We start from the raw sequence: 47,801 nt of genomic DNA, 5'->3' as shown, positions 1-47,801 counted from the left end.
GGCGGGCGGTGCGACCAGCGCCTACAGCCTCGGCTCGCTGGGCAAGAGCGGCGCGGGCGCTGTCGCGGGCGGCATGGCCGCTGTCGGCCAGGCGGCGGCGGGAAGCGCGGTGAGCGCCGTCCTCTCGCCCTTGCGCAAGGCGGCCGCCAAGGGCGGCGCGGCGATGAAGGCCAATTTCCGCTCGGGCGCCCGCGCCGGGTTCACCGCCACGGGCGGCACGATCACCGGCGGACCCGAAGCCGCCACCCCGACCGCCGCGACCGCTGAAGGCTCCGGGGCGGCCGGCACGTCGGCCCAGCCCGCATGGGCGGCCGCGATGAAACGCCGCCAGGCCGTCAGCCACGGCGCGACCGTCCTCGCCCACACCATGAAGGCCGGCGACAGCCACGGCGGCGGAGCCGGTCCCGACATCAAAGAGAAGGACTGACCCTCCATGTTCCGACGCCCCACCATCCGCTACGGCCAGACCCCCGAACCCACCACGCCCTATCAGCGCGCCGCGCAGGTCTGGGACGACCGCATCGGCTCGGCGCGCGTGCAGGCGAAGAACTGGCGCCTCGCCTTCTTCGGCGCGCTGGCCCTCTCGGGCGGGCTCACCGCTGGGCTCGTCTGGCAATCCGCCCGCGGCCATATCGTGCCCTGGGTGGTGCAGCTCGATCGGCTGGGCGAGGCCCAGGCCGTCGCGCCCGCCGAAGCCGGCTACCGTCCGACCGACCCGCAGATCGCGTTCCATCTCGCCCGCTTCATCGAACAGGTCCGGGCGATCCCGGCCGATCCGGTGATCGTGCGCCAGAACTGGCTGCGCGCCTACGACTTCACGACCGACAAGGGGGCGATGGCGCTCAACGACTATGCCCGCGCCAACGACCCATTCACACAGGTCGGCAAGGTTCAGGTCGCGGTGGACGTCTCCAGTGTGATCCGGGCCTCGCCCGACAGCTTCCGCGTCGCCTGGACCGAGCGCCGCTATCAGGACGGGAGCCTCGCCGCCACCGAACGCTGGTCGGCCATCCTCACGGTCGTCGTGCAACCGCCGCGCACGCCCGACGCGTTGCGCAAGAACCCGCTCGGCGTGTTCGTCAACGCCCTCAACTGGTCCAAGGAGCTGTCGCAATGACCGGCATACCCATCCGCCGCGCGGCCACGGCCGCGCTGCTCGTCTCCGCTGCCGCGCTCGCCGGCTGCGCTACCACGTCCGCGAAGCCACTGGCCATCGCCTATGACGATCCGCCGCGCGAGATCGCGGCGACGCCGGCCGCACAGCCGCCGCGCGCCGTCGAGGTGGTGACGATCCCCGAACCGCTGCCTCTGCCCGGCCAGTTGAAGCCGCTCGCGACCGGCACGGCGACGTCCGAGCACGCCGATCCGCGCCGCCGCGTCGGGGCGGCCAATGCCGCCGCCCGCGTCCAGCCCACCCGCGACGGCTATGTGAACGCCATCCAGCAATATCCGTGGTCGGACGGCGCGCTCTATCAGGTCTATGCCGCGCCCGGCCAGGTGACGGACATCGCGCTTCAGGAAGGCGAGCAGCTTGTGGGACCGGGGCCGGTCGCGGCCGGCGATACCGTGCGCTGGATTATCGGCGACACGGTGAGCGGCAGCGGCCTCACGGCCCGCGTGCATATCCTGACGAAGCCCACACGGCCCGACATTTACACCAACCTCGTCATCAATACCGACCGGCGCACCTATCACATCGAACTGCGCGCGACGGCCTCGACCTACATGGCGTCGGTCTCCTGGACCTACCCGCAGGACGCGCTGATCGCCCTGCGCGGCGCTAATGCCGCCGCTGCCGCCTCGGCCCCCGTCGCCGCCGGCATCGACCTCGCGGCGCTCAATTTCCGCTACCAGATCGAGGGCGACCGCGTGCCGTGGAAGCCCGTTCGCGCCTTCGACGATTCCGCGCAGGTGTTCATCGAGTTTCCGGCCGGGATCTCGCAGGGCGAGATGCCGCCGCTGTTCGTGACCGGCCCGGCCGGCGACGCTGAGCTGGTCAATTACCGCGTGCAGGGCCGCTACATGGTCGTGGACCAACTGTTCGCCGCCGCCGAGCTGCGCCTGGGCGACCGGCGCAGCGCGCAGCGCGTCCGCATCGTGCGGGACGGCGCGGAATCGCGCCGCAGGGGGCGGCCGTGACCGATCCCGCCGACACTTCTCCGCCCGAGGCAACCGCACCGCAGACGCCGCGCCCCGACCCGCAAGCCTTCCAGCTTCGCGGCGATCCGCCGCGCGTCATGCGGCTGTCGCGCAAGGCGCTCGCCGTCATGGGCGTCGTGGCCGGTCTCGGCATCGGCGGCTCGCTGATCTACGCGCTCAAGCCGCCGGGCGAGAAGGAGGCCAAGGAACTCTACAGCACCGACAGCCGCGCCACGGCCGAGACGATCAACTCGGGGCCGAAGGACTATGGCCAGGTTCCGAAACTTGGGGCGCGGCTTCCCGGCGACCTCGGCGGACCGATCGTCTCCGCCCAGAAGCGTGGGGAGAATGTCCCTGTCCCGCCGGTCGGCGGACAGCCCGATCCGAGAGCGCAGGCCGCGGAAGCCGCCCGTCAGCGCATCAGCCAGGAGCGCGACGCGGCGCGCATGAGCGGCGTGTTCCTCGGCGGCAGCAGCGCCGGAGCCACCGCGATGCCATCCTTGCCGAACCTCGCAACGGCAGCGCCCGACGCTGCCACTTCGCAGCCCCCTGCGCAGCCCGATGGCGCGGCCGCGCAGGGCGACCAGGCCGCCAAGCGGGCCTTCATGGCGCAGGCGTCGAGCCAGCGCACGGTAAGCGTCGAGCGCCTGACCGCGCCGGCCTCGCCCAACATCGTGCGGGCCGGCAGCATCATTCCCGCCGCGCTCACCACCGGCATCCGTTCCGACCTTCCCGGCCAGATCACGGCCCAGGTGACGGCCAATGTCTATGATAGTCCTACGGGCCGCATCCTGCTCATCCCGCAGGGTGCGCGGCTGATCGGCGAATATGACAGCGAGATCGCCGCCGGACAGACCCGCGTGCTGCTCGCCTGGGATCGGCTCATCATGCCGGACGGCCGCTCGATCGTTCTCGAACGCCAGCCCGGCGCCGATGCGGCCGGATATGCTGGCCTACAGGACCGCGTGAACCAGCATTGGGGCAATCTTCTGAAAGCCGCCGCCGTCTCGACATTGCTCGGCGTCGGCGCCGAACTGGGCGCGGATAGCGAGGACGACCTGACCCGCGCGCTTCGGCGCGGAAGTCAGGACACCATCAACCAGACCGGCCAGCAGATCGTGCGGCGGCAATTGAACGTGCAGCCGACGCTCACCATCCGGCCGGGCCATCCGTTGCGCGTGGTTATCACGCGCGACCTTGTATTGGAACCGATCGGAGGCGCGCGATGAGCAAGTTGAAGCTGGGGCCTCTCGCCGACGATCGGCCGGTCAAGCTCTCGGTGGAGCTGCCCGCTGCCGTGCATCGCGACTTGCAAGCCTATGCCGCCGCCCTCGCGGCCGAGACCGGGGGAGCGCCGGTCCCGCCCGACAAGCTGGTCGCACCGATGCTCACCCGGTTCATGGAAACCGACCGGGCCTTTCGCCGGCACCGCGCGCTGGGGAATTGATGGCGCGTTGCCTTCCGTCAGTTACCCATGAACTTCTTGAAGCGCTCCCGGCCTTCCGCCTCGATCACGGCCTGCTCAGCGTTGGCGCACTCGCCGCCTCGCACCGAACCTTTCGCGCATTGCGCCACAACCTGCCGCGCTTCATCGAGATGCGCCGCGAAATATTGCGTCCCGCGCGGCTCAGCCGGTGTCGGCGTGGCGGCCGGCGGGCCGGCGACGATCGCCGTCCGCTCGACGGGGACGATCACCGGACGAAGGACAAAGCCCGCCCCGAACCCGATGATGAGCGTGACCAGCACGATGATGAGTGTCTTTCCTTGCGTCATGACGGCTCCTTTCCCGCTTGCTGAGAGAGTGGCTGCGGCACAGGCACGGACGGCATCGAATAGCGGGCGGTGACGAACGCAAGGAACCGGCGCAGCACCGGATTCTCATTGTCCTCGCGCCAATAGCCCGAGAAGCCGATGCGCGTGTGCCCGTTGGTCTCGTGGACCTCGCGGAAGACCACGCCTGGGACGTGGATGCCGAGCGCCGATTCCGCGACGATCGAGATATGCCCGCCGAGTGCGATGACGCTCAGCGCGGTATCTCGCCTGATGTCGTCCATGTCGATCTCTGGCGAATAGCCCGGCATCCCCAGCTTGCCCAAGAGCATGTTGCGCGTCTCGGGACCGGGATCTCGCTCGGTGAGCAAGAACCGCTCGCCGGTCAGGTCGGTCCAGTGGATGCGTTCGCGCGTCGCAAGCGAATGGCTTTCAGGCATCGCCACCAGGACGCGCTCGCTCCAGAAGGAGCGGCTCATCAGGCCAGGATAAGGCGTGTCGCCGATCATGATGGCGATGTCGAGCAGCCCGTTCTCGATGCCGGCCAGCAGCATGTCACGGTCGCGCTCGAACCCGCGCAGCTTCACGTCGCGATGGCGCTCGCCGAACTCGCTCAGCGTCGCGCGCAGGTTGCCGGCCGAGAGGGAGGTGTAGAAGCCGACCGCCAGCTTGCCGGCATAGCCGTTCGTCGTGGCGCTGACCCAGGCGTCCAGCTCGTCCCATTCCTTCATGATGCGCTTGGCGACGCGCAGATAGGTCGCGCCGTTAGCCGTTAGCGTCGCGCCGCGCGTCTTGCGGTCGAACAGCACCATGCCCAGCCGTTTCTCGGTTTCGAGGATGTAACGGCTCAACGTCGGCTGCTTGATATTGAGGTTGCGTGCCGCCCGGCTGAAGCTGCCCGCCTCGGCCGCCGCAACGAGGTAGCGAAGTTGACGGAGTTCGATCACTCGCTACCTCTTCAGGATAGCATCGAGCGGTATGCAGCCATAATTGGAGGTGATGCTGCGGATATTGCGTGAGCGAAGCGGCACCATGTTCTTCTACGTCGTCCACGATGGATTACTAAGTGCCGCTCTTAAACCGCTCAATTACCAGTGCGATGCCTTGTCCCCCGCCAATGCACATCGTGATCAAGCCATACCGACCTTCGGATCGTTCGAGTTCATGAATCGCTTTCACGACGAGAATCGCACCGGTGGCGCCGATCGGATGCCCAAGCGAAATGCCCGAACCGTTGACGTTGGTCTTCTCCGGATCAAATTCCAGTTCGCGCGCAACCGCGCAGGCTTGAGCCGCGAACGCTTCGTTCGCTTCGATGACGTCGATCTCCTCAAGCCCGATGCCCGCGCGCTCAAGCGCGATCGGAACGGCTTTCACGGGGCCTAGCCCCATCACGGATGGATCGACTCCGGCATGCCCCCACCCCAGGATGCGGGCGCGCGGAACCAGTCCCTTGGCGGCGGCTGCCGCCGCCGTGGCGAGAACCAGGGCGGCGGCGCCATCGTTGACCCCAGAGGCATTGCCGGCCGTTACCGTTCCCTCCTTCTGGAAGGCCGGGCGCAGCTTGGTGAGGCCTTCGGCCGTTGTATCGCCACGAACATGCTCATCCGTGTCGAAGACGATCACACCTTTGCGGGTCGAAACTTCAACCGGCACGATCTGCTCGTTGAATCGGCCTTCCGCAATGGCTCGGGCCGCGCGCCTCTGACTCTCCAGTGCGAGGGCATCCTGATCCTCGCGACTGATCTTGCACTGTGCGGCAATATTCTCCGCCGTCACCCCCATATGATAACCGTCCAGCGGATCGCTCAAGGTTGTGGTGAGCGCATCGACCATCTCGATCGGTCCCATCTTCTGACCGAACCGGGCGGATGCCACGAGATGGGGCGCGCGACTCATGTTCTCGGCGCCGCCCGCGACCACTAATTCAGCCTCGCCAAGACGCAATGTCTGTGCCGCGGAAATGATGGCTTGAACACCCGATCCACAAAGCCGATTCATGGTAAGCGCCGGCGCCGACACAGGGATGTCCGCACCGAGCGCGGCCGCTCTTGCGAGATACGCATCCTGAGCGATCGTTGGGATAACCTGTCCCATGAAGACGTGATCGACATCGGCAGGCTCGATCCCGGCCCGCGCCATGGCTTCGGCGATAACAATGCTGCCGAGCTTTGCGGGTGGAACGTCTTTGAGCGCTCCGCCGAAGGTGCCGATCGCCGTTCGGACGCCGGACAAGATCAGAATATCATCGCTCATTTCCGTTCCTCAATGTTGAAGCCGGCCTTGCCGGACACACCGCTTCCCTTCCTGCCGGAAAGCATCGAAGAGTCTTGTCTGGCCTTCCATCCGCCACGCTGCGAGCCAAGCGTATTTCTGTTCGATTATCGCCGCTTCACACGCACCGCTTGGCTTGCGTCCAGGCAAGCGCCGCGAGTTCAGGTAATACCGCAACCCGTTCGCGAGCCTGGGCGGATGCCGCGGTCCCCCGGATCACGCGCCCCTTGATCCCATGAAAGATCGCTGCCAGGCGGAAGAAATTAAACGCGATATAGAAGTCGTAGCCGGGCATGGCTCCCAGGCCGCGTCTGCGGCAATAGGCCGCAAGATAGTCTTGCTCGTCAGGAATACCGAGCGCTGCGAGATCGGCATTCGCAAGCCCCGCGACGATATGTGGGGGCATGCGATACATCATCGCATGATAGGCGAAGTCTGCGCCCGGATGGCCAAGCGTTGACAACTCCCAGTCCAGCACGGCGAGCACACGCGGCTCACTGGGATGGAAGATCATATTGTCGCATCGAAAGTCGCCATGGACGATGCTGGTCTCATCCCCGGCCGGGATGTTTGCAGGCAGCCAGTCGACCAAAAGGTCCATATTCGGGTCGCGCCCGGCCGCCTCATCTTCCAGATATTGCCTGGACCAACGCGCGATCTGCCGCTCGAAATAATTGCCGGGCCTGCCATAATCGCCTAGGCCGACAGCCTGATAATCGACATTGTGGAGGGCGGCGATCGTGGCGTTCATGGCATCGAAATAAAGGGCGCGCTCGGACCTTGGCACGTCGGGGAAGGTCGCGTCCCAGAAGATGCGGCCTTCGACCATCTCCATGACATAGAACCAGGTGCCGATCACCGCATCCTCGGTGCATAGCCCATAAACATGGGCCACTGGAAAGCCTGCCCTGGCAAGCCCGGTCAGCACCTTGGCTTCCCGTTCGATGGCATGCGCGCCCTTCAGGAGCTGGCCCGGTGGCTTGCGCCGCAGGACATAGGATCGGTCAGGCGTCACCAGCTTGTAGGTCGGATTGGACTGCCCGCCCTTGAACTGTTCGACATGAAGCGGTCCGGCATAGCCGTCGACATTCGTCCGCATCCAGAGGTCGAGTGCATCGATATCAAAACCATAGCCCTCGCGAACGGGAGCCGTGCCGACATTGTCATCCTGAGCGACCGTCATGCCTGAGCGGCTTTCCAGTCACGCTTGATCTTCTTGGCAAGCGACCATTTATGAACCTCGGTCGGGCCGTCGTAGACTCGGAAAGCGCGGATTTCGCGGAACGCCTGCTCCACGATGGTATCGCCGCTGACACCGTTGCCACCCATCACCTGCACGCAGCGATCCGCCACCCGGAACAGAGCGTCCGCCACAGCCGCCTTCGCCATCGAGCTCTCCACCGTGGCCAGCGACCCCGTGTCGAGCACCCCGGCGCACCAGTCGATCATCAGTTCGGCCTGCTTCAGTTCGATGAGGTTGTCGGCCAGCATGAAGCCCACGCCTTCATGGTCGACAAGCGGCTTGCCGAACGCATGACGCCGATTGGCATAGTCGGTGGCGATCTCGTGCGCGCGTGTCGCCACACCATGCCAGCGCATGCAGTGCGAGAGGCGCGCGGGCGAGAGACGCACCTGGGCATATTTGAAGCCTTCGCCCGAGGCTCCCAGCATCTGGTCGGCAGGGACACGCAAGTCGACAAGATCGATCTCGGCATGCCCTCCCGGCATCGAACTGTCGATCGTATCGAGCACGCGCGCGATGCGGATGGCGGGATCGGGTAGCTCCACCAGGAACATGCAGGCGCCGTCGTCCGACTTCGCCATGACGATGCCGACCTTGGCGCCCTGCGCGCCGGTGATGAACTTCTTGCGACCGTTGATGACCCAGTGATTGCCATCGAGCCGGCAGGTCGTCCGCATCATCGAAGGATCGGAGCCAGCGCCATCCTCCTCGGCCGGTTCGGTCATGAAAAAGGCCGATCGCGCTTCACCCCTGACAAGCGGTTCTAGGAAGCGCGATTTCTGCTCGGGGCTCGCGACCTTGCCCAGCAGATACATGTTGCCCTCGTCTGGGGCGGCCGTGTTGCAGGCAAGCGGTCCAAGCGGCGACAGGCCCGTCTTGCGCAGGACGATCGCTGTCTCGCCCTGCGTCAGATGCGAGCCGTCTGCCAGGATATGCGGCGTCAGCACCCCGGCCTCCCGCGCCTTCCCGCGCATCTCCATCACAAGCTCGTCGGTCGGCCCATGATGGTCCCGGCGGCTATCCTTCTCATAGGGGATCACCACCTCGCGGACGAATGTTTCCACCCGCGCGGCCATGGCGTGCGCTCTATCCGTCATGCCTCGAAACTCGCTTCGGTTTTGGCGCGGACTTCCTCGATCGTCACGCCAGGAGCGAGTTCGATCAGGCGGAAGGCGGCGTTACGGGATTTGCGGTCGAACACCGCCAGATCAGTAATCAGCATATCGACGACATTGGCGCCGGTCAGCGGCAGGGTGCAGTGGGTGCGAAACTTGGGACTGCCGCTTTTCGACACATGATCCATCAGCACGATGATGCGCCGGACGCCGGCCACAAGGTCCATGGCACCGCCCGGTCCCTTGATCATCTGACCGGGGATCATCCAGTTTGCCAGATCGCCATTCTCGGCCACTTCCATAGCGCCCAGCACCGACAGGTCGATATGGCCCCCGCGAATCATTGCGAAGCTGTCGGCTGAGGAAACATAGCTGGTCCGGTCCAGCTCGGTGATCGTCTGCTTGCCCGCGTTGATGATGTCCGGGTCCACCTCCCGCTCGGTCGGGAATGGACCTAGCCCCAAGATGCCGTTCTCCGATTGAAGGGTGACATCGACGCCGGGCGGAATGAAATTGCCGACCAGCGTCGGTATCCCGATGCCTAGATTGGCGGTGAAGCCGTCGTGCATCTCGAGCGCCGCGCGGGCAGCCATTTGATCGCGGGTCCAGCCCTTTACGGACGTATCGGTCGCCATCACGCCGCCTCCGCCCTGATCGTGCGCCGTTCGATGCGCTTTTCGTTGCTGGTTGCGCGAATGAAGCGTTGGACAAAGACGGCCGGCGTATGGATGCTGTCCGGGTCAAGGCTGCCCGCTGGCACCAGTATTTCCGCCTCGGCCACCGTCACCTGTCCGCATGTCGCGACCATCGGATTGAAGTTCCGGGCGGATTTGCGGTAGACGAGGTTGCCGTAGGGATCGGCCTTCCAGGCTTTCACCAGGGCCAGATCGGCGACGATCCCGGTTTCCATCACATAATCGCTATCGCCAAAGCGACGCACTTCCTTGCCTTCGGCAATCATCGTGCCGACGCCGGTGCGTGTGTAGAAAGCCGGGATGCCCGCGCCCCCCGCCCGCATCCGCTCGGCCAAGGTGCCTTGCGGATTGAACTCCACCTCCAGCTCTCCGGCCAGAAACTGGCGCTCGAATTCCTTGTTCTCGCCGACATAGCTGGAGATCATTTTGCGAACCCGCTTCTCGGCGAGGAGGATGCCAAGGCCGAAATCGTCGACGCCCGCATTGTTCGACACCAATGTCAGGTCACGCACGCCGCTTTCGAGCACTGCATAGATCAAGGTCTCGGGAATGCCGCAAAGCCCAAAGCCACCCGCCGCGATCGTCATCCCGTCGAACAAGAGCCCTTCAAGGGCGATGTTCGCATCCACCTGGAGCTTTTCAGCCATCTGCTTCTCCTTCATTTTACAGGCTGCTAACGAGATGTCCCCCGTCCACGGCGATCACCGCGCCTGTCATGAACCGCGAGCCATCCGAGGCAAGCAGGAGCAGCGGTCCGTCCAGATCCTCCAATTGGCCCAGGCGTCGCTGGGGCACCCGGCGGATCAACGCACGCCCCGCGTCCGTTTCCCAGAAGGCCCGGTTGAGTTCCGTGTCGAGATAGCCGGGCGCGAGGGCGTTCACTCGGATGCCATGACGCGCCAGTTCGAGCGCCATCACCTTGGTCATCTGCACCACGCCGGCCTTGGAAACCGCATAGGGAAGCACGGCTCCCGCCTGCCGCAAACCAAGAATGGAGGCGATATTGATGATCGATCCGCCTCCGCGCGCCTTCATGGCCCGTCCGGCGGCCTGCGCGACCAGGAACATGCCCTTGAGATTGGTATCGATCACCGCATCCCAATCGGCTTCAGTCTGGTCGAGCGCGGGGCCATCGCGGACGATCCCCGCATTGTTCACCAATATGTCGATATCGGCCATAGCAGCGGGGAGCGCGTCAAGCGACGCAGCGTCGGTGACGTCGAGCGTCACGACTTTCGCGCTTCCGCCAAGGCGGGCGATGCGTTCAGCAACATCCGCCAGAGCCTCCTTCCGCCGCGCCGCAAGTGTCACCGCGGCACCTGCTTCGGCAAGGATCATCGCGAAATGCGCGCCAAGCCCGCTGGACGCGCCCGTCACCAGCGCGTGCTTGCCGGCCAGCGAAAAAAGTGGAGTGATTCCGTCAGCCATTAAGCACCATATCCTCAAGTATCTGTCCGCCGATCGCCTCGTTGACGATGTCGCCAGCCAATCCCTGCTCACTTCCGGAGATGAGAATGAGGCTCGCGCCCGGTTCGGACACGCTTTCGCAGATTGCGGCGGCCAGCGCTGCGACCGTATGAATATTCTGTCCCGCATCATTGTCGCGGCAGATGCGGATCACACTGCGCTCACGATCGGGCCGCGATCCGTGTAGCAGCGCATAATGCTCCCGTCCCCCTTCCTGCTCGCGATAGATCCGCAATTGAATCGAGGCGTTCGCCCCCACGAAGCGAGGCGCATCGTCACGGTGAACCAGGCGGGTCCGCGCACATTGCGCAGCGAGCAGCGTTCCGATATCGACGGCCTCAAGCGACTGCATCCAGCCCAGACCGGGCATGTCGGCCAAAGTCGCGACTTCCCCATCATCCCGCAATATCCGGCACAGTACGGCTGCAAAGCCCCGGTTCGCCAACCGCACAAGCTCGATCGCCGCCTCGGTGGCGCCGCAGCGGCCGATCAAGCCATTCTCATGGCCGATAATGGGGAATACGTGACCGGGACTGACAATGTCGTGAGGGCCGGCGCCGACCGCAGCCGCCACCGACATCGTTCTCGCACGATCATCCGCCGATATACCCGTCGAAACACCGCTGCAGGCCTCGATAGATCGGGCAAAGCCGAGACAGCGAGGATTATTGTCCACCGCACCTGCCATGGCCGTCAGGCCGATCTGGCGCGCCTGCTCCCGTGCGATCGGCATGCAGATAAGGCCCCGACCATTGCGAGCCATGAAGTTCACGACATGGGCGTCGACGTCGCGCGCCGCAGCAATCAGGCTCATTGGAGCATCACCGGAGATACCTTCAGCCAGGATCGCAACACCTCCCGCAGCGATGGCCGTGACGGCCGCGTCGGCGTCGAAGGTGGGGACGGACACAAGCGAAGGGCGAACGCGCCGGCGCAACGGCGGCGATACATAATCGGGATCGAAATGAGGCTGGGTCGCCATAAGGAATTCCTTAAACCGCGGTCGCCAGCGCGGTGTGCGCAGCAACGAATTCCAGCAATTGCTCGGCCATCGCATCAAGCGTTCGGGCGAGATCGGGCGAAAGACACTCTCCATCGGGAGCAAAGACCGGCTCGATGGTGTTGATCGCAACGCCCAATGGCGTCGGCCAGCCGCGCAGAGCATGGACAACGGCGCGCAGTGCCCCCAGCGTCGCTACAGCACCCTGCCAGCCCGCGCCCGTGGCGACACAGCCGACGGGCCGACCGTCGAAATAGCAGCGCGCGTCGCCTCGCATGTCTTCCGTATAGTCGAGCGCATTCTTCACCAGACCTGAAATGCCGCCATGATAGCCAGGCGAGCCGATAAGGATCGCATCTGCCCGCCGCAATGAATCGACAAGGAGTTGCGCCCGTTCGGTGCGCTCCGCCCGCTCGGGCGCATAAGCCGGCAGATCGAGATCCGCGCCGCTTATCAGGACAGTATCCGCGCCTAGCTCGACACAACGCCGCTGAACGAGCTTCAATGCCTTTTCGGTCGAACTATGCTCTCTAAGAGTGCCTCCGACCGCCACAACGACGGGCCGATGCGCACCAAGCGACACTTTCATTTCATCCCTCCAGCCGGTTTGACCGGACTCACTAAAACCTTTAACGTGTTTCAGGTTCTTGATTGAGGCTGTGCCAAAAGTCAACCATCGAATGGATTTCCATACCATTCGCGTTAAAATGTAACATGTTTCATATTTTTGAAGGGAGAGGAAAATGATCGATCTGGCACTACCCCAACGCATGCGCGCGGCAGTCTATAACGGCCCCCACGATATCAGCCTGAAGGAGGTGGAAACGCCTCGTGTAGGCGCTGCGGACATTCTCATTCAGGTGACGACCTGCGGAATCTGCGGGTCCGACGTCCATAGCTACAAGACCGGGCTCTATGTCCAGCGTGGCCAGATAATGGGCCATGAATTCATGGGCCAGGTCGTGGCCGTCGGCGAGGACGTCAAGGGAATCGGGCTCGGCGATCGCGTCACCGGCTTCTCGGCCGGGGTCTGCGGTCGCTGCCGCGCCTGCGACGATGGCGAGCATATTCTCTGTGCCGATTTGTTCGAGAATTCGACAGGCTATGGCCGCCCCGGCGCCTTCGCCGACTATGTGCGGATCGAGAACGCCGCGCCTGGCGTCAACGTCCATCGCTTGCCCGATCATCTGCCGGACGTCATCGCTGCGACCGTCGAGCCGGTTTCGATCGGCATCACGGCCGTTGCGAAGTCGGGCGTCAAGCGTGGCGACAAGGTGGTCGTGCTGGGCGGCGGCATGATCGGCAATGCCTGCCTGCAAGCCGCGCGCCGCGTGGGGGCCGAGGCGGTGCTGGTCGAGGTTTCGCCGCGTCGCCTAGCTCTCGCCGAGGAAAGTGGTGCAGACGGCGTATTCGACGCCCGAACGGGCGATGCGCTGGAATGGGTCATGGACCGCTTCGGCGTGAGCCGATATCATTTCGGGCGTGGCGGATCGGCCGATGTCGTGTTCGAGGCGGCCGGGAATCCCATCACTATTCGCCAGTCACTCGAAATGGTCAGGCCCGGCGGCACCATCTGCATCGTCGGTTTGCCCGAGGAAGCCGCTCCTATCGACACGACCAAGATCGTCCATAAACTGCCGACCATCATCGGATCGCTCGGCGGCGACTTCACCCAGGCGATCGCGGCGCTGGCGGCGGAAGAGATCCGCACTGCCCATCTGGTCAGCCATCAGTTCCCGCTGGAGGAGAGCCGCAAGGCGTTCGATACCCAACTCGACGCGCTCGACAGCTTCAAGGTCATGATCCACGGTTGACCGACCACACAGGAAAGGGGGCGGCGCTGCTGGCGCCGCCCCCTTTTTCTTGTCAAGCTCTCGCTGTCAGAAGTCGAGCGGTTCGGCAGCGCCAGCGGAGCCGCCGCCGTCACAATGAACGATCTGGCCATTGACGAACACGGCGTCATCGGAAGCGAAGAACACCACCATACCCGCGATGTCGGCGGGGGTGCCGGCGCGATCGAACGGGGTCGTGCGGCGATAGATGCGGTCGGCATCCGGGACATTCTGCTTGATCTGCTCGGTCATGATCAGGCCGGGCAGGATGCAATTGCTGCGCACGTTCGCGCGGCCATATTGCACGGCAAGGTATTTGGTGAGCGTGATGACGCCGCCCTTGGTGGTGCCATAGGCGATGAGGGTCGGTGCCCCTGCCTCTCCCGAACCGGAGGACATGTTGATGATGGAACCGCCACCCTGGTCGATCATGATCGGCAGGGCCGCCTTGCAAGCGATGAACATGCTCCGCAGGTTGATGGCGTAGCTCAGATCCAGCGTCTCGACAGTAGTGTCGAGCAGATTGGTATCGCGCGACCAGGCTTCGGCCGTCATCGCCACATTGTTGTGCAATATGTCGATGCGACCAAAATGATCCTTGGCGGTCGCGATGAGCTTCTGGATCGAGCCTTCGTCGGTGGCATCGAACTGCACCGCCAGCGCCTGGCCATTGCCGATGCCGTGCGCGACCTGCTCGGCACCGGCAATATTACGATCCGCAATGACGACCTTCGCGCCTTCCTGACCAAGGCGTTCGGCCGTTCCAGCGCCGATACCCGCCGCCCCTCCAGTTACGATCGCGACCTTTCCGTCCAATCTTCCCATTATCCTCTCCTTCCTTGCGTTGACCGTTCAGGCCGGGACGTGCTCGAATACTTCCTCGACCACGATAAGCTGCATTTCCGGTGCGGTGGTGTCGGTCTGGGTAAGGTCGGGCGCGGACTTGCCGAGCGCGGCCACAGCGGTCTCGACGTCGTCGAGTTCATACAGCGCGACATATTGAAACTGCGGATCGCCGGCGAGCTGGCTTGCGCTCGCCTTGAAGCGCTTGGCGCTCCTGAAACCCGGCAACGCCGTCACTTCCGGTAAATGCGTACCGTTATACCAGTCATTATAGGCCTGCTCCTGCTCCACCGAGACCGGATTGGTGAACGCAATCAGATATTTCGTGGTCATATATGCTCTCCTGCTGTGCTATTGTGCGGTCGCGCCGCCATCGACCGGCAGGATGACCCCTGTGACATAAGAGGCATCCTCCGAAGCCAGTGCCAGCGTCATCCGCGCGATCTCTGCGGGCTGCGCGATGCGCCCCAACGGAATCGGATGCAGCTCCCTGTTCTCCGACGCGAGTTGCTCGACCACGCCCGCGATCATCGGCGTGTCGACGCCGCCAGGGCAGATGCAGTTGACGCGAATCCCCTTAGGCGCCCAGTCTCGCGCAAGCACACGGGTCAGCGCCACTATCCCGCCTTTCGAGGCGGTATAGGCGTCCGCGCCCGGCATCGCGACGAGGGCATTGATCGACGCGATATTGACGATGGCGCCACCGCCCTGGGCGGCCATGATGGGGAGCGCGTGCTTGCAGCCCATCGCGACTCCCTTGAGATTGATCGCCAGGATCGCGTCCCATGCATCTTCCGGCGTATCGACGACGCCTGCCATCTTGAAGCGTCCGCTCTCAGAATAGCCGACGCCGGCATTGTTGACGAGGATGTCGAGGCGGCCCGCGGGTTGCGCTGCGGACTCGACCATTTGTTTGACTTCCGCCTCGCGTGATACGTCCACAACGATCGCGCGCCCGCCAATTTCGTCGGCAACGGCACGGGCGGCATCTCCGTTCCAGTCGGCTACCGCGACATCCGCGCCTTCCGCGGCAAACAGGCGGCAAGTCTCCGCGCCCTGTCCCGATCCTCCCCCGGTAACGAGTACGACCTTGCCTTGGAAACGGCTCACGCAGCGTCGCCTAGAAAAGCGAGGATCGCCCCAACGGTGTCCTGGGTATATTCTAGGACCATACCGTGCCCGCCACGCGGCAGGATTTGCAGCTTTGCACCGGGGATCAGCGCCGCCAGCTCGACCGACTGCGCCGGCGGGGTAAGCGTATCCTCCGCCCCGATCAGGACCAGCGTAGGCGTGGCGACCGTAGGCAGATCGACCCGACTGTCATAGCGCCGCAATCCATGCGCCTGCGCCTCAAATCCTTCGGTCGTAACAGGCGTGGGATCTTGCTCGACCCCGACGCGGGCAGCCGCTTCCACAAAGTCGTGGTTGAAGAGGAAGCGTGGCGTGAAGCCCCACGCCATGCCGATTATGGCCTGGGCGATCGGCGATACGTCGCTGCGCTTGAGGGAAAGGAGGCAATCCAGCCAACCATCCTGAACGGCGGTATAGGAGGGAAACGCACTCAAGAGCACGGCACGGCGCAAAAGACGTCCATGCCGAATCAAAAGCGATTGAAGCACCGATCCGCCGAGCGACCAACCCACCACATGGACTGGTCCCAGCCCCAGCCCCTCGATAAGGGCTGCCGCGTCATCTCCCATCTGGTCGATGGTGTAAGGCCCTGGCGGCACGTCACTCTGTCCCGTTCCGCGATTATCGAAAGTGATCACCTTGTAATGCGGGGTCAACAGGGGCTTGACTGTCGCCCACACGCCCGAATGTCCCCCGAGGCCACTGATAAGCAGCAGCGGCGGACCCTCGCCTTCGATCTCATAATGAAGCTGGATGCCGTTGGCGTTTATGGTCGCCATGTTCTACTCCCGAAAACAAGGGCGCCGAGCCGGATGATCCGGCCCGGCGCAGGTCAATCAAGCCAGGAAGTCTTCGACGACCTTGAGGAACGCCGCTTCCTGCTCGACCATCGGCAGGTGCCCCGCCGCCGCGATACTCTTGGTCTTGGCGCCGCCAATGCCGGCGGCGAACGCTTCCGTATAGGAAGCAGGCACCAGACCATCGGCCTCACCCCGCACCACGAGCGTCGGTGCCTTGATATAGCGGAGGCGGCGGCCCAGTCCGCGATCCGGGATGGGCCACATGAACTTGGTCGCCGATCCCAGATTCTTCACCCGGAAGACCGCCAATTCCAGCTTGTCATTGTCGGTGAAGGCAGACGTCTCTGCTCCCGCGCTCGAGGGATCATGCCATTTGGCGCTCGCCATTGCGTCGGCGGGCAGGACGAACGGGTCTGGCGCGGGCTCCGCGTCGAGCCACAGCCCATAGGGCGAAACCAGCACCAGCTTGCGCACCAGATGCGGCGACACGGCGGCGAACTCGGCCGCGAACATGCCGCCAAGCGAGTGGCCGATGACGTCGACCGGCCCCTGGCCCCAGTCCTCGACCAGTTGGCGATAGTGCAGGGCGACATCGAGAATATGCTGAAGATCCTCGATCCCGGTGGATTCCCCATAACCGGGATGCTCGGGCGCGATCACGCTGTGTTTGCTGGCCAGCTTCTGCAAATAGGGTGCGTTGCCGGGATGCTGCTCGAAGCCGTGGAGATAGAGCAGGGGAGCGCCACTGCCGCCGCTCCAGCGGCGGATGTCATAGGCGCCGACCTTCGACATGGTCATGGTCATGGGCGTTACTCCTTATTTCGCGAATTCAGGCGCGCGCGCGATGCCCGGCGAGATCGTCGCCACGCGCTTCTGGCTGGTTTCCGGGGTCCAGTGGTCGGGATATTCAGACCACAGATCACGCAAAGTGGGGATAACGCGCTCACCCATGAGGCGGGTATTCTCGGCGGCCACCTCTTCGGCAAGGTCGCCGACATGGCAGCAAGCGATAAGCTGACCGATACGCAGATCCTTGGCAAGCTCGCGCAGCCGCTGGCTCACGCGCTCGGGAGAGCCGGCGATGATGAAGCCCTTTTCATCATATTCCCAGAACGACATTTCCCCGCTCGCCGCGCGCGCCTTGTCCTCGGGGGTCAGCTTGCTCTCGCCGACCTTCATCAAGGTGTTCTGCGAGCGCATGGACTTTGCCGTGGAATAGCCGGGAGGCATGGCAAAGTTCGGGTCGACCGTGTTGGTGCGATAGAAATATCTCACCGCATCATAATATTTGGCTTCGGCTTCCGCATCCGTTTCCGCACAGCAAACGATCTGCGTGAACGCCATGCGGTTCGGATTCATGTCACCGCCGCGCTTGTCGCAATATTCCCAATAGGCGTCGACGGTCGGCTTGGCCGAATATAGACCCGAAAAGCTCAAATGCCCGTAGCAATAGTTCTCGTCGATCACGAGATCCCAGGTTTCCACGCTGCCCGAGCCAGGAACCCACACGGGAGGACGTTTCTGAACGGGCCGCGGCAAGATATCGACATAGCGCAGTTTGGTATATTTGCCGTTGAAGGCGAACGGCTCCTGCTCCTCCCAGGCGCGCAGGATGAGGTTTCGCGCCTCATGGAAGCGGTCACGCACCTCGATCGGCGGATTGCCATAGGCAAAGGCCGAGTCCATCGGCGTGCCGAACACGAAGCCGGCAATGAGGCGCCCATCCGAAACGCAGTCCAGATAGGCCATTTCCTCCGCAATCCGGACGGGCGGATTATACAATGCGAGCGAATTGCCGATCACCAGGATCGCGGCATTTTCCGTCGTGCTGGCTAGGCTTGCCGCAAGCAGGTTCGGCGAGGGCGTCATCGCGAAACCAGTGGCATGGTGCTCGTTTACGGCAAGCCCATCGAACCCGACCTTGTCTGCCCCCTGCATGAGGCGAATGAACATGCGATACATTTCGCCGCTCTCGCGCGGATCGAAGAGCGATGGAGTGGGCTTGACCCAGTTCAGCTCCCCGCTTTCGACGAAATCTTTCGGAACATTCGGATATGTTACCTCCGCAAACCAATGAAATTTCATGGGACTATCCTTCCTTCAACTAGCGGACCGCGGCGACATCCGTCGCGACGACATTCTCAGTTCATGAGCTTCCCTTGCGCCATCCACGGCGTGATCACGGCATCCAGGCCGCCGTCGCAGCTTATCATCGCGCCGTTGGTGTAGGCGGCCTCGTCACTGGAGAAATAGGCGACGAGCGCGGCTATGTGCTGCGGTTCACCGAGTTGCGGCACATAGACGGCATTGAGCGTGGATTTCAGGGTTTCCGGCGCATGCTCGCGAAGCGCCTGCGTGGCGATGGGACCAGGACAGATCGTGTTGCAGCGAATGCCCTGACGGCCATATTGCGCGGCGACATAGCGGCTGAAGTTGACGACGGCCGCCTTCGACGATCCATAGGCAACCAACGCGCAATCGCCGCCCAGCCCTGAATCCGAGGCAATGTTGACGATCGACCCGCTGCCATTTTTGAGCATGTGCGGGAGCGCATATTTGGTGGCGATGAAATAGCTGCGGACGTTGACCGCAAAGGACTGATCCCAGGTTTCGATGGACGTTTCCAGAACGGTAGTATCCGCGCCAGTTCCCCCCGTATGGGCCACATTATTGTTGAGGATGTCCAGTCGGCCGTATCGTTCGATCGCGGTATCCACCATCGCCTTGATGGAAGCCGGATCGAAGGCATCGAGGTGGACCGCCGACGCGCCGCCGCCGATCTCATTTGCCACCTTTTCCGCTGCATCGACCGCTATGTCGGCGATCAGCACGGTCGCGCCCTCCGACGCCAGCCTCCGCGCCGCCGCGCTGCCCAGACCACCGGCGCCGCCGGTGATGATGGCCACTTTTCCTTCGACTCTCCGCATATCGCCCTCTCTGGAAATATTTAGTGGGGCGCGCCGGCGTGAGACGCCATGCGCGCCCGCCTGATCAGAACCGCGTGCTCAACTGGATGCCGTAAGTGGCGGGCTTGCCGGCGTAGCGGATCACCGCGTCCTGCTGCTTCTCCACCGTGGTCCAGTAATATTTGTTGAAAATGTTTCGGCCGAAGAGGCCCACGCGCCAATTGCCATCCGGCGACTTCACCCCTGCCCGGAGATCGACCAGGACATAGGGATTGAGGTCATAATTGCCCTTACCCCCGGCGATCAGAAGATCGTTGCCGAACGCGGCAGTCGTGCGGCTGTGATAGTTCACCGCGCCGCCGACATAGGCTTCCATGCTGCTGGAGATGGGGAAGTCATACTGAACGTCGCCAGCCAATTGCCATTTGGCCGCATAGGGGAAGCTTTCGCCCGAATAATCGGCGAAAATGCCACCGGCATTATAGCCCGTATACTGCTTGATCTTACTGTCGAGATAGGTTCCCGAAGCGCTGATGTTCAGGCCGCGTGTCGGTTGCCACACCAGTTCCAGTTCAGCACCCTGGAGACGGGATTTCGGGATGTTGACGAGTTGCTGGATGCCGCCGAACACCAGATCCTGAAGCAGCACATAGATCTGCTTGTCACTATAGTCATAATAGAAGGCGGCACCATTGATCTGCATGGTGTGCTCGAACAGTGGCGCCTTGAAGCCGACTTCGTAGGCAAGCAGCGATTCTTGCTTGACCGGAAGATTTGAAGTGAATGTCGAAGCGGAGAAGGCCGGGATGCTACCCGCCTTATAGCCTCGGCTGACATTCGCGTAGAGGAGCGTTGCGCCTGGCGTCTTGTAGTTCAGGCCCACGCGCCAGGAAACATTGTCTTCTCGCAGGCGACCGAACGATGGCGCCGGGTTGAAATTTTCGTCCAGGGTGGTGCAGTCGCCCGGTGAAACAGGCATGACCGGCGTGGTCTTGGTGCCTATATTGGCATAGAATTGCTGCGTTCCCAAACTGAGAGCCGCACCCGCCGCATCCGTCGCTACGGCGCAGCTCCGGCCGTCGCGATTGGTTTTGGTGTAGCGAATACCGCCTTGCAGGGTGAGGCTCGGCACGATCTCCCATTCGGCGTTGCCAAACACCGCATAGGATTTGATCGTATTGTCACTCAGCCCGTTGGCAGTCGCAAAGTCCAAGCCATCCGGCCCGATAAAGCCCAGTTCGCCATTCGGTCCGATCGGCCCAAGGCCGGCGAACACGCCATGCGCGTTGGAAGCGTCCTTCAAATAATATGTGAAGAGCTGATGCACCTTATGGTGCGAATAGTTGCCGCCCAGAATCCACTGGATCGGCCCATTCTCCCCTTCGAGACGCAATTCCTGGTTGAAGGTTTTGACAGTGCCGGTGCCGTAGCGATCACCCGTCAGATAGGTGTAGCCGTCATTGTCATAGAATGCCTTGGTGCTGAACTTCTGGTAGGCCGTGATGGAAACCAACCGCAGATCATCGCTCAGTTCATAGTTGATACGGCCAGCGGTCATCCAGAACCAGTCATCACGCGCATAATCCCGGTCAGGCGTCCAATCCGCCGCACGCGGATCGTCAGGCGGCAGCGGATAGTTCGCGACCCCCGAAATCACGCCGGCAGGCACCTGGGGATCGATCTTGCGGACCTGAGGAGCAATAGTGTCGGACTTGTCGATCCAACCTGTGGCGTTGATTTGCACAGTCAAACGCTCGGTCGGCTCCCAGTCGAGCAATGCCCTTCCCTGCCATTGTTCCTGGCGGCCCAACGTGTCGTTGCGCGTGTAGCTTTTCTGCCAGTCGCCGCCCTGGACCGTCCGAACGGCAAGACGCCCTTTCAAGGTGCTGCTTAGAGGACCACTGACGAACCCGGTTGCGTCGAGCGTGTTGAACCGGCCATATTCGGCATCTACGCCAGCAGAGAATTCGTTGGTGGGTTTGGCCGCGATATAGTTGAACGCGCCGCCCGTGGAGTTCTGACCGTAAAGCGTACCCTGTGGCCCCTTGAGTACCTCGACCCGTTCCAGATCGAAGATCGAACCCTTGGTCATGAAGCTGTAGGGTAGCGGGACTTCATCGACATACACGCTGACGGTCGGCCCGGCCGACAGGCTCTGATCGACGAAACCAACGCCGCGCAACGTGTAAATGGGAACGCCCAGCGCGGTTTCCGCATAGGCGAAGCCGGGAACCGTCTTGACCAGATCGGCCGCCGTCGAAACACCGCGCTCGATCAGGGCATCCCCCGAGATCGCGGCGATCGACATGCCGACATTGTTGATCGACTGGGCACGCTTTTGCGCAGTGACAACGATGTCTTCGATGCCTGACTGTGTTGCTTCACTAGTCGGAGGGGGCGCCGCGGAAAGGGGAGCATCTTGTGCATAAAGTGGCGATGTTGAAAATGCCAATACCCAAAGGGAAACCCCACGCGATATAGAAATCCCTATGCTATTCATAACATCCTCCTCCCAGATTTATGCCAGAACAACTAGATTTGGTCCGTTTTGAAGACCTGTGTTTCTGGCTTTCAATTCATCCTCACCTATTGGTATTGCTATCGATACCGTCATTATCTTGTTGGCGGTTACGCTTCCTCCATGAGTTCAAGATATCGGTGAATCTCAATCCCAAAGGGCAAACCATGGAACCGGCCGGGCCGATTTCCCTAACATGTTGCAGAGTTTTTCTTAAACACGTTACAGGTTCGACATACCGCCGCTCGGGGAAAGCTGTCAAGCAGGGGGCATGCGATTTTTTTCGTTCCGTGGCCGCCCTGGCGTTCACGCCAGGACAATGCACACGTTTCATTTTTGCGCAAAACCCCATAAGACCGTGGGATGAACAAGCGAGAAGCCAACAAAAGGGAGCGCCGAGCGCGGGTCGTGGCCGCCGCGCGCAGCATGATCCACGAGGATTCCTTCTCCATGCGCACGCTGGCCGAAAAGGCCGGGGTCAGCGTGGTCACGGCCTACAGTCTCTTCGGATCGCGGCAGAATATCATTTCCGCCATCTACCAGGAGGATCTGGCCGTCTTTGAGGATGAGTTGGATGCGCTTGGCGTCGACGCGATCGAACGGATGTTCGCGGCGCTAAGCTTGGCTGCGCACCATTTTAAGGAAAGCCCGGCCTTCAATCAGGCGATGTTTCGCGCCATCTACGGAAGTGCCGATTCTGCGTTGAGCGACGGCTTCATCACGCCGCGTATCCGCTCATGGGAAAAGCTCGTCGCAGAGGCTGCTGCGACCGGGCTCCTTGATAGCGACGTGAACGTCAACGCCATGGCGAAAAACATCATCCATATGCTGATCGGCTCGATTCTGGATTGGGTCCGGGACAACATCACGCTCGAGCAGATGCATGCCGAGGTCGCCTATGGTCTCAGCCTGATCCTGATTCCCGTCGCCACCAAGAAGTCCGTGCCGGGATTGTTCGCTCGCTTCGCCGAACATGATGCGACGTTGAGGAGACTGGCGCAAGCAACGGATGGGACACCAGAAGATCGGGATGTTTGAGCGTCGCCCATCCTGCTCGGACACCGGCGTGAGAGGGAGGGCCATCGGAGCACCGAACGCCAATATTGGCGGCGGGACAGTCGATTGAGCACCCATCTTTATTCCCGACGATATGCCGCCCAACCCGGTGTGCATCGTCCTGGCTTGTCTGCATGGCGCGACCTTGCAAAAGTTGCCTCTGCCTTTGAGACGGTGAGCCACCGGGATCTTTTCGGGAGGGTGGCGTTCCGCCTTTGACCCTTGCCTACAACGCCCTCCCTTGCTTGTCGGCGATTCGCCCCAGCAACGTGCCTTGGTTGCCGCCGTTGAACAGCGCCATGAATGTCTCCGGCAGGCTATCGAATCCATCCCGCAAATCCTCTCGGTGAGCGAGCAAACCCTGCTTCGCCCATTCCGCGATCTTCTTCTGCGCATCCGGGATATCGATCGAAAAGTCGTTCAACAAAAAGCCACTCAGGGTTATGCTGCCGTAGATGATCCGCATCATGTCGAGGGGACGCCCCGCATCGGGATCGGCTACATCATAGGTGGCGATCTGGCCGCAAAGAACGATTCGTCCATGACGGTTGGTGCGCGCCAAAGCCTGATGAAGGAATTCACCTCCGACATTGTCGAACACGACATCCACCCCATCGGGGCAAAGCGCCGCCAAGCGATCGGGAACATCCTCGCGCACATAGTCGATCACTGAAGTAATACCGCAGTCCTCGCGCAGCCAGCGAGCCTTCTCAACCGACCCGCACAGGCCCACGACGCGACAGCCCAATATGCGGCCGAACTGCGCCGCCATCGCCCCCACCGATCCGGCGGCGCCGGAAACAAGCAGCGTCTCCCCCTTTCTGGCCCTCCCAACGGCGATCACACCAAAATAGGCCGTCAGGGCGTTCATACCGAACAAGCCCATTGCTGCGCGCGAAGATATGCCGTCGGGAATGACCCGGAGGCCCCGGCCTTCCGGGCTTACCCATTCATAATCCTGCCAGGTGCCGAGGCCAACGACCAGCGCGCCAACCGGCCAGGCTGGATCGTCTGAAAAGAGGATCCGGCTTGCCGCGGGCGCGAGTATGGGATCACCGATCTCGATGGTGGGATAATAGCTTTCACGCCTGCCACCGATCCAATTGCGGATCGTAGGCGCGCAAAGCAGCAACTCGTGCCGCAACAGCAACTTTCCCTGCCCGAGTGGCGGTGCCAGTGGCGCCTCATCCAGAATGAAATCTTCGCGCCGGACTGCCCCCTCCGGGCGGCGCGCCAGCCGCCAACGACGATTTATCACGTCAATTTGATCCCTCAAGGTCAACCCTCCTGCCCTTATCTGTAACGTGGTTCAGATTTTTTTCGGCTCCAATCGTGGACGCTTCAGAAATCGCGCTTATCGGCCATGTCTTAGATCAGGGATACGCGCCATGCAGCCGGTGCGGCTCAAAAGGGGTTGATCCGGCCGGCGAGACTCGATACTAAACTTTAACACGTTAAAGTCAAAGTATAGCGTGGTATCCCGTTGGCTATGCCCGATCGGGAACTGAGAGGTGCCGATGAGCATGGAAGGCGCAGTGCGTGCGCGGCCCAATGGGTTCGCGCGCGTTGACGGGCGATTGGCCGGAAAGGTAGCCGTCATCACCGGCGGAGCGAGCGGCATCGGGCAGGCCTGCGCGGTGCGTTTCGCCCGCGAGGGCGCAGCCATCGTTATTGCCGACTTTGCCGATGCGCGTCGAACCGTTGCCCTTGTCGAGGAAATCGGTGGGACAGCCCATTCGGTGTCGACCGACACCACGAACGCCGAGCAATGCGAAGCGATGATCGACCAGGCAACGGAGATTTTCGGCCAGGTCGATATCATCGTCGCGTCCGCCGGCATCGCGACGGCCGCCGGACGCAGTAACGTGCAGGCTCGCGCCGCATCATCAGGCGCCAGCGACGTGGTCAGGCTCGCGGCAGCCGATTTCCGTCGCGTCATCGAGGTCAATGTTACGGGCGTGATGCAGACTGCCCGCGCCGGTGCGCGCCGGATGCTGCGCCAGGGCTCGGGCGGCGCCATCGTCCTCGTCGCCTCGACCGCGGGCCGCATCCCTCTGGCCGGCGCAGCACCCTATTGCGTATCCAAAGCCGGCGTCTGGATGCTGGCCAAGGTCATGGCTCTCGAACTTGTGCAGACGGGAATCCGCGTCAATGCGGTTGGTCCGGGCTACACGGCAACACCTCTTATCGCCGGTATCGAAGACGATCCCCATGCCCTCGGGATGGCCATGGCGATCACGCCGATGAAACGCCTGGGCCTCCCTGAAGAGGTGGCCGACGCCTGCCTTTATCTCGCGAGCGATGAGTCCAGCTTTGTCACCGGCCAGATCCTGCACCCGGCAGGGGGGCAATTCACCGACTAACCAACATGATGGAAGAGGAGCGAGGAATGATTGGAGACAGATTGAAGGGCAAGGTCGCGGTGATTACCGGCGGCGCGAGCGGTATTGGCCAGGCTTGCGCGGTGCGCTTCGCGGAGGAAGGCGCCGACATCGTCGTCGCCGACCTCCAACCCGGCGATGCGACGGTCCGGCTGGTGGAAGAGCTTGGCCGCAAGGCCATCTCCGTAAAGGTCGACACGACGTCCGAAGCCGACTGCGAAAACATGATCGCCGAAGCGGTGCGCCAGTTCGGTCATGTCGACGTCGGCGTGATGTGCGCGGGTGTCGCCTCCTTCCCGGAAGATGAGAGGGAAGGCGTGGACCCCCATGATTCCGGCCATGTCATCCATGTCACCACGGCGAAGTTCCAGAAGGTGATCGACATCAATGTCACCGGCGTCATGCTGAGTGCCCGCGCGCTCGCGCGGCAGCTCCTCAAGCAGGGCACAGGCGGCTCGATCGTCAACATCGCCTCGACCGCAGGGAGGATTCCGGTGGCCGGGGCCTCCGCCTACTGCGTCTCCAAGGCCGGCGTGATCATGCTAACCAAGGTGATGGCGCTGGAACTTGCCCAGACGGGCATCCGCATCAACGCCGTCGGGCCGGGTTTCACGACAACGCCCATGTGGGACGTCCCCCAGGACAGCGACGCCTATCGCTGGGCCATGAGCATCACGCCGATGAACCGCAATGGCACCCCCCGCGAGCAGGCCGACGCCTGCCTGTATCTTGCCTGCGATGAGAGCAGCTTCATGACGGGCCAGACCCTGCACCCGGCCGGCGGCCAGTTCACCGGCTGAGGGACATTCGATGGGAAATCTGGAAGGGCGCGTCGCGCTAGTCACCGGAGGCCTAGGGGGCATCGGCCTTGCGATTGCGCAGCGCTATGTCGCCGAGGGAGCCATGGTATGGGTAACGGATATCGCGCAGGAGGGCACGCCGCCTGTGCTCTCGGCCTTGGGCCGGCTCGGCAACGAGCTGCGCTATTTCCATCTCGACGTCACCGACGAGACGGAATGGCGGGCGGCCGAGCAACGCCTGCGCGAGGCAGGGCAAGGCCTGGATATCCTTGTCCTTAACGCCGGCGTCGCCAGCGGCGGCGCGACGACCGACGTCGAGCTGGCCGAATGGCGTCGCATCATGGCGGTGAACGCGGATGGCGTGTTCCTTGGCATCCGGTCAATGACGAACCTGCTTGCGGAAAGCGGAGCGGGGCGGCGCGGTGGATCAAGCATCGTTGTCCTGTCCTCGATCCTTGGGCTGGTAGGCTATGCCGAGACAGCCGCCTACAATGCGAGCAAGGGCGCCGTCCGGCTGCTCGCGAAGGCAACCGCGGTCGAATTCGCGACCGCGCAACGGCCGGTCCGGGTCAATTCCATCCATCCGGGCTTCATCCGCACGGAAATGGCTCTGGGGGAGGCTCGAACACGCGAAACAGCCGGCGAATCCGGAGCGCTCACCGACCTGATGGCGACGCTCGAGGGCAAGACCCCCATGGGTCGGCTTGGGGAGCCCGAGGAAGTCGCCGGCGTCGCCGCCTTTCTGGCATCCGAGGATTCCAGCTTCATGACCGGATCGGAACTGATCGTCGATGGTGGATGGACGGCGTGGTGACGGCGCAAGATGACGCCAGCACGGTCATGGACGCAGGTCCACTACCGACCGGAACAGCGGAACCCGTGAAGCGTGTTCCGCTCACTCCCCTCATTGGCGCCCTTTGGCTTTCGGAAACGATCGCAGCCTTTGGCTCCTCGATGACCTATGCGGCGACACGCTCGTTGATCGCCGCCTTTGGCGATCCGGTCTCGATCGGTTGGCTGGTGACGCTGTTCCTGCTGGTGGGTGCTGCCGCGACCCCTGTCGCCGCTCGCTTCGGCGATATGTTCGGTCGCAAGCGGGTACTGCTCGTCGTTTTGGGCATTGGCGGTCTGGGGTTGGCCATCGGCGCCGCGACGGATTTCTATCCGCTCGTTCTACTGGGCCGCGCGCTCCAGGGCCTTCACCTGGCCGCCATGGCGCTCTCCTTCGGCATCCTGCGCGAATGTGTCAGTCCCGCGCGCCTGCCGCTGTCGATAGGGATCGTCTTGTCAGCCGTGGCATCGGGCACCTTGTCGGCCATGCTGCTGGGAGGCTGGGCCGCAGACCTATATGGATGGCGCGCGGTATTTGCCCTTGGCGTGATCGGAACCGCCCTGGCCTGGTCTGCGCTGGCGCTCTTCGTGCCAGCGGGGCCTCGCGGCAAGGATAGCGGCCCGGTGGACATGATCAGCATCTGGCTGAGCGTTCCATCCATCGCCGGCACGCTGTTCGTGGTCAGCAATCTGCGGAGCTGGGGTTGGACAAACCCCGCGCTGATCGGAATTCTGGCCGGCAGCATCCTCCTCGCCCTGTTTTGGGTGCGGCACAGCTTGCGCACGCCACAGCCATTGATCGACCTGCGCCTTTTCGCGCGCAAGCAGGTGCTGATCATCAATATCGTCTATATCTGCGCTTCGTTCGGAGCATTCCAGGTCATATTGCTCATGTCGATGCTCATGCAGACCCCTGCCTTCACGGGGATCGGCCTCGGCGTGTCCGCCAAGGCGGCGGGCTTGGCCACCATACCCGCCGCAATCCTGTCGCTAGCGGCAGCGCCGTTGGGTGGCATGCTGGTTCAACGTATTGGCGGACGAGCGGTTATGATCCTTTCTGGTCTTGTGATGACCGCCGGCTTTCTGTTCACGGCGCGATGGCATGACAGCCTCGCCATCGTCACGTTCGGCTTCAGCTTCATCACCATCGGCACCACCATGCTCTATGCGGCCGGGCCACCCATCCTGATTGCTGCCGTGCCTACCGACCGCACCAGCGAAGCGCTGGGGATGATGACTGTTCTTCGCGCTCTGGCGACGGCGGCCGGCGCCCAAATGGTAGCGGTGCTGCTCGCGAGTGACACCGTCAGCAGCCCAACGGACCCGACCACGCATTTCCCAAGCGGCGCGGCCTTTTCGCTCACGTTCCTGGTCATGATCATCCTGTCCGGCCTGACGACGATTCTCGCCTATGCAATTGCCCCTAGAGGGGACGCTGATCGGACAGCGCAGGATCTGCGGCAGCCGGCGACGGCGATCGACCATGCGCTATCCCTGGATTCCATCAAGGAACGATAAATGAAAGCTGTCCGCTTTATCGAGGAAGGACGCCCGCCTGAAATTCTCGACGTGCCGAAGCCCGCGCCCGGGCCTGGAGAGATCCTCGTCAAAATAGCGGGAGCCGGTGTGTGCCATTCCGACTTGCATGTTCTGGATCACGGCATCGGCATCCCCGGTCCTTTCACGCTGGGTCACGAGAATGCCGGATGGGTGGCCGCGCTCGGCCAGGGCGTGACGGGCTGGAAGGAAGGTGAGCCGGTTGCAGTCTATGGGCCGTGGGGATGCGGTCTCTGCCACCAATGCCAGACGTCCGCCGAAAATTATTGTGAGCGTCACGCCAGCATTCCCTCCTACGGCGGAGGGCTGGGTTCGGACGGCGGCATGGCCGAATATATGATCGTCCCCTCCCCCCGCCTGCTTGTTCCCCTGGGTAAGCTGAACCCTACCATGGCAGCGCCACTAAGCGACGCTGCCCTTACACCCTATCATGCAATCAAGGCTGCGCTGCCACTGCTCACGCCCGATGCAACCGTGGTCGTGCTGGGTATTGGCGGTCTCGGTCATATAGCCGTTCAGATCTTGAAAGCACTGACGTCGGCCCGTTTGATCGCGTGCGACATTGATGAAGCTAAACTCGCTCATGCACGACAGTTGGGAGTCGAGCGGACCATAAACACGCAGGATGGGGCTCTCGCTGCCGAGGAGATCGCTGACCTGGTTGGGGAACGTGGCGTTACCGTCGCACTTGATTTTGTAGGGGCGCAACCGACAATCGATCTATGCAGCCGTATCGTGGGAAGGGCGAGCCGGATCTCAGTGGTCGGCTTGGCAGGCGGGACGCTGCATTATTCCCCTAACATGCCGCCCTTCGGCTGTGAGGTCAGCATCCCCTATTGGGGTTCGCGGACGGAACTGATCGAAGTCATCGCCTTGGCCGAATCGGGCCACATCAGGGCGGCGGTCGAAACGTTCCCGCTGGAGAATGCGGTGGATGTCTATCAACGGCTGCGCGAAGGCCGCATCGAAGGCCGGGCTGTTCTCCTGCCCTGAAAGCGGCCGGAGGCGGCATCGGACGTGCGATCGCCTGTCGCTCGTCATCCTCAGGCCGGTATCAATTTTGCGAGGCTCACCCAACCGAGGTCGAATATACATTGCCGAGCGATCACATTATTCGGCCCGAATGACCCCTGTTGAAGAAGAATGCATCGAGATCCTCTGCAAGGACGATACCAGGCTTGCCGGTCACCTCTGGACCGCAGGGGGGCGGCAGGAAGGAGGTAGCGTTATCATCAATCCCGCAACGGGCGTGGCGGCTCGCTATTATCACCGATACGCCCGGTTCCTCGCATCCCATGGGTTCGACGTCATTACATACGATTATCGCGGTATTGGTCTATCACGGCCTCAACGGTTGCAGGATTGCGGTTATCGCTGGCGAGACTGGGGTGAACTGGACTTCGATGCCGTCCTCCGCTTCACGCGAGCGCGCCGTCCGGACAGTCCCCTCAAGGTTGTCGGCCACAGCATTGGCGGCTTTATCCCCGGCCTGGCAGAATCCGGCGATCAGATCGAGCGAATGCTGACGGTAGGCGCTCAATATGCCTGGTGGGGCGACTATGCCCCTCGCCAACGCGCCGGGCTGCTTCTCAAATGGCATCTGGTCATGCCCGTCCTGACGGCCCTCCTCGGTTACTTTCCGGGCAAGCGCCTCGGCTGGCTCGAGGATCTCCCCGCCGGCGTCGCCAATGAATGGAGTTTCCGGGGGGCGCGCTTTGAGCGCAGCCATCCCAGAGGAGATCGAGAAGCGGTGCTTGAACGAATGGCGGCGGTCAGGGGACGCATCCTGGCAGTCGCCGTTTCTGACGATCCGTTGGGCACGGTGCCTGCCATATGCCGAACGCTCTCTTACTATCGAAACGCTGAGCGCACTGCGGTCCTGCTCTCGCCCCACGATCTGGGGCGCGCGACCATCGGTCATTTCGACCTCTTCCGCGCATATCATGAGAGCGGCTTCTGGAAGGATACGCTTGACTGGCTGAAGGACCGCAAGCTTCCCTGGCCGAACAATGTGCTGGCCACCTGCTGAGTGGACCCATTGATGCGGCCTGTTCCATAGCGCCCGCGCCGCCAATCGGAAGACAGGACTCCTGGCCCCTCGGCTCCTCTCGCGGGTGGGCTGCTGGCCTGAAGTGGCATCAGGTTTGCCTGGGTCACTATTCACCATCGGCCTTTGCCCTCCGCATTCCCTCGAACGACCTGTAGGCTGAGCACCGACTTCGCCGCTCAGCACCGTTTTCACCGCCGCTCGCGAAATGGGCGCGATCCTGTTGGCAGCCATGTCATGCCCCCTTCCGCTGTGAGGTGGGGGCACTGGGGATCCCTGGGCGTTCCAGATCGCCGATGCGCTGGCTGAAAGATCCAACAAGAGCCGAATCATCTACTTGACAGCACCATCAAAGCGGGGATAGAAAACTTTAACACGTTTCAGTAAAAACAGTCGCGGTTCGACAATGTCGATTTATGCGGCATCAAAGGTTCGTTTTTGATGATGGCATCGCCATCAACGATAATCCAGCCATTGATGAAGTATAATTCAAGTTATCATCCAAAAAGATGATCACTTTATTGGGTAGATTTAAGGCGTGCGTGGCCGGCGTCGACACCGATGCCTATGCGCATGGCCAAAGAATGTGACCTCAGTCATGTCGAACCGCTGAGCTAGGGAAGTGGATGAGATGGGCGACGGGTCAAATAACACTGCGCTGGACAAGGATGAAATCCTGGAGCGCTACGCTCTTGAAAAGGCAAAGCGTAGCGGCGATGTGAGCGACCGGCACTATACCCGGCTCGAAGGCAAATTTTCCCACTTCCAGATCGATCCGCACACACCTTACCACGAACGCTCCAGCGTCGAGCGGGAAGTGACGGCCGTGGTCCTCGGTTCCGGTTGGGCCGGCATTCATTCTGGATTGAACATCAAGCTTGCGGGAATCGACGACGTCTGCGTGATCGACAAGGCCGGTGATTTCGGCGGCGTATGGTATTGGAACCGCTATCCCGGCGTCGCCTGTGACACGGAATCCTATATCTATATGCCGATGCTCGAAGAGATGGGCGTGATGCCGAAGGCGAACTATGCCAGCGGTGCGGAAATCCTTGCCCATGCCCAGGCGATCGCGCGCAAATACGGCCTGTATGAAAATGCCCTGCTGCAGACAGGCGTCACCGAGGCGCGCTGGGACGAGAAAGCCAATCGCTGGCGGTTAACCACCGACCGTGGCGATGCCATCACGACGAAATATTTCGTCGTGACCGCAGGCGCGTTGCAGACGCCCAAACTTCCCCGCATCGACGGGGTCGAAGATTTTGCGGGGCATTGCTTCCACACCAGTCGGTGGGACTATGAATATACCGGCGGCGACTCATCTGGCGGCCTGTCCAGGCTGGCCGGCAAGCGGGTGGCGATCATTGGGACGGGCGCCACCGCGATCCAGTGCATACCGCATCTCGCGCAGTCCGCAGGCCATCTTTACGTCGTGCAACGCACGCCTTCGACCATTGACGTGCGCAACGAACACCCGACCGACAAGAACTGGTATACATCCCAACCGCCGGGCTGGCAGATGGAGCGAATTCGCAACTTCAATACGGTTACCGCGATGGAGCCGTTCACTGTTGATCTGGTCGATGATGGCTGGACCAGGCCAGCGGTAGAGGCGGCGCGCCGGATTCGCCCGGATATGGCCAGTGGGGAAGTCCAGGCGGTGCTGGACGCCGTCGACCTCGAAACCACCGAGCGGATTCGCGCTCGGGTCAGCGAAGTCGTTCACGACCCGGCCGTCGCGGAAAGGCTGAAGGCATGGTATCCGCGGATGTGCAAGCGCCCCTGCTTCCATGATGGCTATCTCGATGTCTACAACCGCGATAACGTGACGCTGGTCGACACCGAAGGGCGGGGTGTGGAAAGCATTACCCCCGAAGGGTTCAGCGTCAACGGCAAGCAGTATGATGTCGATTGCATCATCTATTCCACAGGCTTTGAACTCGGCCCTTATGCCGAGACGCCCGTCACCCTTCCGGTTTTTGGGAAGGACGGACTGACGCTGAAAGACAAATGGCGCGATGGGGCAACCACGATGCATGGTTTCCACATTCACGGCTTCCCGAATTTCTTCATGGTTTCCATCGCGCAAAGCGCATGGGGTTTCAACTTCATGCAGATGCTACTCGAACAGGGCAAGCACATCGGCTACTTGATCGGCGAACTCGAACGTCGCGGTGCCAATCGCGCTGAAGTGACCGCCACGGCGGAGGCCGCCTGGGTTGCGCACCACGAGAGCCTCGCGACAAGGATGGCGAACGTGGAAAACTGCACGCCAGGCTGGGTCAACAATGAGGGCAATCTCTCGATCCGCACCGCACGCGGGGGGGCCTATGGTGGGGGCGTGAATGCGTTTCTCACCATTCTGGAGCAGTGGCGCGCCAAAGGCGACCTAGAAGGTCTTGCGATCGAGTAGCCGATTTGCGGAACGCACCTGTCGGCCTGTGCCGCCTCGTCCAGGATGCAGCTATCGACCGACCCGGTGAATCTCATAATTTTACGGAAATGGCGACGATGACCAATGATATTGACGTAATTCGTTCCTTCTTTGACGTCATGCAAACGGAAGGATTTGAAGCTGCCATCGCCAAGTTCGGCGCGAAGGATTTCATCTGGTGGGCGGCGGGACTTGGCGAAATCCAGGACAAGGTCGGGCGGATCGGCCAGATCATGGCGGAGAACCTTGATCAGGACGGTCTGCGACTGGATCGCAATACCTTTACGGGTTCGGACAATCGGGTAGCCGTTGAGGCTGAATGCTTCGCTACCCTGAAAGACGGGAAGAAATACAATAATAAATATGTATTCATTTTTTACCTTGAGGACAGCAAGATCAGAGTCATGAAGGAATATAATGACACGGCACATGCTCATGCGGTCTGGGGTCAGCTCTTTGACAATCTATAATCTCTAAATATGGCTAAGGATTGGGAGTAACTCGCCGATTTCTAGACGGATCGTGTCAAACCGCTGATCCTCAACCAACCAAATGGACAGCCTCTATAATCAGCCAACTCGTGCGTGTAGATGGACGGGTGTCATCTTATTGTGCGCGGTCCTGCCTATCCGCAAGCTGAGACAAGCGAGGAGGCGTCAGGATGCCCCCAACTCAAAGTCATGATTGGAAATCACAATCCGTCCTTCGCGGTCACGCACTCGACAATACGGAAATATAACCCCTCTATCTCGATATCATAGGCAAAGGCCTGCTGGCTGATGCCAAGCACCTTTCGGCGCATCAAAGAAGGTGCGCTTCAACAATCCGGCCAGGGCATTCCCCTGTCGGCGTCTTGCCCCTATCTCGACGGCCTCTCAGGCTTTATCGAGTTTCACCTGCTTCGCGGCGAAGCCTAGATGGATAACACGTTCTTTCCTCGCATGGGGCTGGCGGTCACGTCAGGAACGAGGTGTGGAGGCGCTCCGAGGCCTTCCACAATGCGCACCGCAACGCCGGTGCCGAGTAGCTGCTCTATCTCGGCATCCGCGCTTCGCGGTCGTCCAATCCGTAAGTGCCAACGCCGCAGCGGCGGCCTGACAGCTTCTCGAGCAAGTCGCTTGGTCCACGGCGAGGGCGGGGTGGCGGTCCCGCTCTTGTTCAAGCAGCGAGACACTCATGTTCTTTCATGTGACGTATCTGCAAGGTTTCCAGCCTCGCGGCACCCAGTGCGAGCAGCCGCTCGATCTCATCGGAGGTTCGCCGCACGGCGAGTTTCAGCGCTTCGTCGATGTGGATGTAGTCCTGCGTGACGTTCTGGGAGGCATGGCCGAGCATGGCCCGGATCGTTAACTCTGAAAAGCCGAGGTCGCCGGCCACGCTGCCGAAAGTATGGCGCAGCGTGTGAGGTGTGACGCCCTCGATCCTCGCCAGCTTGCAGACGCGCTGGAGACAGGCGCTGACCGCCGTGAAAGCGCCTGAGCCTAGTTCCGAAGGGAAGGCATGGGGATTGCCGACGATCTCCGGCTGGCTCTCGATGACTCTGACTGCCGCAGGTCCGATCGCCCGAATCTGCGCGCCGCCCTTGGTGTCGGGGAACGCCACATAACCGCCCGCTGTACTGACCCACGCGCGCTGCATGGCTTGGCCTTCCTCCCGCCGGTATCCGGTCAGCAGCAACGCACGAAGCGCACCGAGAGCGACTGGATTCTCGCCGTTGCGCTCGGCATAGGCCATTGCCTTCCCCATCATTTCGATCTCGATGACGCTCAAGCGCCGAGTCTTCTTTCTGCCGGCGAGCTTCTTCGCGCCCTCCGTAGGATGCTTGGCGAGCAGGCCCTTATGCTTGGCGTGGCCGATGATCGCTTGGATCGTTCCAACGCATCCCGAGGCTGCGGAGGGGCCGCCCGTCGCCCTGCCGCCACGACCAGGGCCGCGCGGCTTTGCGGTCTTTCCCTCCTTTACGTCGGATTGCATCTGTTCGATGTCTGAGGGGGTCAGGTGTCGCACGATCCGCTTGCCGAGCAGCGGTTTGATGTGCGTTTTGATCCGGCTCTCGTCCTTATCGAGCGATGACGCCTTGATCGGCAGATTCTTACGTCCAAGGATGCGGCCGGCGCGCGCCTCGACAAGATACCAGTTGCACATCTCGGCAACGTTCATGTCTCTTCGAGCCTCATATACCTCCTTGGCCGGGTCTTCACCCCGAGCCACGGCGCCCAGCTTGATCTTCGCTTGGTCGCGCGCTTGCTCGACAGTCAGCACCCCGTAACGGCCGAGATTGAGGCGGCGCTTGATGCCTTCGATGTTGCGATACTGGATGATGAACGTCTTGAGTCCGGACGGCAGCACCCGCACGCCGAAGCCCTTGATCTCGGTGTCCCACAGGATTGTTTGCTTCTCGGCTGGCAGTTCCAGCGCATCGACGGCACGCTTGGTCACTTTCGCGGTTGGCATGGTCATCCTCCGATTGGAGACAAAGCTAGACGTGATCGGCCTTGTCTCCACATTGTCTCCAGAAGGCGCCGTTTGGCAGCCAATCGAAGGGTACAATGTCGTAGGGATACCGTCAATAACTGACTGAAAAATCGTGTAAAATACAACAACTGGCAAGCCCGGCGTAGGCCGCCGTTTAAGTTGCCAAGGTTGGGGTCGAGGGTTCGAATCCCTTCGCCCGCTCCAGTTTTTCTCGAAAAATTGATATCTTTTCGCATTATGCGGCCCCCATCGTCGCGCCCGCTGGTTGCAAAAAAGGGGCAGCGAAGAGCCTGTCGAACAAGGACGGACGGTTCGCCAGTGCTGGAAATTCTTCGCCAACGTCAACGACGCGCGATGGTGCGCCCGAACTCCTTTGCTGCTCTCACCCTCGTTCGAGGAGACGCTTAGGGAGCGTTATTATGCGCGAAGCGGCATGATGACGGTTGGTACTGCGCAACCAAATGCCCGCCCGCTGCTTCGGCATTGCCTTCCATGCCGCTAGAGATTGCGCAGCCCCGTATAGGACGATGGTAAGCCAACCCATTTGAGCAGCGGTGCAGAACGGCCCGGCCAACCGGGCCAATCAGGCAACGAGGGCTGGAAAATAGTTTGTCTGGGACGGTGAAACTGATGGACGACGGCGGCGTTTGTCACGATATTGTCATCTTTCGCCCAACCGCTTTTGGAATCATTGTCCCGTGCCGCCTTACGTCCAAGCCGTCAGCAATTTCTGGAAGGAGCGCCTGGCGGACGGACCGCGTCCAGCTGAATTGCCCTCGCTCAACCATCTGCTCGGAAACTTGTCGCTGCCGTTCGACCTTGCGCGGACGCGCGCGCAGGCAGTCAAGCTGGCGGATCAGGTGAAGGGCGACGGACGGCCTGTGCTGCTGATCCCCGGCCTCATGGCGTCGGAGCGGCGGATGGAATGGCTGCGCAATATTCTGACCGCTGGTGGATATGAGGCGCATGACTGGGGCATGGGCCGCAATATGGGGCCGCGCCCCGACAGTCTGGAGCAGATTGACCGGCGCGTGGACGCGATCCGCCGGGAAACGGGCGCACCGGTGACTCTGGTGGGTTGGAGCCTGGGCGGCCTATATGCGCGGGAATATGCCAAGTTCGCGCGCGACAAGGTGGGCGGTGTGGTGACGATGGGTACGCCTTTTTCCGGCGATCCGCGTGCCAATCACGCCTGGCGGCTCTACCAGCTGGTATCGGGCGTCCCGGTCGACCGTCCGCCCTTCCCCTGTACGCGCGAGGAGAAGCCACCCGTGCCCACGGTTGCGCTGTGGTCGCGCCGGGATGGCGTGATCCTGCCGGAGTGCGCCAAGGGGCGCGCTGGCGAGCGGGACGCCGCGATCGAGGTCGATTGCACCCATATGGGCTTTGCCGCCGCGCCTGAAGGCATAGTGGCGGTCGCCAGGGCGCTGGAGACGATGCGCGGCTGAAGGCCCGCTGGCAACCCTTCTGCCGTCAGTTCGCCAGCCGCGCCAATGCCTGATCCCTGCCGATGAGCGGCAATAGCTGCGCCATGTCGGGGCCATGGTCGAGGCCCGTCAGCGCACGCCGCAATGGCAGGAAAAGCGCCTTTCCCTTGCGGCCCGTCTCGTCCTTGAGCGCGCCGGTCAGCGTGCGCCAGATATCCGCATCGAAGGCAGCGTCGGACAGGATGCGATGCGCCAAAGCGAGGAAGTCTCGATCCTCCTCCGCCACCGCAGGGGCCTCAATCGGGCCGGTAACGATCCGCCACCAGTCCCCCGCGCCGGAAACCGTTTCCAGATTGGGCCGGATCGCCTCCCACGCCGCCGCATCCATGCCGGTGGGAAGGCGATCAGCGACGGCTTCATAGGGGAGAAGGTGAACGATCTTCTGGTTGAGCGCAACCAGTTCGGCCTCATCGAAGCGCGCAGGTGCGCGGCCGAAATGGGCGAAATCGAAACTGTCGATCAGCGGCTGCCTGTCGACGAAAGGTTCGATAGGCTGCGAAGAGCCGAGCCGCGCCAGCAGCGAGGCGATGGCGGATGCTTCCAGACCGGCCTCACGAAAATGGGCGACGCCCAGCGATCCGAGACGCTTCGACAGCTTGCCCTCGCTGCCGGTCAGCAATGCTTCATGGGCGAAGTGCGGCATCGGTGCGCCCAATGCGTCGAACATCTGTATCTGTGTCGCGGTGTTGGACACATGATCTTCGCCGCGCAGGACGTGCGTGACGCCCATGTCGATATCGTCGATCACCGACGGCAGCATGTAGAGCCAGGACCCGTCGGCGCGGCGGATCACCGGGTCGGACAAGAGTTTGGGGTCGAACCGCTGTTCGCCCCGGATAAGGTCGGTCCAGACGATGGGCCGGTCATGGTCCAGCCTGAAGCGCCAGTGCGGCGCGCGTCCTTCGGCTTCGTAAGCCGCGATCTGATCCGTCGTCAGCGCCAGCGCGGCGCGATCATAGACGGGCGGCAGGCCGCGCCCCAGCAATATCTTGCGGCGCAGGTCCAGTTCCTGGCTGGTTTCATATGCCGGGTAGACGCGGCCGGCGGCCTTCAGCGCTTCGAAGCGATCCTCATAGAGGGCAAAACGGTCCGACTGCTTTTCTTCGCCGTCCCAATGGAGGCCAAGCCACTCAAGATCGGCCCTGATCGCATCGGCATATTCGGGGCGCGAGCGTTCCAGATCGGTGTCGTCGAGACGCAGCAGGAACCGGCCGCCGGACTTGCGTGCCCACAGCCAGTTGTGAAGCGCGGCACGGATATTGCCGACATGAAGATGGCCGGTGGGCGAGGGCGCGAAACGAGTGATGACGGTCATGGGATTGTCTGGCGCTCTTAGATGGTGCGAAACGCATTGGTGATGGGATAGCGGCGATCGCGGCCGAAGTTGCGGATGCCCAGCTTTACGCCCGGCGGGGCCTGGCGGCGCTTATATTCAGCGACGTAAAGCAGGCGCTCGATCCGGGCGACCGTCTCTTTTTCAAAACCGCGCGCGACCAGATCATCGACCGACAATTCCTCCTCGACCAGACCATAGAGAATGGGGTCCAGAATCTCATAGGGCGGCAGGCTGTCGTCATCCCGCTGGTCGGCGCGCAGTTCGGCGCTGGGCGGCTTGGTGATGACCCGCTCGGGCATGACCGGGCCTGCCGGTCCCATGCCCGCCCCAAGCGAGGGGACATGGGCATTGCGCCAGCGGCTAAGGTCGAACACCGTCGTCTTGTAGGCGTCCTTCAGCACCGAATAGCCGCCGGCCATGTCGCCATAGATGGTGGCATAGCCGACCGACATCTCGCTCTTGTTGCCGGTGGTGAGCAGCATGTGCCCGAACTTGTTGGACAGACCCATGAGCGTCACGCCGCGAATGCGGGACTGAAGATTTTCTTCGGTGAGGTCGGGCGCGCGGCCGTCGAAGACCGGACCCAGCATGGCATCGAACGCCCCGACCGCCGGCGCGATCGGGATGATGTCGTAGCGCACGCCCAGCAAGCGGGCGCATTCCACCGCGTCGTCCAGACTGTCCTGACTGGTGAAACGCGAAGGCATCATCACGCACCAGACGCGCTCCGCGCCCAGCGCATCGACCGCGACCGCGGCGGACAGGGCGGAGTCGATGCCGCCCGACAGGCCCAGCACCACGCCGGGAAACCGGTTGCTGTTCACATAGTCGCGCAGCCCCAGCACCATAGCGTTATAGATATCGGCCGGGCGCGGGTCGAGTTCATGCCGGTCGCCGGGCAGGCAGACCCATTGCCCGTCCCATTTTTCCCACTGCGTCAGGACCAGAGCCTCTTCCCAGTCGGGAAGCTGCTGCGCAACGGACAGATCGGCATTCATGACGAAGGATGCGCCATCGAACACCAGTTCATCCTGCCCGCCGACCCGGTTGAGATAGGCAAGCGGCAAGCCGGTTTCGCGCACGCGCGTGCCGGCAACCGCGTTCAGCCGGCGATCGTCCTTGTCCACTTCGAACGGGCTGCCATTGGGGCTGATCAGGATTTCCGCGCCTTGCGCCTTCAGATGCGCGGTGACGAAGGGGAACCAGATATCTTCGCAGATCGGCACGCCGATCTTCACCCCGCGAAAATCGATCGGCGCGGGCAGCGGCCCGGGCGCGAACAGCCGCTTTTCATCGAACGTGCCGTAATTGGGCAATTCGCGCTTGGCGCGCACCGTGGTGACGGCGCCATTGTCGAGCAAGGCGACGACATTGAACAGCACGCCCTGCGCCGCGACCACCGTGCCCACCAGCATGGCCGGGCCGCCGTCGGCGGTTTCCTGGGCCAAGCGGTCGAGCTGATAATCGGCCTGCGTGACCAGAGCGGGTTTGAGCACCAGATCTTCGGGCGGATAACCGATCAGCTGCAACTCGGGAAAGACGATCAGGTCAGCGCCCTGCGCCCGCGCGCGCCATTCCAGCATGGCGTCGGCATTGGCCTTGAGGTCGCCCATGGACTGGGTCATCTGCGCGAGCGCGATCACGAGTTTGTCGGTCATGGCGCGCGCCCTAGTGCATTTTGGCCAAAGGCGCAAAAGCGCCTTTCCACCATGGGCTCCCCCCGCTAAAGGGGCCGCGTCTCGCGCAGCGTCATCAATTCGTCACGTCACCTAAGCCTGGGGGTTTTGGCCATGAAGCTCATGACCGGCAATTCCAACAAGCCGCTTGCGGCCGCCATCGCCGATTATATCGAAATCCCCCTGACGGACGCCAGCGTTCGCCGCTTCGCCGATGAAGAGGTGTTCGTCGAAATCCACGAAAATGTGCGCGGCGAGGACGTGTTCGTCATCCAGTCGACGGCCTATCCGACCAACGACAATCTGATGGAATTGCTGATCATGATCGATGCGCTGAAACGCGCGTCGGCCAAGCGTATCACGGCGGTGCTCCCCTATTTCGGTTATGCGCGGCAGGATCGCAAACCCGGGCCCCGCACCCCGATCAGCGCCAAGCTGGTCGCCAACCTCATCACCACGGCGGGCGCCGATCGCGTGCTGTCGGTCGACCTGCACGCCGGGCAGATACAGGGGTTCTTCGACATTCCGACCGACAATCTGTTCGGCGCGCCGGTCATGTCGGCCGATATTCAGGCCCGGTTCGGTGACCGCAACATCACCGTCGTGTCGCCTGACGTCGGCGGCGTGGTGCGCGCGCGGGCACTGGCCAAGCGACTGGACAATGCGCCGCTGGCAATCGTCGACAAGCGTCGCGAACGCGCGGGCGAATCGGAAGTCATGAACATCATCGGCGACGTGAAGGGCCGCTTCTGCATCCTGATCGACGATATCGTCGATTCGGCCGGCACGTTGTGCAATGCCGCCGCGGCGCTCAAGGCCGAAGGGGCTGAGGACGTTATCGCCTATGTCAGTCATGGCGTCTTGTCGGGCGGCGCGGTCGCGCGGGTCGAAGCGTCGGAATTGCTGGAACTGGTCATCACCGATTCGATCCAGGGCACGGACGCGGTGAACAACGCAACTCACATCCGCCACCTGCCCATCGCCCCGCTGCTGGGCGAAGCCATCAAGCGCATCGCGGATGAAAGTTCGGTATCCAGCCTGTTCGACTGAACGGAGAGCAGGCTGGCGGTCGATCCGGGGGATCGATCGGCCGGACTATTTAAGTGTCGAGCCTGTTCGACTGATGCCGCGCCGGAGCGCTATGTCAGTGCGCCGGGAACAGGATGATCGGCAGGGCAAAGACCAGAGCGAAGCCGGCGACGATCCGCTGCCCGCGCGACACGCCGAGCGGCAGTTCCCGCCAGACGATCGGGCAGGCCAGCAGCGCAAAGATGATGAGCAGGTTGGAGAGGGTGAGCGACCCGCCGATCGGCATGTCCTGGCGCAGCGCCAGCCCAGCGAACAAGCAGATAAAGCTCAATATCCAACCGATCAGCGCCATGCAGTCCCCCTTGGCCATGCATTTCCGTGCAGGCCCGAAGGCTAGGACGGCGACGTTTCGAAAAACTTAATCGCCTTCGTCCGGCGGCGGCGCCCAGGGGTCATAGCTGCCAAAGCTCCAGACATTCCCCTCCGGATCAAGCGCCGTATAGCCGCGCCCCGGATAGCCTGGATTGTCGTGCGGCTCGTCGACCACCACGGCCCCTTCATTGCGGGCGTGCAGGCAATGGGCATCCACATCGTCCACGACCATGTAGACGCAGGCCGTGGTGCCGCCCAGATCGCGCACGGTGGACCAGGTGTAGAGCGATTCGCCCTCCCCGTCCCTGACGCTGCCCAGCATCACCATCCCGTCGCCCAATGTCAGCTGCGCATGATGGATGACGCCGCTATCCACATCGTCGGCATGGACGGCGTGTTTTTGAAAGCCGAAAGCGGCACACAGGAAAGCGATGGCGGCCGGCGCGTCGGCATAGCGCAGGCATGGAATGACAGGGGAACCGGGCATTGTCCTCTCCTTGCGGTCATCGCACGAGGGTAGCGCAAAGCGGTATCAACAGCTAGGCATGCCGCCATGACGACCCGCGATGACCTGGCCCTGGCCAACCGCCTTGCCGATGCCGCCGGAGAGGCGATTCGCCCCTTCTTTCGCGCCCGCTATGATCTGGAGATCAAGGCGGACAAGTCGCCGGTGACGGAGGCGGACCGCGCCGCGGAGGCCGCGATCCGCACGATATTGGAGCAGGAGCGCCCCGATGACGGCATCATCGGCGAGGAATATGGATCGGTTCGCACCGATGCCGAGCGGATCTGGATCCTCGATCCGATCGATGGCACGCGCAGCTTCATTGCCGGGCGTCCGATATTCGGCACGCTGATCGCGCTGACCCAAAGCGGGTGGCCGACGATCGGGATCATCGATCAGCCGATCGCCCGCGAACGCTGGGCGGGGATGAGCGGACAGCCCACCACCTTCAACGGCACGCCCGTCCGCACGCGCGCCTGTCGCAGCCTGGAGGGCGCGGGCATCGCGACCACCAGCCCGCATTTGTTCGCTGAGGGCGACGTGCCCCATTATATGGCGCTGGTCGCAGCGGTGTCGGGCGGCGCGCCACGGCAGGGGCCGGTCTATGGCGGGGATTGCTATAATTATGGCCTTCTCGCGTCGGGCTTCCTGGACATCGTCATCGAATCGGGCCTGCAAAGCTATGATTTTGCGGCGCTGGTCCCGGTGGTCGAAGGGGCAGGCGGAATGATGTGCGACTGGAATGGCGAGCCGCTGACCGCGACGAGCGAAGGCCATGTTCTGGCGCTGGGCGATCCGGCGCGGCTGGAGGATGTGCTGGAAGCCATTCATGGCGCAAGCGATGGCCATCATCACGATCATGATCACGGCTGACGCAGGCATGGCCCATCGGCCGCGCCCTCGCAGGGCGCAAGGATGACACGCATTGGCTTGCTGGGCGGCTCCTTCAATCCGGCGCATGGCGGACATAGGGCGATTTCGCTTTTCGCGCGCAACGCGCTCGACCTGGACGAAGTCTGGTGGCTGGTATCGCCGGGCAATCCGCTGAAACCGGAAAAGGGGATGGCGCCGCTGCCCGCGCGCCTGGCCCATGCGCGCAAGGTCGCACGCCGCGCGCCGATCCGCGCCACCGCGATCGAGCGGCAATTGGGCACGCGCTACACGATCGACACGCTGCGCGCCCTGCGCCTGCGTTACCCGCACCACGATTTCATCTGGTTGATGGGGGCAGACAATCTGGCGCAATTCAGCCGGTGGAAGAATTGGCGCGGGATCGCCCATCTAATGCCCATTGCGGTGATCGCCCGTCCGGGCTATGATGCGGGTGCCCGTGGCTCTGCGGCCATGAGCTGGCTGCGGCGCTTCGTCCGGCCCGCGCGCCAGAGTGCAGACTGGACGAATTGGAGAGTGCCGGCGCTCGTGCTATTGCGCTTCCGCCCTGATCCAAGATCGGCGACCCTGCTGCGGCAGGCGGACCCCCTCTGGCATCGCGAATATGAAGCAACGCGTGTGCGCGATCCGCTCACGCGCCGGTATATCGTCTAGATTGGAGTTTATTTGACCAGCCCCGCCCCTGCCAACGACATCGCGCAAAGCGCCGATTCCGTGGCCGCCCTGCACGCCCTTGTCATGCAGTCGCTCGACGACGACCAGGCGCAGGAAACCATCTCCATTCCCCTTGAAGGCAAAAGCAGCATCGCCGATCACATGGTGATCGCAAGCGGCCGTTCGTCGCGCCAGGTCGCGGCCATGGCCCAGCATCTTGCCGAAAGGATCAAGAAGGAAACCGGGCGCTCCGCGCGTGTCGAGGGCCTGCCCGTCGCCGACTGGGTGCTGATCGACGCGGGCGACGTGATTGTCCACCTGTTCCGGCCCGAAGTGCGCAGCTTCTACAATCTGGAACGGATGTGGGGCTTTGTCGACGCGCCGGTCGCGGGCAACGCCTGACGTCCCGACGCTTGGACAGCGGGGTGATGATGAATTAGGAGACGCCGATGCTTCTCCATATCATCGCGCGCGGCAAGATCGGACGATCACCTGAAGCCGAGCTTGTCGACCGCTACCTCAGGCGATTGACCATGCCCTGTCGCGTCACCGAAATGCCCGACCGGGGTGGCAAGCTGCCGCCAGCCGGACCCGGCACCGTGACGGTCATGCTCGATGAAAAGGGCAAGCAACTGGGTTCTGTGGACTTTGCCCGCCGGATCGAAGGCTGGCGCGACGCAGGCACGCGCGAATGCCAGTTCCTGATCGGTGCGGCGGACGGGTTCGAGGATGCAGAACGCGCCAATGCCGACCTGTTGATCGCATTCGGCGCGATGACCTGGCCGCACATGATGGCCCGCGCGATGCTGGCCGAACAGCTCTGGCGCGCCTCCTCCATAATGGCCGGCCATCCCTATCACCGCGAAGGCTGACGGCTCGACACGCGGGCGGCTTATGCCTAGTCACCGCATCATAAGGGCGGGACATCGGGTGACGCGACATTTTTTCTTCGTTGGCGGCATCGCGGCTCTATTGCTGCTGGCCGGCACGCGCCTTGTCGCCGCCGGCGACGATGCGCTGGTGCTGCAAGGGACGGCGGGCACCAGCCTGGCGCAGGAGCAACAGGCGCTCAAGGATGCGCGCCGTCAGTCCGACGAGGCGCGCGATCGCGCCGCACGCCTGGCGCAGCAGGCGATGGCCGCACGGGACGCCGCCGAACAAGCCCGCCGCCGCGCAGCCGCCGTGGCCGCCCGTATCCAGCAGGCCGAAGCCGATATTCAAGCTGCCCGGGCCCGCATTGCCATCATCGCCCGGTTGCAACGCGCGCAGGCCAAACGGCTGGCGGCGCGGCAGGAACCGGTGGTCCGGCTGACCGCCGCGCTTCAGATGATGGCCCGGCGGCCGCTGGCGCTGGCGCTGGTGCAGCCAGGCAGCATCAGCGACGCGGTGCATCTGCGCGCCGTTCTGGGGCAAATTCTGCCGGTGATCGAGCAACGCACGGCCGGCTTGCGCGCGGAACTGGCGCGCAGCCGTGCTTTGCGCGCGACCGCTCAGCAAGCGTCCGATGCGCTGGCCCAGGCGCAACAGGATCGCAAGGCGCAGCAAGCCGAACTGGCGGCACTGGAAGCGCGCAAGCGCCTGGCCGCGCGCGACTATCGCGCCAATGCCGGCATGGAAAGCGAGCGGGCGCTGGCGCTGGGCGAACGAGCGCGCGACATCGTCGATTTGATGGATCGGCTGGAACAGGCGGGAGACCTGCGCGAACGGCTCGCCGCTCTGTCAGGACCATTGCTCCGCCCGGCCCGGCCAGACCAAGCCGGCGCCGCGCCGCCGGAGCGAGACGTCCGGGCAAGCGGCCCGCCGCCCTATCGCCTGCCGGTCGTCGGTCAGCTCGTCACCGGCCTTGGCGAAGTCAACGACAGCGGCGTGCGCGCCAGAGGGTTGACGCTGGCCGTCCAGCCCGGTGCGCAAGCCATCGCGCCGACGGCGGGCCGCATCGCCTTTGCCGGACCCTATCGCGACTATGGTCAGATCCTCATCATCGACCATGGTGGCGGCTGGACCACATTGATTACCGGACTGCATCGCCTGTCCGTGCGCGTGGGCGAAACTGTGCGGCAGGGCGATCCGGTGGGCGTCACCGGCGCGCGGCGCAGCGACATCATCGTCGAACTGCGCCGCAATGGCCGCCCGGTCGATATCATTCCTCTTATTGGACCGGTTTGACTGTTGTCCGACACTTTTACCGTTGAGCCATGGTTTTTTTGCTCATAGCGTGCATGCGGTGGGACGGCATGCCGTCTTTCGGTGTGTTTTCAAAAATATAAAGAGGCGAATGTATGAGTGCCATGACAGGGGCGACTTGGGCGGTCAGTCAATATGGGGCGCAGGGACCCGATAATCTCGGCAAGGTGTGGATCGCGCAGCCTCTGCCCATCGGCGATGACAGGTTGGTCTTTTCGGGCCATGTCGCCAATCCGGGAGACGGCGTGACCGTCTCCATCCGCCATGGCGGAGACATAGTGGCGACCTGCCTTGCCAATCCAGGATTCATTGTCGACGTGCCGGCGCGCAAAGGCGTGTTCCACGTCGAGATACCCGTGCGCCAGGAACAGGGGCGCGACGTTGTCTGCCGCTGGGAAGTGGTGGATCAAGAGCGTGAGGACATGGCGCTGGTCGGCATGGTGCAACGGGGAGTGCCAGCGTCCGTTCCACCGACCGGCACGGGCCAGGCTCTGTTGGGACGGATGGGTCAGTTGTTCCTGGTCGGCGACACAAATGACAGCGTAGGGCAGTTCACGCGCTCTGGCTCGCTTAGCGATGCCAGCGTCACGGGATGGACTTACATGTTCAGCAAGATGCCGGAATGGCAGGATGAATTCGGCATCGACAAGATCATGATGATGGTCGCCCCTGCCAAGGAAGAGGTTCTGCGCGACTATTATCCATTCCGGCGAGCGCTCAACACGGCTTTCGACGATTTCATGAAGCGGTTCGGCGACCAGCCCGTCCTGATGCCGCGTTGGGAACTGTGGAACCGGCGTCAGCTATGTTATGGAGCAACGGACACCCACTGGACCGATTACGGCGCTACGGTGGCCGGGCAGACATTGTTGAAGCGGTGGGACCTCCCAGCGGACGCCTTGCCCGGAGAGTTCGCCATCAAGCAGAAGATTGGCGACCTGGGAAGTAAGCTGATTCCGCCCACATCGAACTTTGAACTGGCGTTCCGCGACAACTTCTCGGACAGGCTGGTATTTGAGAACGGCATCCATAATCACGGCAATATCCGTATTTACCGCAACTCCGCCGCGCCGATCGCGGGCAAGCTGCTAATCTTCGGAGACAGTTTCGGCACAAACCTGACCGAAGCCCTGTCTTATGGATTTCAGGAAGTCGCCTACGCCTATCAGCCCGCTGGTCTCGACCCCGATCTGGTTCAGCGCATCAACCCGACGCACGTGCTGCTCCAGATCACGCAGCGTTTCGTTCATGGCGCGCCGGCAACCGGAAAGTCAGTGTTCGAATCCGGCCGCAAGAAACTCGCGGCCATGTCGGAGCAGGAGCGCGAACAGGCGGTGGCGCGGCTCAGGGCAGCGCCCGCCGAGTTCCAGCCGCTGGTCACGCCGCTGTTCGACTGAGCGGTTGGATGGCATGGGGTGGCGGCGCCGCCATTCACCCCACGCTCATCGCTGCTGGATGATATTGGTCGAAGCATGTTTTTGCGTTGGCCGGTCATTCGGCTTATGATGGGACCTTGATGCGGACTCCTAGGACAGCCATGAAGACATCCTTCCTCCAGGGCGCGATCGCGCTCGGGGCGCTTGCGCTCATTCCCGCCACCACCGCCGCGCTCGCGGACGGGGAGGCGTCGAGCTACAAGGCGCTCGACGAATTCATGGACGTGTTCCAGAAAGTGCGCACCGACTATGTCGAGAAGGTCGATGACGAAAAGCTGATCAAGGGCGCGATCGACGGCATGCTCGCCAGCCTCGACCCGCATTCCAGCTTCCTCGACGCACGCGACTTCCAGAATCTGCGCACCCAGACCGAAGGCAGCTATGGGGGCCTAGGCCTGTCGGTCACGCAGGAGGATGGTGCGGTCAAGGTGATCGCGCCGACGCAGGATACGCCGGCCTGGCGCGCGGGGATCAAGGCGGGCGACTATATCACCCATATCGATGGGCAGCTTATCTACGGCGGCACGCTGGACGAGGCGGTCGACAAAATGCGCGGCGCGCCGGGCACCAGCCTGAAGCTGACGCTGGTGCGTCCGGGCCGCGACAAGCCGATCGACCTGACCCTGACGCGCGAGATCATTCAGTTGAAGCCCGTCAAATGGGAGGTGAAGAGGGATATTGGCGTCATCACCATCGTCAGCTTCTCCGCCAACACCGGTGCGGACGTGCGCCAGGCGATCCGCAGCATCGACAAGAGCCTGGGTCACAAGCCCACCGGCTATGTGCTGGATCTGCGCTCCAATCCCGGCGGTCTGCTGGACGAAGCGGTGACGGTCAGCGACACCTTCCTGGAGCGCGGCGAGATCGTGTCGCAGCGCGGTCGGCAGAAGGGCGATGTCGAACGCTATTACGCCAAG

Annotated in this window: 48 protein-coding genes and 1 pseudogene (1 of these 49 running past the window's edge); 25 read left to right on the top strand and 24 right to left on the bottom strand. The window is 62.7% G+C overall.

Annotation, left to right across the window (positions count from 1 at the left end; all coding sequences use genetic code 11):
* The 5 genes and pseudogenes from RLDS_RS0128730 to RLDS_RS48780 form a co-directional block, all read left to right on the top strand.
* Positions 1 to 427: pseudogene (locus RLDS_RS0128730) on the top strand (P-type conjugative transfer protein TrbL); the annotation flags it as partial.
* Positions 428 to 433: 6 nt separating this feature from the next.
* The gene (gene trbF, locus RLDS_RS48795; protein ID WP_021227705.1) at positions 434 to 1,117 is read left to right on the top strand and encodes a conjugal transfer protein TrbF; all 684 of its coding nucleotides are present in this window, start codon (positions 434 to 436) and stop codon (positions 1,115 to 1,117) included.
* A complete protein-coding gene (gene trbG, locus RLDS_RS48790; RefSeq protein WP_021227704.1) occupies positions 1,114 to 2,139 on the top strand; it encodes a P-type conjugative transfer protein TrbG in 1,026 nt (341 codons plus the stop codon). The genes trbF and trbG overlap by 4 nt, the downstream gene beginning before the upstream one ends.
* Positions 2,136 to 3,368: a TrbI/VirB10 family protein gene (locus tag RLDS_RS48785; protein WP_021227703.1), complete on the top strand. Its 1,233-nt coding sequence runs from the start codon at positions 2,136 to 2,138 to the stop codon at positions 3,366 to 3,368. Before trbG ends, RLDS_RS48785 begins: the two co-directional genes overlap by 4 nt.
* Positions 3,365 to 3,586, top strand: a complete 222-nt coding sequence (locus RLDS_RS48780) for a DUF2274 domain-containing protein (protein ID WP_021227702.1) — start codon at positions 3,365 to 3,367, stop codon at positions 3,584 to 3,586. Before RLDS_RS48785 ends, RLDS_RS48780 begins: the two co-directional genes overlap by 4 nt.
* A gap of 17 nt (positions 3,587 to 3,603) precedes the next feature.
* Here RLDS_RS48780 and RLDS_RS48775 read toward each other — a convergent pair whose 3' ends face one another.
* The 10 genes from RLDS_RS48775 to RLDS_RS48735 all read right to left on the bottom strand — a co-directional run bounded on the left by RLDS_RS48775 (position 3,604) and on the right by RLDS_RS48735 (position 12,292).
* Positions 3,604 to 3,912: a hypothetical protein gene (locus RLDS_RS48775; RefSeq protein WP_021227701.1), complete on the bottom strand. Its 309-nt coding sequence runs from the start codon at positions 3,910 to 3,912 to the stop codon at positions 3,604 to 3,606.
* Positions 3,909 to 4,856, bottom strand: a complete 948-nt coding sequence (locus tag RLDS_RS48770; protein WP_021227700.1) for a LysR family transcriptional regulator — start codon at positions 4,854 to 4,856, stop codon at positions 3,909 to 3,911. Before RLDS_RS48770 ends, RLDS_RS48775 begins: the two co-directional genes overlap by 4 nt.
* 115 nt (positions 4,857 to 4,971) lie before the next feature.
* Positions 4,972 to 6,165 (bottom strand): beta-ketothiolase BktB, encoded by a 1,194-nt coding sequence (gene bktB, locus RLDS_RS48765; RefSeq protein WP_021227699.1) that lies wholly within the window; start codon positions 6,163 to 6,165, stop codon positions 4,972 to 4,974.
* Positions 6,166 to 6,301: 136 nt separating this feature from the next.
* Entirely contained in the window at positions 6,302 to 7,366 is a 1,065-nt protein-coding gene (locus RLDS_RS48760; protein WP_021227698.1) for a phosphotransferase, read from the bottom strand.
* Positions 7,363 to 8,523 carry an acyl-CoA dehydrogenase family protein gene (locus tag RLDS_RS48755; RefSeq protein ID WP_031298811.1) on the bottom strand — a complete coding sequence of 387 codons (1,161 nt, stop codon included), beginning with the start codon at positions 8,521 to 8,523 and terminating at the stop codon, positions 7,363 to 7,365. Before RLDS_RS48755 ends, RLDS_RS48760 begins: the two co-directional genes overlap by 4 nt.
* Positions 8,520 to 9,176: a 3-oxoacid CoA-transferase subunit B gene (locus RLDS_RS48750; protein WP_021227696.1), complete on the bottom strand. Its 657-nt coding sequence runs from the start codon at positions 9,174 to 9,176 to the stop codon at positions 8,520 to 8,522. Before RLDS_RS48750 ends, RLDS_RS48755 begins: the two co-directional genes overlap by 4 nt.
* Positions 9,176 to 9,883: a CoA transferase subunit A gene (locus RLDS_RS48745; protein WP_021227695.1), complete on the bottom strand. Its 708-nt coding sequence runs from the start codon at positions 9,881 to 9,883 to the stop codon at positions 9,176 to 9,178. The genes RLDS_RS48750 and RLDS_RS48745 overlap by 1 nt, the downstream gene beginning before the upstream one ends.
* A 16-nt stretch (positions 9,884 to 9,899) precedes the next feature.
* A complete protein-coding gene (locus RLDS_RS48740) occupies positions 9,900 to 10,664 on the bottom strand; it encodes an SDR family NAD(P)-dependent oxidoreductase (RefSeq protein WP_009822998.1) in 765 nt (254 codons plus the stop codon).
* On the bottom strand, positions 10,657 to 11,685 hold the full coding sequence (locus RLDS_RS0128725; RefSeq protein WP_021227694.1) for a 3,4-dihydroxy-2-butanone-4-phosphate synthase: 1,029 nt from the start codon (positions 11,683 to 11,685) through the stop codon (positions 10,657 to 10,659). The genes RLDS_RS48740 and RLDS_RS0128725 overlap by 8 nt, the downstream gene beginning before the upstream one ends.
* 10 nt (positions 11,686 to 11,695) lie before the next feature.
* On the bottom strand, positions 11,696 to 12,292 hold the full coding sequence (locus RLDS_RS48735; RefSeq protein WP_021227693.1) for an NADPH-dependent FMN reductase: 597 nt from the start codon (positions 12,290 to 12,292) through the stop codon (positions 11,696 to 11,698).
* Between the two features lie 154 nt (positions 12,293 to 12,446).
* Between RLDS_RS48735 and RLDS_RS48730 the strand changes: the two genes are divergently transcribed.
* A complete protein-coding gene (locus RLDS_RS48730; protein ID WP_021227692.1) occupies positions 12,447 to 13,517 on the top strand; it encodes a zinc-dependent alcohol dehydrogenase in 1,071 nt (356 codons plus the stop codon).
* 66 nt (positions 13,518 to 13,583) lie between these two features.
* Here the strand turns inward: RLDS_RS48730 and RLDS_RS48725 are convergent, their stop codons facing one another.
* The 8 genes from RLDS_RS48725 to RLDS_RS48695 form a co-directional block, all read right to left on the bottom strand.
* A complete protein-coding gene (locus RLDS_RS48725; protein ID WP_021227691.1) occupies positions 13,584 to 14,360 on the bottom strand; it encodes an SDR family NAD(P)-dependent oxidoreductase in 777 nt (258 codons plus the stop codon).
* 27 nt (positions 14,361 to 14,387) lie between these two features.
* Positions 14,388 to 14,711: a DUF4286 family protein gene (locus RLDS_RS0128720; RefSeq protein ID WP_009823003.1), complete on the bottom strand. Its 324-nt coding sequence runs from the start codon at positions 14,709 to 14,711 to the stop codon at positions 14,388 to 14,390.
* Positions 14,712 to 14,729: 18 nt separating this feature from the next.
* On the bottom strand, positions 14,730 to 15,488 hold the full coding sequence (locus RLDS_RS48720) for an SDR family NAD(P)-dependent oxidoreductase (RefSeq protein WP_021227690.1): 759 nt from the start codon (positions 15,486 to 15,488) through the stop codon (positions 14,730 to 14,732).
* Complete coding sequence (locus RLDS_RS48715) at positions 15,485 to 16,288, bottom strand: alpha/beta fold hydrolase (RefSeq protein ID WP_021227689.1); 804 nt, start codon at positions 16,286 to 16,288, stop codon at positions 15,485 to 15,487. Before RLDS_RS48715 ends, RLDS_RS48720 begins: the two co-directional genes overlap by 4 nt.
* A 57-nt stretch (positions 16,289 to 16,345) precedes the next feature.
* On the bottom strand, positions 16,346 to 17,113 hold the full coding sequence (locus tag RLDS_RS48710) for an alpha/beta fold hydrolase (RefSeq protein WP_021227688.1): 768 nt from the start codon (positions 17,111 to 17,113) through the stop codon (positions 16,346 to 16,348).
* A 12-nt stretch (positions 17,114 to 17,125) separates the two neighbouring features.
* Complete coding sequence (locus RLDS_RS48705; RefSeq protein WP_009823007.1) at positions 17,126 to 18,394, bottom strand: LLM class flavin-dependent oxidoreductase; 1,269 nt, start codon at positions 18,392 to 18,394, stop codon at positions 17,126 to 17,128.
* Between the two features lie 56 nt (positions 18,395 to 18,450).
* The gene (locus RLDS_RS48700) at positions 18,451 to 19,215 is read right to left on the bottom strand and encodes an SDR family NAD(P)-dependent oxidoreductase (protein WP_009823008.1); all 765 of its coding nucleotides are present in this window, start codon (positions 19,213 to 19,215) and stop codon (positions 18,451 to 18,453) included.
* Positions 19,216 to 19,300: 85 nt separating this feature from the next.
* Entirely contained in the window at positions 19,301 to 21,523 is a 2,223-nt protein-coding gene (locus RLDS_RS48695) for a TonB-dependent receptor (protein WP_021227687.1), read from the bottom strand.
* 618 nt (positions 21,524 to 22,141) lie between these two features.
* On the opposite strand from RLDS_RS48695, the gene RLDS_RS54725 reads away from it, so the two are divergent.
* Positions 22,142 to 22,771 carry a TetR/AcrR family transcriptional regulator gene (locus RLDS_RS54725; RefSeq protein WP_161626753.1) on the top strand — a complete coding sequence of 210 codons (630 nt, stop codon included), beginning with the start codon at positions 22,142 to 22,144 and terminating at the stop codon, positions 22,769 to 22,771.
* 244 nt (positions 22,772 to 23,015) lie between these two features.
* On the opposite strand, the gene RLDS_RS48685 is transcribed toward RLDS_RS54725, so the two are convergent.
* Complete coding sequence (locus RLDS_RS48685; RefSeq protein ID WP_152528112.1) at positions 23,016 to 24,065, bottom strand: MDR family NADP-dependent oxidoreductase; 1,050 nt, start codon at positions 24,063 to 24,065, stop codon at positions 23,016 to 23,018.
* Positions 24,066 to 24,306: 241 nt separating this feature from the next.
* Between RLDS_RS48685 and RLDS_RS48680 the strand changes: the two genes are divergently transcribed.
* From RLDS_RS48680 to RLDS_RS56375, 9 genes are all read left to right on the top strand, one after another.
* Positions 24,307 to 25,152: an SDR family NAD(P)-dependent oxidoreductase gene (locus RLDS_RS48680; RefSeq protein WP_021227685.1), complete on the top strand. Its 846-nt coding sequence runs from the start codon at positions 24,307 to 24,309 to the stop codon at positions 25,150 to 25,152.
* Positions 25,153 to 25,193: 41 nt separating this feature from the next.
* A complete protein-coding gene (locus RLDS_RS48675; protein WP_330217108.1) occupies positions 25,194 to 25,970 on the top strand; it encodes an SDR family NAD(P)-dependent oxidoreductase in 777 nt (258 codons plus the stop codon).
* A gap of 10 nt (positions 25,971 to 25,980) precedes the next feature.
* Complete coding sequence (locus RLDS_RS48670; RefSeq protein ID WP_021227683.1) at positions 25,981 to 26,784, top strand: SDR family oxidoreductase; 804 nt, start codon at positions 25,981 to 25,983, stop codon at positions 26,782 to 26,784.
* Positions 26,781 to 28,319, top strand: a complete 1,539-nt coding sequence (locus RLDS_RS48665; protein ID WP_161626752.1) for an MFS transporter — start codon at positions 26,781 to 26,783, stop codon at positions 28,317 to 28,319. The genes RLDS_RS48670 and RLDS_RS48665 overlap by 4 nt, the downstream gene beginning before the upstream one ends.
* Positions 28,320 to 29,351 (top strand): NAD(P)-dependent alcohol dehydrogenase, encoded by a 1,032-nt coding sequence (locus RLDS_RS48660; RefSeq protein ID WP_021227681.1) that lies wholly within the window; start codon positions 28,320 to 28,322, stop codon positions 29,349 to 29,351.
* 130 nt (positions 29,352 to 29,481) lie between these two features.
* Positions 29,482 to 30,387, top strand: a complete 906-nt coding sequence (locus RLDS_RS48655) for an alpha/beta hydrolase family protein (protein WP_021227680.1) — start codon at positions 29,482 to 29,484, stop codon at positions 30,385 to 30,387.
* 649 nt (positions 30,388 to 31,036) lie between these two features.
* A complete protein-coding gene (locus RLDS_RS48650; RefSeq protein ID WP_021227679.1) occupies positions 31,037 to 32,818 on the top strand; it encodes a flavin-containing monooxygenase in 1,782 nt (593 codons plus the stop codon).
* A gap of 98 nt (positions 32,819 to 32,916) precedes the next feature.
* Positions 32,917 to 33,309, top strand: coding sequence for a nuclear transport factor 2 family protein (locus RLDS_RS54720; RefSeq protein ID WP_161626750.1), 393 nt, complete (start codon positions 32,917 to 32,919; stop codon positions 33,307 to 33,309).
* Between the two features lie 309 nt (positions 33,310 to 33,618).
* Positions 33,619 to 33,756, top strand: coding sequence for a hypothetical protein (locus RLDS_RS56375; RefSeq protein WP_021227677.1), 138 nt, complete (start codon positions 33,619 to 33,621; stop codon positions 33,754 to 33,756).
* A 241-nt stretch (positions 33,757 to 33,997) separates the two neighbouring features.
* Here the strand turns inward: RLDS_RS56375 and RLDS_RS48640 are convergent, their stop codons facing one another.
* Positions 33,998 to 35,293 (bottom strand): tyrosine-type recombinase/integrase, encoded by a 1,296-nt coding sequence (locus RLDS_RS48640; protein ID WP_052034192.1) that lies wholly within the window; start codon positions 35,291 to 35,293, stop codon positions 33,998 to 34,000.
* A gap of 719 nt (positions 35,294 to 36,012) precedes the next feature.
* Between RLDS_RS48640 and RLDS_RS48635 the strand changes: the two genes are divergently transcribed.
* Entirely contained in the window at positions 36,013 to 36,762 is a 750-nt protein-coding gene (locus RLDS_RS48635) for an esterase/lipase family protein (RefSeq protein WP_021227675.1), read from the top strand.
* 25 nt (positions 36,763 to 36,787) lie between these two features.
* Here RLDS_RS48635 and gltX read toward each other — a convergent pair whose 3' ends face one another.
* Positions 36,788 to 38,116 (bottom strand): glutamate--tRNA ligase, encoded by a 1,329-nt coding sequence (gene gltX / locus RLDS_RS48630; RefSeq protein ID WP_021227674.1) that lies wholly within the window; start codon positions 38,114 to 38,116, stop codon positions 36,788 to 36,790.
* Positions 38,117 to 38,133: 17 nt separating this feature from the next.
* A complete protein-coding gene (locus tag RLDS_RS48625) occupies positions 38,134 to 39,795 on the bottom strand; it encodes an NAD+ synthase (protein ID WP_021227673.1) in 1,662 nt (553 codons plus the stop codon).
* A gap of 132 nt (positions 39,796 to 39,927) precedes the next feature.
* Here RLDS_RS48625 and RLDS_RS48620 point away from each other — a divergent pair, with 132 nt between their 5' ends.
* Complete coding sequence (locus RLDS_RS48620) at positions 39,928 to 40,863, top strand: ribose-phosphate pyrophosphokinase (RefSeq protein ID WP_021227672.1); 936 nt, start codon at positions 39,928 to 39,930, stop codon at positions 40,861 to 40,863.
* Positions 40,864 to 40,957: 94 nt separating this feature from the next.
* Here the strand turns inward: RLDS_RS48620 and RLDS_RS48615 are convergent, their stop codons facing one another.
* Both RLDS_RS48615 and RLDS_RS48610 read right to left on the bottom strand, forming a co-directional pair.
* On the bottom strand, positions 40,958 to 41,194 hold the full coding sequence (locus RLDS_RS48615) for a hypothetical protein (protein WP_031298802.1): 237 nt from the start codon (positions 41,192 to 41,194) through the stop codon (positions 40,958 to 40,960).
* A 66-nt stretch (positions 41,195 to 41,260) separates the two neighbouring features.
* Positions 41,261 to 41,701, bottom strand: coding sequence for a VOC family protein (locus RLDS_RS48610; RefSeq protein ID WP_021227670.1), 441 nt, complete (start codon positions 41,699 to 41,701; stop codon positions 41,261 to 41,263).
* 66 nt (positions 41,702 to 41,767) lie between these two features.
* On the opposite strand from RLDS_RS48610, the gene RLDS_RS48605 reads away from it, so the two are divergent.
* From RLDS_RS48605 to RLDS_RS48575, 7 genes are all read left to right on the top strand, one after another.
* Entirely contained in the window at positions 41,768 to 42,592 is an 825-nt protein-coding gene (locus RLDS_RS48605) for an inositol monophosphatase family protein (protein WP_021227669.1), read from the top strand.
* Positions 42,593 to 42,634: 42 nt separating this feature from the next.
* Positions 42,635 to 43,264 carry a nicotinate-nucleotide adenylyltransferase gene (locus tag RLDS_RS48600; RefSeq protein ID WP_021227668.1) on the top strand — a complete coding sequence of 210 codons (630 nt, stop codon included), beginning with the start codon at positions 42,635 to 42,637 and terminating at the stop codon, positions 43,262 to 43,264.
* A gap of 12 nt (positions 43,265 to 43,276) precedes the next feature.
* Positions 43,277 to 43,666, top strand: coding sequence for a ribosome silencing factor (rsfS, locus tag RLDS_RS48595; protein WP_021227667.1), 390 nt, complete (start codon positions 43,277 to 43,279; stop codon positions 43,664 to 43,666).
* A gap of 47 nt (positions 43,667 to 43,713) precedes the next feature.
* Positions 43,714 to 44,136: a 23S rRNA (pseudouridine(1915)-N(3))-methyltransferase RlmH gene (locus tag RLDS_RS48590; protein ID WP_021227666.1), complete on the top strand. Its 423-nt coding sequence runs from the start codon at positions 43,714 to 43,716 to the stop codon at positions 44,134 to 44,136.
* A gap of 22 nt (positions 44,137 to 44,158) precedes the next feature.
* Complete coding sequence (locus tag RLDS_RS48585; RefSeq protein ID WP_408021188.1) at positions 44,159 to 45,430, top strand: murein hydrolase activator EnvC family protein; 1,272 nt, start codon at positions 44,159 to 44,161, stop codon at positions 45,428 to 45,430.
* A 113-nt stretch (positions 45,431 to 45,543) separates the two neighbouring features.
* On the top strand, positions 45,544 to 46,845 hold the full coding sequence (locus tag RLDS_RS48580) for a hypothetical protein (protein WP_021227664.1): 1,302 nt from the start codon (positions 45,544 to 45,546) through the stop codon (positions 46,843 to 46,845).
* Positions 46,846 to 46,985: 140 nt separating this feature from the next.
* A protein-coding gene (locus tag RLDS_RS48575) for a S41 family peptidase (RefSeq protein WP_021227663.1) crosses the window boundary here: on the top strand, positions 46,986 to 47,801 show its 5' portion. It continues 531 nt past the right edge of the window; the window shows 816 of its 1,347 coding nt (coding positions 1–816); it begins with the start codon at positions 46,986 to 46,988; the stop codon falls past the right edge of the window.

The sequence above is a fragment of the Sphingobium lactosutens DS20 genome (genome assembly GCF_000445105.1).
Classification (GTDB): domain Bacteria; phylum Pseudomonadota; class Alphaproteobacteria; order Sphingomonadales; family Sphingomonadaceae; genus Sphingobium; species Sphingobium lactosutens.
The sequence above is the reverse complement of the archived record's forward strand: the minus strand, read 5'-3'. Positions and strand labels throughout refer to the sequence as shown.

Coding starts and splice junctions, on each gene's coding strand:
- trbF (WP_021227705.1), top strand. CDS start 434: ATGTTCCGACGCCCCACCATCCGCTACGGCCAGACCCCCGAACCCACC.
- trbG (WP_021227704.1), top strand. CDS start 1,114: ATGACCGGCATACCCATCCGCCGCGCGGCCACGGCCGCGCTGCTCGTC.
- RLDS_RS48780 (WP_021227702.1), top strand. CDS start 3,365: ATGAGCAAGTTGAAGCTGGGGCCTCTCGCCGACGATCGGCCGGTCAAG.
- RLDS_RS48775 (WP_021227701.1), bottom strand. CDS start 3,912: ATGACGCAAGGAAAGACACTCATCATCGTGCTGGTCACGCTCATCATC.
- bktB (WP_021227699.1), bottom strand. CDS start 6,165: ATGAGCGATGATATTCTGATCTTGTCCGGCGTCCGAACGGCGATCGGC.
- RLDS_RS48760 (WP_021227698.1), bottom strand. CDS start 7,366: ATGACGGTCGCTCAGGATGACAATGTCGGCACGGCTCCCGTTCGCGAG.
- RLDS_RS48755 (WP_031298811.1), bottom strand. CDS start 8,523: ATGACGGATAGAGCGCACGCCATGGCCGCGCGGGTGGAAACATTCGTC.
- RLDS_RS48750 (WP_021227696.1), bottom strand. CDS start 9,176: ATGGCGACCGATACGTCCGTAAAGGGCTGGACCCGCGATCAAATGGCT.
- RLDS_RS48745 (WP_021227695.1), bottom strand. CDS start 9,883: ATGGCTGAAAAGCTCCAGGTGGATGCGAACATCGCCCTTGAAGGGCTC.
- RLDS_RS48740 (WP_009822998.1), bottom strand. CDS start 10,664: ATGGCTGACGGAATCACTCCACTTTTTTCGCTGGCCGGCAAGCACGCG.
- RLDS_RS0128725 (WP_021227694.1), bottom strand. CDS start 11,685: ATGGCGACCCAGCCTCATTTCGATCCCGATTATGTATCGCCGCCGTTG.
- RLDS_RS48735 (WP_021227693.1), bottom strand. CDS start 12,292: ATGAAAGTGTCGCTTGGTGCGCATCGGCCCGTCGTTGTGGCGGTCGGA.
- RLDS_RS48730 (WP_021227692.1), top strand. CDS start 12,447: ATGATCGATCTGGCACTACCCCAACGCATGCGCGCGGCAGTCTATAAC.
- RLDS_RS48725 (WP_021227691.1), bottom strand. CDS start 14,360: ATGGGAAGATTGGACGGAAAGGTCGCGATCGTAACTGGAGGGGCGGCG.
- RLDS_RS0128720 (WP_009823003.1), bottom strand. CDS start 14,711: ATGACCACGAAATATCTGATTGCGTTCACCAATCCGGTCTCGGTGGAG.
- RLDS_RS48715 (WP_021227689.1), bottom strand. CDS start 16,288: ATGGCGACCATAAACGCCAACGGCATCCAGCTTCATTATGAGATCGAA.
- RLDS_RS48710 (WP_021227688.1), bottom strand. CDS start 17,113: ATGACCATGACCATGTCGAAGGTCGGCGCCTATGACATCCGCCGCTGG.
- RLDS_RS48705 (WP_009823007.1), bottom strand. CDS start 18,394: ATGAAATTTCATTGGTTTGCGGAGGTAACATATCCGAATGTTCCGAAA.
- RLDS_RS48695 (WP_021227687.1), bottom strand. CDS start 21,523: ATGTCGATCGCCGCGATCTCGGGGGATGCCCTGATCGAGCGCGGTGTT.
- RLDS_RS48680 (WP_021227685.1), top strand. CDS start 24,307: ATGAGCATGGAAGGCGCAGTGCGTGCGCGGCCCAATGGGTTCGCGCGC.
- RLDS_RS48670 (WP_021227683.1), top strand. CDS start 25,981: ATGGGAAATCTGGAAGGGCGCGTCGCGCTAGTCACCGGAGGCCTAGGG.
- RLDS_RS48660 (WP_021227681.1), top strand. CDS start 28,320: ATGAAAGCTGTCCGCTTTATCGAGGAAGGACGCCCGCCTGAAATTCTC.
- RLDS_RS48655 (WP_021227680.1), top strand. CDS start 29,482: ATGACCCCTGTTGAAGAAGAATGCATCGAGATCCTCTGCAAGGACGAT.
- RLDS_RS48650 (WP_021227679.1), top strand. CDS start 31,037: ATGGGCGACGGGTCAAATAACACTGCGCTGGACAAGGATGAAATCCTG.
- RLDS_RS54720 (WP_161626750.1), top strand. CDS start 32,917: ATGACCAATGATATTGACGTAATTCGTTCCTTCTTTGACGTCATGCAA.
- RLDS_RS56375 (WP_021227677.1), top strand. CDS start 33,619: ATGCCAAGCACCTTTCGGCGCATCAAAGAAGGTGCGCTTCAACAATCC.
- RLDS_RS48640 (WP_052034192.1), bottom strand. CDS start 35,293: ATGCCAACCGCGAAAGTGACCAAGCGTGCCGTCGATGCGCTGGAACTG.
- gltX (WP_021227674.1), bottom strand. CDS start 38,116: ATGACCGTCATCACTCGTTTCGCGCCCTCGCCCACCGGCCATCTTCAT.
- RLDS_RS48625 (WP_021227673.1), bottom strand. CDS start 39,795: ATGACCGACAAACTCGTGATCGCGCTCGCGCAGATGACCCAGTCCATG.
- RLDS_RS48620 (WP_021227672.1), top strand. CDS start 39,928: ATGAAGCTCATGACCGGCAATTCCAACAAGCCGCTTGCGGCCGCCATC.
- RLDS_RS48615 (WP_031298802.1), bottom strand. CDS start 41,194: ATGGCGCTGATCGGTTGGATATTGAGCTTTATCTGCTTGTTCGCTGGG.
- RLDS_RS48610 (WP_021227670.1), bottom strand. CDS start 41,701: ATGCCCGGTTCCCCTGTCATTCCATGCCTGCGCTATGCCGACGCGCCG.
- RLDS_RS48605 (WP_021227669.1), top strand. CDS start 41,768: ATGACGACCCGCGATGACCTGGCCCTGGCCAACCGCCTTGCCGATGCC.
- RLDS_RS48600 (WP_021227668.1), top strand. CDS start 42,635: ATGACACGCATTGGCTTGCTGGGCGGCTCCTTCAATCCGGCGCATGGC.
- RLDS_RS48590 (WP_021227666.1), top strand. CDS start 43,714: ATGCTTCTCCATATCATCGCGCGCGGCAAGATCGGACGATCACCTGAA.
- RLDS_RS48585 (WP_408021188.1), top strand. CDS start 44,159: ATGCCTAGTCACCGCATCATAAGGGCGGGACATCGGGTGACGCGACAT.
- RLDS_RS48580 (WP_021227664.1), top strand. CDS start 45,544: ATGAGTGCCATGACAGGGGCGACTTGGGCGGTCAGTCAATATGGGGCG.